This window comes from Paenibacillus sp. DRB1-1, assembly GCF_052119485.1.
Classification (GTDB): Bacteria; Bacillota; Bacilli; order Paenibacillales; family Paenibacillaceae; genus Paenibacillus; species Paenibacillus polymyxa_B.
Map to the genome: position 1 here is coordinate 2941544 of NZ_JBODQH010000001.1, position 57671 is coordinate 2999214.

The following is a 57671-nucleotide window of genomic DNA, read 5'->3' on the forward strand; positions in this document are numbered from 1 at the left end:
CCATACTCAATGCCAAGCCGCACCAGATTAATGGTATTGAAGGAGAGATTTCCCTTGCCACTCTGCCGGTTTCTGCCGAAACGGTCAGAAATGGTACGGGTACGGCAACCCATTGTCGCTATAATGGTATCCGGGTCATCAGCACGGTAAAAAGGCAAGTTGAAGGTGGCATCCACATTCACAAAATTGGGATACATCCGTCTGCTAGAGCATTCTACCGCCCGTAAGAACAAATCATAATTGACGTCGCCTTCTGCCTGGTTGATTCCCTCTTTGCATTGGAAAATATGCTGCGGAAAAATAGGAGTTTCCCCGCTACCCAAGCCGCGAATAGTGGCCTCCAGCAGCGATTGAGTAACAAGCCGTCCTTCAGCAGACGTGCACATTCCGTAATTCAGTGAAGTGAATGGAATCTGTCCACCCGCCCGACTGCTCATGGTGTTCAGGTTATGAATGAGCGATTCGGCAGCCTGGCGGGTTTCCGTTTCCGTTTCTTCGCGTGCGAATGCGTATGAACGAGGGCAGACTTCTTGCAAATAGGGATTGGCCATATGTAGTTCGTCGTCAGACAGACTGGATTCTATCTCTTCCTCGAACAACCGTAGTCCCTTGCGCAGATGCTTGCGGAAGGACCGGGCAACGTATGGGGCAAGGTCCCAATCTATTTTATTGGCGGAGACACCTCCGAATTGGCTGTTTTGCTGAGACTGGAATATGATGGCGACCAGTGCCATAGCGGACATAATCGTTTGCGGTGTGCGCACAGAGCCGTTGCCTGTATTGAAGCCGTCTCGCAGTAAACGACCAAAAGGGATAAAGATACAATTCGTAGTTCCGAGCGCATATTGGTCCAAATCGTGAACATATACATATCCGTGGTCAATCGCGTTCGTCAGTTCAGGCGGAAGTACCCGCAGGCGCGCATACCATTTGGCATACTCGGACCCAAGCTTGCTCATTTTGCCACTGAACGATTCTCCATTCAAATTCGCATTCTCCCGTAGCATGTCCAGATCTTGTGCCCCAATGACCCGCTCGCCGATGTCGTATAATTGATGTTCCTCCAGCACCTTCATCGTAAAACCCTCCATATAGTAAAATATATATATTTTTCACAAAAACAACATATTGATGATATCTTGTGTTAACCAATTGTTTCGATCTATATATTGTATATACGTAAACATTGAGAGTATGTGACTATTGTCACATTGATAGGAGTGGGCGGTATAAAAAAGCCAGATACAGAGTAAGGGACACATCCACGGATATGTACCTTACTCTATATCTGGCAATCATAGTTACGATGAAAATGATAGGCTTGCGAGTACATAATATATGATCTTGGGATATTGTTTCGAGAAGGTTTAGAGTAGCTTTTTCAACTGGGACACCCGGCCTTGGGAAATATCTAGCATTTCGGCATACACTTTTTGTGGCAGGTTCGGGTGTTCCTGAATCAGCTTGCGTAGCTTTTTTACCATTTCACCTTGCTGCACTCTAGATTGCTTGGGCTGCCAGGTTGTGTTGGTTCGGGTCGGCTTGGAATGTTCTTGAGCCTGGATAGCATCGGTGCTTGTGGCATGCACATTTTCATCGTTCTTTAATACCTGGATGCACTCTGCGCAAATAAAGCTGTCCCGAAAATATGTTAAATGATCCACCGCGCCGCAAAATTTGCAGGAGACACCCGTGTATTTTCTTAATACAAATCCTTCTTCATCTACGAAAAATTCAAGTGAATCACCGATATTGATATCCATTGTGGTGCGCATTTCCTTAGGGAGTACGATCCGCCCCAATTGATCCAGAGGCCTTGTCATTCCGGTATTTTTCATTAGCGCTTCCTCCTTCAATGATATATCCTGATTATACCAAAAAATATTATTTTTAGCTTTGTATATTGAAGGTAAAATACAACTTTTTTTGTCTTTATGCTGGGGTCTCTCTTTCATCCAGTATAGGATGTTTTCGGTATTGTTGCCGGGGTACTCCTTTTTAGCTATGATATATTAAAACGTTTTCATAAAAGTACTTTTTATCATCTTAATTAAGCTAAGGAGATGAAGGATATGAGTCATGAAACAACGGGTATCGAATATTTATTTCAAGATCCGAAGATTCACCTGGATGAGCGTGTACGGGATCTCGTGTCGCGACTAACCTTGGAGGAAAAGGTTGAATCCATGTTGCAATACCAGCCGGCCATTGACCGATTGGGAGTCGCAGCTTACAAGCACGGTACGGAAGCGGCACACGGGATAGCGTGGTTGGGTGAGGCGACTTCATTTCCTCATCCTGTAGGATTGGCATGTACTTGGGATACGGAATTAATGCGCCTCATCGGCTCTGTTATTGCAGATGAGGCACGTGTTTACTATCGCCGTGATCCCAAATTAAACGGTCTGACCCTGTGGGCACCTACGGTGGACATGGAGCGTGACCCGAGATGGGGGCGCAATGAGGAAGCTTACGGCGAAGATCCGTATTTGACGGGAGAGTTGTCAAAGGAGTTAGTCAAGGGGATACAGGGGGATCATCCGGTATATTTGAAAGCGGTTGCCACTTTAAAACATTTTCTGGGTAACAACAATGAAGTGGACCGGGGAATTGGCTCCTCCAGTATAGACCCACGAAACCTGCGAGAATATTACCTAAGAGCCTTTGAGAAGCCTTTTACAGAAGGCGGAGCCCAGTCGATGATGACTTCTTACAACCTGATTAATGGAACGCCTGCTACGTTATATCATGGGGTTAACGATATTGTCAGGGGCGAATGGGGGATGAACGGCTTTGTTGTAAGTGATGCGGGTGATGTCATGGGGATTGTCAATGATCATCAGTATTACGATTCCCATACGCCTGGCGTGGCCGAATCTATTCGGGCGGGAATTGACAGCATTACAGATGATGCGGAGCTTTCCAAGCAGGCGATTCGAGAAGCTTTGGCGCAAGGAATGCTACAAGAAGAAGACTTGGATCGGGCATTGTTCCATACGTTCCGTGTCCGTTTTCGTTTGGGGGAATTCGACCCGGCGGCAGACAATCCCTATGCCTCGATCGGAGAGGAAGCTCTCATGACAGAGCAAGCCCGTGAATTGTCGTTGCGTGCGGCGAGGGAGCAGATCGTACTGCTTAAAAATGAGCATGAACTCTTGCCATTGAACCCTGCCGGGTGTGGCAAAGTAGCGGTCATTGGTACACATGGCAATGAGGTGTACCGCGACTGGTATTCCGGTACGCTGCCCTACCGGGTTACACCGCTGGAGGCGATTTGTGCCAAGCTAGAAGGCGAGGACGCAAAGGAACGCGTCGTGTACCGTGATGCCAAGAATCGCGTGACCTTGACGGCGGCGAATGACGGAGCGAAGCTCGCAGTTGATTCTTCTGGCGAGATGCGCCTATCCCAGGATGGAGAGCCCACAGTATTGACCATGACGGATTGGGGCTATGGCAGTGTGACGTTACATGATGAGCATCTGGGTACTTACGTGACGAGTGATGAGGAAACGCTCCGTGTGACAGCTGATGAAGCGTATGGCTGGTATGTCAAAGAGGTCTTTGGGCTGACTCCTGTTGGACAAGGAGAGCATCTGTGGACAACATGGAATGGCAAACCAGTGATTGCCGGAACGGAGGGCTCATTAAAGGTAGTGGAGGCTGAAAAATCTGCACTTAACGTTGTAGAGAGTAACGCCTCGACAGCCTCGACAATTTCAGGACAGAGCCAAACATTCCAGGTAGAGACGGTGTCTGATGGTTTAGCGGAAGCGATAGCCGCTGCGCAAGCGGCAGATACAGCAATTGTATTTGTTGGAAATCACCCGCTCATCAATGGAAAGGAAGAGAATGACCGCCCAGGCTTGGAACTGGCAGCTTCCCAGCAACGGCTTATCGAAGAAGTGTATCGCGTCAATCCGAATACGATTGTGGTTCTGACGGGCAGCTATCCATTTGCCATCCCTTGGGTTCAGGAGCATATTCCAGCGATCGTATACACATCTCATGCGGGACAAGAGCATGGTACGGCAATAGCGGATGTGTTATTTGGAGATTACGCGCCAGCGGGGCGTTTGAACATGACCTGGGTTCAGAGCGAGGATCAATTGGGCGACATCAAAGATTACGATATTATTCGTGGTGGTCGTACCTATCAATATTTTGAAGGTGAATCCTTGTATCCCTTTGGCCATGGATTGACGTATTCGCCTTTTGAATATAATGACCTGCGTACGGATGCCCCAAAGGATAGCGTAAAATCTATTGCTGCACTGGATGCCGTGGATACGCTCCAGGTGTGGGTAGAGGTGACGAATAGGGGCTTAGCTGCTGGTGAAGAGGTTGTACAACTCTACGTACGGCCTGGTGCCTCACGAGTAAAGCGACCATTGAAGACATTGTGCGGTTTTCAACGGATTCGCTTAGAGGCAGGTGAGACGCGAACGGTTTCCTTTACGATTCGGATGAAGGATTGGGCGATTTGGGATGTTACACGGGATTGCTATTGCGTTGAATCGGGTGAATATACACTGCTGGCAGGCGCTTCCTCAGCAGATATCCGGTTAGAGCACCCTGTGTACGTTCGTGGCGAAGTTATTCCACCACGCCAAGCCGGACGAAGTATCCGCGCTGAAAACTTTGATGATTGCTCCGACATTGTACTGGATGAAAGCAAGGAGCAAAGGGAGGCCTGTGTGCGTCCGCGCACACCTCAACGTTCCGGTTGGATTGCCTTTCATGGCGTAGACATGGATACGGTGAGTGTGGTTGAGCTTCAGTGCCGCGTGTCAGGCAACAGTAGCGATGCCACAATTGAGCTGCGTTTGGATGCACCGGACAGCGAAGCTGTGGCACGTGTGAACGTGGGCAATACAGGAGGGGCGCAAGCATGGGTTACGCTTTCGGAAGCGGTACATTCAGTCTCTGGCACACGTGTTGTATACCTATTGTTAAGCGGGGAAGTGCGGCTAGCTCATTTTACTTTGGGCGCTAATGCTACAGAGGATTCCGGCTTTCAGGCTTGAACTTACTTCTGACATCACGTACAATGCATTCAACGAAGTTTCTACAGCTTAGGGGTGTCATCTCATTTGAATAGTGAAAAACGACTACGCACCGCAACGCCCAAATGGCTTGGGGTGGCGGTAAAGGCGCTTGTCTATTTGGAAAAGCACGGAGAACTCTGTGCCAGCGGTTCTATTGCCCGTTCCATTGACTGCGAAGTCACTTTGGTGCGCAGGGTGCTGACGCGACTTGTACAGGCAGATTTGATTGCAGCACGCGAAGGTCGTGAGGGAGGCTATGTGCTTACCCGTTCGGCCGACCATATTACACTTGCCGATATATACCACGCCATTGAAATATGTGATCCGATTTTCCCGGGTATGATGCATGAACCGGAAACCAATCCTTTTTGTGAGGAGTTGGCGATAGCCGTATCCGAAATTTTAGCCGAGAGCGAACGACGTATGCTGGAAGTATGGGGGTCCCATACGCTGGCTTCGCTTGCCAATCGTACATCACTCGTGGTGGGAAAATGCAATCATAATGAAGATAAGGATGCCAAGTCTCCTTCTCAGAGGGATTAACACATTTTCATTCAAAATGATAATAGCCGATACGACTCTCAAGAGAGGGTTGTATCGGCTATTTCTATGAAATGGTCATGTCTCAAATTATATTTCATATGAGCAAACCCGGTTACGTCCTGCATTTTTAGCTTCGTATAGTGCTTTATCTGCCTGCTCTAACAGGGCTGCCCCGGACATATCTTCCCCGGTACCAGGAAAAGTCGTCACGCCGATGGACACCGTGACCTTGAGAACAAGACCGTCCGCTAAAATAAACTCGTGCTGATTTACTCCGCTAAGAATTTGATTAGCTATGCGCAACGCTTGCCGAAAAGCACAATTCGGCAAAAGCACGGTGAATTCTTCCCCTCCGCTGCGGGTGACTACATCATTAGGACGACATTTTTCCATTAAAATCTGCCCAAGCTGGCGCAGCACTGCATCTCCTGCCGCATGCCCATAGGTATCATTGACTTCCTTGAAGTGATCAATATCCAACACCAGTACAGATAAGTGCTCATGACGTTGGCGGGCTTGAGGGAGCTTCTCTTCCAATGAGAACTCAAGCTGTCTTCTATTACTTAAATTAGTGAGATGGTCTGTGTAGGAGGTATGCTCCAGACGAAGTAATAGCTCATTGGATGTGTTGATAGATTCAGCAATGAGATACAGCAGACACCCGCCGACCATGGAAATGAAGAATTGGAGCGGATAAACGTGCAGAACATCATCAAGATTTTTCAAATTAATCATAAGGGGACAGAATATAATGCCCAAAGCAAAAACGTTCATAATGATCAGCTTAGGTAAACGTGACCAGGACAGATGTGACAGCAAAGCGCACCCCAGCCCAACGAGCATCATAAAAATAGCGCCTACGATGGCTTGAGCGTTAATACCAAACAGCAATAATCTACCTACACATATAAATAGGGTAGCCATGAGCGTTGCTGGGCCGCCGATGTACGTTGCAGTAGCTACGATGGCCAAATGACGAAGATCGGCAATCGTATTAAACCCTACTGGAATTGAATAGTACATCATAACAATGCCATAGCACCCAAAAAGAGCGCCTCCGATCCAATGTATCTTACGCTTCAAGGTGTGCAGACGGATTTTATATCTTTGTGATATGAGGCCAGTTATGTACAAAAAGGTGACAAGGATACAGGTATTTACAAAAAACGTACTGAACAAGATGCTAACCCTCCCGAGAGGCATATTTCTTCATTTTATCAAAAAAACTGACATTAAGCTTGAAAATGAAGAATTTATTGAAATTTATTACGTTGATGCGCTTATAACGTTTCGTTCATGTGTTTGGTGCATAACTGGGAATAGATTGAGCATACTCCAAAGATACAAGAATAAGGAAAAATGGGCGGTATCTATTGCTGCCTTACTGGAGATGAGGTTTGCTCATGATTCGCTATCCCTATCGCAAACATAATAAAAAGTCGGGTGCGGGCAAGAACAATGAAAATTCTCCGCGCTATTTAAAAATCGATACTTGTTTGGAAACCAACTTGCAGCAAATTAAGAAATTGACATCAGATAGCCCAGACTTTCTGATTCGCCGCTTTAAATTAGGGCTGAGGGCGGATGTTCCCGCCGCTATTGTGTTTCTGGATAGTATGGCTAAAACGGATACGGTGAATGAACTCATCATGAGATCCATGCTTAGCCGCTCATCTGCTGAAGTGGCTGCTGAGGCGGAGAATGCAGAAGCGCTGTACGCAAGAATACAGAGTCATGCGCTTGCACTGGGAGAAGTGACGGACTGCGATGATTGGAGTTCCATGATGGAACAACTGTTAATGGGGGACACGATCATCTTATTGGAAGGCTGCGAAAAAGCCATTGCGTGCGGCACGCGTGGGGGAGAGACACGCGCAGTCAGCGAGCCAACAACACAGACAGTCGTCAGAGGACCGAAAGAAGGATTTGTAGAATCCCTGTTCACGAATATTTCTCTGGTCCGGCGACGGATTAAAAGCTCCGATCTTACACTGGAGATGTTCCAAGTGGGAAGCACGTCTCTCACGAATGTAGCCATGCTGTACATGAAGAATATTGCAAATCCAGGCGTCGTAGATGAGGTTCGTAAACGGATAGAAAACATCAATATTGACGCTATATTTGAGTCCGGCATGGTTGAGGAGATGATACAGGAAAATCATTTCACACCATTCCCAACGATTTTTAACACGGAAAGACCCGACACCATCAGCAGCAATATTATGGAGGGCCGAGTAGCGCTCATCGTAGACGGGACTCCGTTTGTACTGGTGATGCCTACAATATTTGCCCAATTTTTTCAGAGTTCTTCGGATTATGAAGAGCGTTACGATATGGCGACTGTTGTTCGGCTCATTAGATATATCAGCTTCATTATTCTTATTCTGGGGCCTTCTCTCTACATTGCCTTAACAACATACCATTATGAAATGATACCGACTCCACTACTGATCAGCATATTGGCTCAGCGGGAATCCGTTCCTTTTCCGGCATTTCTAGAGGCGTTTATTTTGGAGATTACCTTTGAGATTTTGCGTGAGGCGGGTATTCGAATGCCGCGTGCGGGTGGTCAAACGGTATCCGTTATTGGTGCGCTTGTGTTGGGTCAAGCGGCCGTGGAAGCCGGAGTCGTCACCCCGCTGCTCACAATTATAGTAGCCCTGACAGGAATAGCCAGTTTCGCAATCCCAGCCTATAACATGGCAGTGGCCGGGAGATTGTGCCGGTTTATTTTCATGATACTGTCAGCGTTTATGGGGCTATACGGCATTACATTGGGGCTGATTGCGTTGATTGCTCATATGAACAGTCTAAGTTCCTTCGGGGTGCCCTACATGGCGCCTTTCAGTCCTTTTGTGCTGGAGAGTCAAAAGGATGCCGTATTGCGACTCCCATTTTGGATGATGAAGAAACGTCCTAAAAGCATAACGTCTAAGAACCAGAAACGAATGAAGGATGGAAGCGGGAATTCCCCTTCTGATAAAACCACACCGATGCAGGAGGGGGGCAATCAGGGTGTATCAGGGGAAGAGGAATGAACAAAGGGCAGTAACCTTTAAGGGGAGTATAGGGAGACTGTGTTTGGTCCTGTTACTGTTCGCTCCCTTGTTATCCGGTTGCTGGGATTCTGTGGAGTTAAACCAGAGAGCAGTAGTAGCGGGGATAGGAATTGATATGGTTGGGGAGTCAGATTACGAAGTTTCCCTACAGGTGATCGTGGCAGATGAAATCGCCGGAGCCAAAGCGAGAGGAGATACTCCTGTCGTTTTGTATCGGGAAAAGGGAAAAAATCTGTTTCAAGCGCTCCGCAGAGCCTCACAAAAGGTTCCGAGGATCATTTCTTTGGCGCACACCAAACTGGTCGTTATTGGTGAAAAGCTGGCACGGGCTGGAATCGGCGATATGATGGATTCTTTGGAAAGGTCTACAGAAATCCGGTTGCCGGTGAAAATGCTGGTGGCACGCGGTAATACTGGGAAGGATGTACTGGCAATCATGACCGCGATCGGCCGTATTCCGGCCAATGATATTTCAGGAAAGCTGGAAACATCGGAGCGTTTGTATGCCGGGGATTACGCGGTGACTATCGACGATGTCATTCGCAGCATGTCTCATAAGGGTGGCGGTCCTGTGCTGACGGGCATAGGGGTCAATGGGAATTTGGAGCAGGCTGCAAGCAAGAACAATGTGGACAATATTTTACCGAAAGCCATTGTTCATATTAACGGAATGGGGGTGTTCAAAAAGGATCGGCTTGTCCACTGGTTGGACGATGACCAGGCCATTGGACTGTCTATGATCAACAACAAGGTGAAAGGTGCCCAAACAACACTGAGCTGCGGTAAGAATAGGGAAACCATTGGCATCGAAACCTTGTTTTCTGCAACCAAGATACACACTCGGATGGAGCAAGGAGAGCCTATTTTTGTGATTAACTTAAAACAGACCGGGGCAGTACAGGAAGCCGAGTGCTCGATTAACTTACAGAGTCCGGAGGCGATGAAAAGACTGCAGGAGCAATGGACAGAGGAGACGAAAAAAGTAATCGCTTCAACAGTCAGGGACATTCAGCGTACCCGCAGCGATGTAATAGGCTTTGGCCTTGCGCTGGAGAGGAGCCATCCCCAACAATGGAAGAGGCTCTCTCACGATTGGAGCCGTTATTTTGCGGAAAGTACCGTTCGTATTCAAGTGACTTCTATACTGAAACACACTCAGTCGCGGACTAACCCATATTCCAAGGGGGAATCAGACTAGTGAAAAATAGAACAAGGAGGGAAGGCCATGAAAAAAAGGGTACAGATAGGTGCAAAAGAGATGATCTCTCTTATGGTGTTGTTTGAGATGGGTACATCCATGATGTCTATTCCCGGAAGGAATGCGGGCAAGGATGCATGGATCGCCATCCTCATTTCCACGGTTTTGGGGGCAATGCTTTTTGTATGCTATGGCAGCCTTCACCGACGCTTTCCCGACTTGCTCATGACACAGTACTGCAGAACCCTTTTGGGCAAGAAAGCAGGGAGTGCGCTTGCTTTTTTATATATCGTGTTTTTTCTTTACGGCGGAGCACGGGATCTTCGGGACACGGGGATCCTGATTGCCGACCGGACACTTCAGCATACGCCGTTGACAGTCATTTGTGCTTTAATGATTGGACTTGTAATGTATGTGGTGTATTTGGGAATCGAGGTTGCAGGCCGAACGGCCATCATCATGTTGATTTTGCTGCTACTGCTGGGCCTGGCTACGAATATATTAATTTTGTTGGCAGGCATTGTAGATGTGGGCAATATATTGCCCATAGCCGAGCATGGCTGGCAGCCGATATGGCAAGTTGTTTATTCGCAAGCCGTGATGCTACCGTACGGCGAGATGGTTACGTTTGCGATGATTCTTCCCACATTAAAAAAGGGCTATCGTGCCAATGGGGTAGGGGTCTCTGCTATATTGTTCGGAGGGCTGCTCCTGTCTATTGTTACACTGTCTAATGTGCTTGCACTGGGAGAGGATGTGTTTAAACGGGCGACTTACCCGCTACTCTCGATGATCAGCAAGGTCGAAATATCTGATTTTATCGACAGAGTGGATGTCATCGGCGTTATGAGCGTTATTATCTTTGATTTTTTTAAAATTTTCATCTTCTATTATGCCGCGCTTAAAGCCGCAGAGGATGTATTGAGAATGTCATACGATAAACTGATCCTGCCATTTGGGATTATCATGTTAGTCTCTTGTGTATTGATGACACTGAACTATCAAGATCACCTTCAAACAGGCGAGTTAGTGCTGAAATGGCTGTTTCCGATATTTGCCGTGTTTTTTCCTATCTTGCTGCTAATCGTGTGTGGGCTGAGAAAGACCCGAAATAAAAAAGGAGAGGACAATGTCTCATGAGACATTGTCTTGCCGACAAAACATACAACAGTATCGGTCAAATGCTCATTTTGATGTTCGATTTTATTCATGGAAATGCGGTCATTATCTTTACTGAAAAAATACCAAGCCTGGTCGTGGCTTTTCTGATGATTCTCTGCGTAAAAAGGCCTTCACAGCTCATCAAAGCTGGATATGGGAGTATTCTAGCCGGAGGTATCGTATTAGTTGAAGTTGCAATATTAAATGTAACCGTGCTGGGTACGAGTATAACGGAACGCTCGATCTTTCCATTATTAAGCACCTTTGCGAATGTGCAGCACTGTCCCTCATCTATATTCATCCATTATTTGTTTATGTTTTCCCTTGTTTGTTCTTTCTGATGACTCTCTTGCGGAGAGGCAGAGGAGGAAGTAGAAACTTTAAGGAAACGTGACCATTGTGAGAAAAGGAAGCGAAATGCGTTTCCTATTTGCTTTTTGCCCACATTTATAAGAAGCACCATGAGCATTCCTATCAGGACGATATATTCTGATGGTCGCATCGTGAGAAAAGCCAATGAAATAGGCTCCCAAGGATGATGAACACCAAAAAGCCATTTTATCGACATACTTGTTCCTAGCATTAGCAGCATAAAAAGCATGAATATCCAAAGTGTTTTCAACAAGCATCCCTCCGATATTTATATAAGCCAAGCATGTACCATGTATACATTGTGTTGCAAAGTCGTTCAATTTATCCGATCCCATTGACTTGAAATAAATTAAGATTTATACTTATTCTAAATTGATATTTGATATGATTTTAAGTTTGTAATTAATATAATCTGCTTTGGTTAAGGGAGATGCGGTATGAGAACTTTAAATTTAACTTCACAGCGCCAAGCGGTATATGATGTGGTTCGTGAAGCCCACGATCATCCTACTGCGGCCGATGTTATGAATCGGTTGATGGAGCGCGGATATAATCTGGCCTATGGAACAGTATATAATTCCCTACGTTATTTGACGGATAAGGAACTAATCCGTGAATTGAAGTTGGGGGAAGCTGCTAGTCGTTATGACGGACGGATGGACGATCATCAGCATATTATTTGTCAGGTATGCGGCCGAGTAGATGAAGTGATGAGTGAAGTCCCACATGATTGGATTGACACGGTTGCGCATGAAACGGGGTATAATATTGCCCATGCCCATGTCGTATTCGGAGGAGTGTGTAAGGAATGTCAAAGCAAACGAATCAGATAACGAATCGTTTCAAAGTGGCTGATATGCCTAGACGGGTGAAGGGCAGTTGGACATCGATGTTAGCAGCTCCCTCTACACCTACGGTGCAGACGGTTCCTTCCAATGAGCCTTTGTATTGTCCGACTACACGTCGTATCATTCTGATCAGTTCGGTACCGGGTGTAGTTCATGGGTTGGTGCGTACGTTGTCAGATGCGTGTTTTGATGTGATGGTTTTTCATCGCTGGGAACCTGAAGTGCAGCGTCATCTGGGAAGCGATCTGTTGATTTACGATTTGACCGCCACCGAACCACAGAGTGAATTACTGGATATCCGCAATCGTCTCGAGGTAGAACACATGAAAGACACACCGGTTATGTATGTGGTTCAGGATCGGGTGTCTGTACATGCGCATGAGCTGCTCCCTTCAGAAGAGGTGCTGGTGTGGCCGCTGGCTTCCAATCATATGGTGCATGACATTGAACGGATGATTGTACGCCATCCTGCAGCTTCCCGTCAGGCAGCGCAAGCCAGCCGTCGTACGGTATTCAAGGACATCTGGATTGACCGAGATAAAATGCTGGTATATAAAGAAGAGAGTCAATTGAATCTGACTAAAACAGAATACGATTTGCTGCTGAAGCTGATTGATGCTCAAGGCAAAGTGATCTCCCGCGAGCAAATGATGCACGATATCTGGGAGACGGATTTTGTAGGAGGCAGCAACGTTGTAGATGTGCATGTCAAAAGTTTGCGCAAGAAGCTGGATGATCGACCTGCGGAACCTGAATATATTGCAACCGTAAGAGGTGTAGGATACAGATTGGCAGATTGAACTAAAGGCTATGAATATCGATGAATTTCCGTCGGATGGAGACATTCGGCGGTTTGTATATGATTCCATGAAGAAACTGACATTAGGTGTGACGGTTGACTTTAGCCGGATATATACACTACAATCGGTAGTGTGAGGTGCTTCTTATGAAACGACTGAATTTTAAAGCTGGCGAAACCGGGCTTAACCGATTTTTCGGACCTCTGGAAGCCAAAATTATGGATATTTTATGGTCCACTTCGGATCGGAGTATCAAAGAAGTGCAGACCGCGTTGGAGGGGGATCGGGACTTTAACTTCAATACGGTAATGACCGTGATGAACCGTTTAGTGGAAAAGGGAATACTGAGTAAGAGTATACGTGGGAGAACGTCTTTATATCGTCCAGTATTAAGCAGGGATGAGTTCATGGATGAGCAATCCAAGGGACTGAGTCACGAATTGGTGGATGAATTTGGTCCGCTTGCTGTCAATCATATGATTGATGCTCTGGAGGTGGCCGATCCGAAGTTGATCGAACGTCTGGAACAAAAAATTAAACAATGGAAAAAGGATATGTAGCGATGTGGAAAACACGTTCTAAATTACTGTTTACAGCAGGCGCCTTGATTTCGGGTTTCGCCCTTATGCAGATGGGTATGTACGCCGGGCAGCATGTTTTCGGCTGGAAATTGAATTATAACGTGTTTCAAATATGCAGAAGCTTGTTGCAGCACTACGGAATCGGCTACATGGTGGATGCGCTCAGCGGGCTGGTTCTCGTTACCTTCACTATCGCCGGAGGAGAAGCAGTCAGACAGTGTATGGCTACCAGGGCAGCTTTTCGCAGACTGCACCGAATGCGTGACCTGCCGCTGACCGAAGCACTGGGTGAGCGATATCGTGAACTCGGGACCGATCGGATATGGGTCATTGATTATGCCAAGCCAGCCGCCTTCACCATGGGATTATGGAAGCCACGTATTGTATTGTCCTCTGCCCTATTGTCCGTACTGGACAAGCACGAGGAAGAAGCGGTCATATACCATGAAGCCTATCATATGAAACATTATGATCCGTTGAAGACCTGGTTGCTGCAAGTGTGTGCTAAACAGCTATTTTACTTGCCGGTGCTGCGTCACATTACCAATCATTATAAGACGGCCCGTGAAATTTTGGCTGATAACGAAGCGATTCATCGAGCTGGTTCCCCAGTTGGGATTGGGAGCGCATTGCTCAAGCTTCTGAGTATGACGCCTGCCAATACTCGTCTGGTAAACTCCGCCGCTTGTTCCTCGTTTGCAGAAACGTCCATTAATTATCGTATCTCACGTATTTTAGACCCTCAGCAAGAACCTGTCATTCAAATGCCTTGGCGTTCGATTATGTTTTCCAGCTATGTGCTAGTGATGCTGACACTTATGTTCGCACTGGCGCTAATTTAGTTGGACAAGATGTTTCTTACGGGTGGCGCTTTTCGCGCTCCCGATTCTCGATGTTCAATACACTACACTATGTAGTTTGTTACAGAATTTTTATACAACTTAAAAGGAGATGAGCAAATGAATCAAACGCTTATGAATATTGGATTGTTGTTGGTACGAATCTTTACAGGGGTTATTTTTATCGTTCACGGTGCACTAAAGTTTCAGGGATTAGACGGAACCTCTGGTTTCTTCCAAAGCATCGGACTCCCTGGCTGGATGGCTCCTGTGGTCGCTACCGTTGAGCTGGTTGGGGGTATTGCACTGGTTCTGGGTATCGGAACACGGCTGGCTGGAGCGGCATTGACTATCGTTATGATCGGTGTATTGCTAACTGCTAAAAAAGGACAGCCTTTTGGCTCGATTGAATTTGATCTGCTGATTCTGTTCACCAGCCTTCAGCAAGCACTTGTCGGTGGACGGTTTCTGGCAGTGGGTCAGTTATTTGGCCGTAAAAAGGCTGAAAACAGTAACGTACAGGTCTAAATGTTTATATAACCGCGTCCTTAGTCTCATAGGGCGTGGTTTTTGTTTTTCTCCTTTGTGAAATTTTATTGTAAATCATTTGTTACTTTCAACCGATATAACTAACACTGAATGTAATTCAAATATAATGTTTTATGAGCAAAGGGGAAAAAACATGGGAACAACGCGAAAGAGAAAAACTATATGGACACTCAGGAACAAGCTAAGTTTAGGTTTTTTGCTTGTTTTGCTGATTCCGAGCTTAAGTATTTCCATTGCGACCTATAAATCATCATATAATGCTATGGAGAAACAGCTCTACAGCAGTGCAAATCAGGGTGTAGCGACGGCTAACTCGATTATTGAATACGCAATCGCCAGTAAAATTAAAGATGCGAAGTATTTGGCAGAGCGTCTGGACGCCTCAATGATAGATGGTCGAAACAGCCCATTGATTCAGCCCAAACTGATTCAATACAAGGGCTTGCACGAAGATGCGACGGATATTTTTGTTGGAACACCGGAGGGGCTGATGATTCGGGGGGTGCCCAAGGAGGACGAAGGGACATTTGATCCTCGTACACGGCCATGGTACATCGAAGCGATGAAGCAACCCGGTAAGGTAGCGATCACCCCTGTTATCATCAATTCATCGGGTATTCCTGTTGTGGTGGTATCTCAGACGCTTTCCGACCAGTCCGGGGTTATCGGGATTTCTCTAAATCTGGAAAGTGTACGCAAACTGGCCTCCATCAAAGTCGGCCAGGAGGGGTATATCATCATTTTGGATCATACGAAAAAATTTGTAGTCCACCCTACGGCTAAGCCGGGTACATCTCTTGATGCAAGCTTTATAAATAATATGTATGCAGCGCAGAGCGGGCAGTATACATATGTGTATGAAGGTCACGAGAAATATTTGACCTATGTAACGAATACGGATACCGGCTGGAAAATTGCAGGTACCTTCTATCAATCCGAGATCAGCGATGCCACCGCTGCCATGCGTTATGTAACCATTTTTGTGTTGGCTGCCTCATTGGTGATTGCGCTTATCGCGATTTTCCTGATCACCCGTTCTGTTCTGGTACCGATTCGTAAGCTGCAAAAATCAGCAGAACGAATCAGTGAAGGAGATTTGACGGGCGATTTGGAAACCGGAAAAACGGATGAGGTTGGCGAATTGTCTTCTCACTTCCAAACCATGGTCGACAGTTTGCGCACGATGATTCGAAGCGTACACGAAACGACAGATCGGGTAAGTTCTTCAGCGGAGGAGCTGGCTGCGGGTGCAGATCAGACAACCCAAGCGATTGAGCATGTCACCATTGCTATCCAAGAAGTAGCTGTGGGCAGTGAACGTCAGGTGCAGAGCGTCAAGCACGGTTCTGTACATATGGAGGAGCTTGCTCAGCAAGCAGCGAACGTATCCGAGCGTATGGTGGGCGTATCTGAACATGTGAAGATGAACGCCGAGTCGGCTCAGGAGGGTAGCAAGGCTGCTACGCAGGCTGTACAGAAGATGCATGACATCGACGAGACCGTTAACGATCTCGGACAAGCGATGGACTCCCTCAATGAGCGCTCCGGTGAAATCGTGAATATTATCAGCGTTATATCCGGTATCGCTAAACAGACCAATCTGTTAGCTCTAAATGCGTCCATTGAGGCCGCACGCGCTGGGGATCATGGTAAGGGATTTGCCGTGGTCGCTACGGAGGTGCGTAAGCTAGCTGAGGAATCTGCCAAATCGGCTACCTTGATCTCGGAGCGTATTGAAGCGATGCAGGTGGATATGAATCATGCTCTGGGCGCTATGCATCAAGCGCGGACACGGGTGACGGAAGGCATTGATTCGGTAACCACGTCTGAGCAATCCTTTGCGGAAATCAGCCAAGCCGTGGAACGAGCTATGGAGCATATCAATGACATTACCGGAGTGACTCAGGAAATGGCACGGGGGACTGTAGGTGTCGTAGATATTATGAGCGATATTTCCCACATTTCGGATGAGGCAGCGAGCAACACCGAGTCGATCTCAGCCGCAGCTGAGCAACAGCTCGCTTCTATCGAGGAAATTGCTTCATCTACAGCGGACCTGAGCCAAATGGCAGAGGAATTGCGCGAACTGGTTGGACGTTTTCAGGTTGAAGGAAAATCCTAAAATGAGGATTTCGCAAAAATCCAATAAGCGACTTCCAATGAATGAGATATAGATCGAAATGGTTTAGTTCGTCTATATCTTGCGCTTCAGAGCGACTGAAATCGAATTTTGCAAAATCCTGAAATGAATAAAAAGCGCCGGATACAGGAGATTGTACTCTGTATCCAGGCGCTTTTTTTAAATGTTTTTAGAATAATTTTTGGTTTGCAGGGTTAGAAGTTAACGTTGGAAGGACTTGCGGCGATCCAGACGGAAACGGACATCCCGAGAGCTGTCGGAAGGACGTAGCGAACTTCTCTGAAACATATTGTTCAGAATCAGTGCGAAAATGACTAGCACTGTACCATATAGTTCAAAACGGCTAATAGCATAACCTTGGAAGTACATGAGTACCAGCGTGGTAATCGGTACAAAGTTAATAAATAGAATTCCGTTCAGTGGAGACAGCTTTCGGATTCCAGCATTCCAGCTAAGCAGGGCAGCTAGCCCTGGAAGCAGGATCATAAAGCTCATTTCGTATTTAACTGACCACACAGCCTGCCAGTCCGGCACCACAATCCAGTTGAAAGCAGAGGCAAATGTGACGACTACGAAGGAGACGAGAGTTCCGAGCATGCAGGTTAGGGTTGAATACCGTAGAGTAGACCATCCTGCAAAATGGCTGCCTCCCATGGAATATACGACCCATCCGACGACGCCTACGAAAATAAGCAGCAGCGGCAGTAAATGTTGTCCGGCAAGCGTGAAAAAGGTCCATTTTCCGTTCGTGATCACAAGTAAAGCCCCAGCCAGCGCAATCACCATGCTGATTAGTGTATATTTCGGAGGCATTTTACGGGTCATGATCCACACCATCGCAATGGAAATCATCGGCATTAGCACTTCCATTATAGAGGCTACCAGAGTACCTGCTGCCCCCATCGCGTGCTGTCCCTGGAAAACGGCCATATTATAAATGGTGAATCCCATGGTCCCGAAGAATAACAACGTCTTGCCCTTGCCCTCAAAGCGAAATGCTGTCCGTCCCTCTTTGAGCCACAATAGCACAACTAAAATGAGTGTAACCGATAAATAGCGCAAAAATGAAAAGTACAGTGGATTGATGTGTTGTAATGCAATGTGCGAAACCGGAAACATCGCCCCCCAGGACATACTGGCGATTAGGCATAATAAAGATCCGGTCATGATTTGTCTGTTCATGGTGTACAAAAGCTCCTCCTTGCCGGTCTCAGCGGACATATCTTATGGACACATCATAAAGGATAGGAAGCTGTTGGTAAAATGATTGAAAATAAACATTATGATCATTTAAAATGATAATAAGTGACAAGTCGCGTCAATTTTGATGGCCCCTTGTCCTTCACAATAAGGGGGAGCAGTAGTGGATCTGAACGATTTAAACATTTTCCAGACGGTGGCTGCGCATGGCAGTGTCAGCAAGGCTGCAGCCGAGCTTAGCTATGTCCAGTCCAATGTAACGGCCAGAATCAAGCTGCTCGAAAAGGAACTGCAAACGCCTTTATTTAATAGACATAAGCGGGGAATGATCCTCAATGCTGAGGGCAAGCGTCTGCTGCAATATACGAAAAGCATTTTATCGCAATTCGAGGAAATGAAACATGCGTTTCAGAATACCTCTGCACCTTCGGGGGTGCTGGAGATTGGCATTGTGGAGACTGTCATTGCCCTCCCGGCCATTTTACATGCCTACTATAGCAAGTATCCGGATGTCGAGTTGTCCCTCAAGGCCGGGGTTACAGAGTCTCTGGTGCAGGAGGTTGCAGAAATGCGGCTGGATGGAGCTTTTGTGACCGGGCCGGTGAAGCATCCGCTGATTGAACAGTTTGATGTATTTCAGGAAAAACTGGTCCTTGTTTCCCAAGGAGATGACTTTTCTGTTGAGGATCTTACAACCCGTCCACTCCTGCTGTATAAAAAAGGCTGCGGCTACCGGGGACGGCTGGAAACTTGGCTCAAAATGGAGGGGATTATTCCCAAGCAGATTATGGAGTTTGGGACATTTGAGACAATTATCGGCAGTGTGGCGGCTGGTATTGGAATGACTGTTTTTCCCGAATCTTCGATCAGCGGGCTGGTGGCTCAAGGCCTTGTATGCGGTCATGCGATGCCTGAGCCGTACAATGAAGTAACAACGGTGTTTATCCGGCGTAAGGAAGCCTTTGTTACCAGTACTTTGCAGTCTTTTATAGATGAGATTATCACTCAGACAGAGGCGTAGCTTTATCGCTTGGGCTCGGTTACAATGAGAGGGATTTGATCTCATTTTTCTTCCTGAAGGAGGGCTATTATGTTTACAATATATCCGGCGGCTTCCCGATTCAGCTTCGATAAGGGCTGGCTGCGGGGGAGTCACAGCTTTTCATTCGCGGAGTATCAGGATGAGAACAATACAGCGTTTGGTCCTATGCGTGTCTGTAATGACGATGTCATCACACCGGGACGGGGCTTTGGGGCGCATCCGCACAGTGATATGGAGATTGTTTCGATTGTGCTGTATGGGGAACTGCGTCATGAAGACAACCGTGGACATGTAGCGGTGACCCATTTTGGAGGCATTCAGCGAATGTCAGCGGGCCACGGTATCATTCATACGGAGCACAACGCTTCACAAACGGAGGATGTCAGTCTACTACAATTGTGGTTTAGCCCGCATACGAGAGGCCTGAAACCGTCATATGAGGCTACAGCGTTTAATCCTGAGCGTCTTCACGGTCAGCTTCTGCCTGTGGTTGCCGGAAAGCGTGTACCAGGCACAGAGGGTGAAATTGCTGCAATCAACCAGGATTTAACGATTTATTTAAGCAAGCTTCAGGCTGGAGAGCAAGTAGAATTCACACAGGCCGAGGGTCGGCGCGTGTTTCTATTCGTCATCGAAGGCTCGCTGCGTGTGAACGGTGAACATATTCTGCAAGGACGCGATTCCGCTCGTATTGAGCAGGAGCCGAAGCTCTCACTGAAAGCAGAAGATTCTGTTTTTTATATGTTGATTGATTTGCCCTAAAAGGAGGTGCGCACAATGGCGCAGCAGGAAACATGGCTGATCAAGCATGCCGTTACGGGACGTAGCTTTGCTGACAGCCGCAAGCAGGTTTTCGATTGCCATTTGGAATCGGCGGACGGCGTGTTTCGCTTTACGCTTCAAGGACTGCCGCATGAGACGGCGGAGGCGATTGTGCGTTATAGCGGGGAGTTGAACGTATTTCGTTTTGTAACGCCGGTAGACGATGGACCCGTGGTGAAGCATTGGTATTACGTCACCCCGGAAAGCGTGGAATATCATGATCAGACAGATGAGCTTACGTTCAAAGCTAGTTCTGAGATTGAATACCATCCCGAGGAGTATTGGGGAGATTAATCATTCTTTTATAATAAATTTTTAGATTTATAATGGATTTCCGAAGACCCTGCATCATTGCAGGGTCTTTTTGTTATCTGTTCAACATGTTGAGTTCATTGGATACATAATCCTTTGCAGGCTGGTACATCCTATATGTCATATTATCTGTTCCGCTCATTCGTAAAGGGGGAATAACGATGAAGAAAGGGCGCTTTCCCAAGTTGCCGAAGCTACCGTGGAGCCGGAGAGCGATTCCAGCCGCAGACCGCAAGACACGAAATTCCAATGTGCCTAAAGGACTGCCTGAGTCTTCGTGGCTGGAACAGCCGCTACGTAGCAGTGTGGAAGACAATTTGATTGCTTTGCGTGATATTTTCAAGGATTGCTCTGATATCGTCTATCGAGAGCTCATGATTTCCCCTGAACGCAAAGGGTTATTGGCTTATTTTGAAGGTACGGTAAAATCGGAGGATTTGCAGGACCATATCCTGCGGCCTGTCATTCTGGGCATGATGCTCAAGGACCCTGAAGTGAACGGCAAATTGGAGCCGCTGGATGAAACTCGTATCTCCATGTCCCAGACCAAAACGATGGACGAATGGAAGATGGTATCGGCAGCGATACTGGACGGCAATGCCGCCTTGTTCGTAGATGGCACACCTCGTGCGTATATTTTCAGCGCCAAGGGGGGCGTCCGCCGTGGAGTGGAGGAGCCGCAGACCGAATCGGTTATTCGTGGACCGCGTGAAGGATTCACAGAGACACTTCGCGTCAATACGGCACTGTTACGTTTCAAGCTGAAGACCTCCAAGCTCAAGATGTACAGCATGACCATCGGAACAGAAACTCAAACGAGCGTCGTCCTTACTTATATTGAAGGGATCATAGATCCGAAGCTGGTGGAGGATGTAAAAAAAAGGCTTAGTGATATTAAAATTGATGGTGTTCTGGAGACTGGATATATTGAGGAACTGATTGAGGATCATCCGTTTTCGCCGTTTCCGCAAATGGAATACACCGAACGCCCTGATACCGTCACTGCGCAATTATTGGAAGGACGTTTTGCTATTTTTGTAGACGGAACGCCCTTTGCCCTGATTGGGCCCGTGACGATGTGGCAGATGATGCAAGCGAGCGAAGACTATTACGAGCGCTTTTTTATCAGTAATATGGTGCGCTGGATTCGTTTTCTTTTTCTCATATTGGCTCTCTTTCTGCCTGCATTATATGTAGCGGTGACGACCTATCATCATGATATGCTGCCGACGACGCTTATTTTGAGTATTGCAGCAGCACGTGAGTCTATCCCTTTCCCCGCTTTGGTGGAAGCACTAATGATGGAAATTTCCTTTGAGGCGTTACGAGAAGCGGGGATTCGTCTCCCCAAAACGGTCGGTCAGGCTGTCAGTATCCTTGGAGCGCTCGTCATCGGTCAGGCCTCTGTACAAGCAGGGATTGTATCGGCCCCGATGGTCATTATTGTGTCGCTCACAGGTATTGCGTCGTTTACCATCCCGCGTTTTAACTTTGCCATCACGGTTCGTCTGCTACGATTTCCAATTATGCTGATGGCGGGATTATTCGGATTGTTTGGAATCATTATTGCGACAACGCTGATTGCTACGCATCTAACCAAGCTAACATCGTTTGGTGTTCCTTATATGAGCGGATATAGCCCATACAAACATATGGATCAAAAGGATATCGTCGTTCGTGCGCCTTGGTGGAAAATGACTAAACGTCCTTCCTGGATTGGTAAAGACAACAACAAACGAGCGAAGGAAAAGATGAATGGATCGCCTACAACCGAGGAGGGATGGTGATGAAGCCCAAATCCGATGCACAACAAATACGTAAAGCGGCTGTGCTCTGTTGTCTGCTGCTTTGTTCTGTTCTTTTGGGAGGATGCTGGGATCGCCGTGAAGTGAACGATGTGGCCTTTGTAATGGGTACGGGTCTGGATAAAGAAGGCGATCAATACCGGGTAACGATGCAAATCGCTTTGCCCGGACAACTTGGATCTTCGGGCAGCACAGGAGGAGGGGGAGGTACAAGCGGTACGAAGTCCTACTACCTGGAGTCCAAAACAGGTTCAAGCTTTCGCGGAGCAAGCACTGAGGAACAGCGCGGAGTTTCGCGAACACTGAACTACTCCCACCGGCGGGTGCTGCTGTTCGGCGAGGCGCTGGCACGAGAAGGGATTAGTAAAATGATGGATGTACTGGCACGTGTTCCGCAGAACCGACTGTCTTCCCTGGTTGTTATTACGAAGGGATCAGCGATGGACGTGCTTCAGGCAGATGCCCCGATTGAGCAATATCCGGCAGAAATGGTGCGTGAGCTCAACTATTCCTATATGAAAAAACCTCGTTCTATTAAGCTGCTGATAAATTCCGTCCTGCTGGATGGCATTGACCCGGTGGTGCCGGTGATGTCTCTGGTGAAGAATGGCCCCTCTAATCTTAAAGACAAGAAGACAAATATTCAGGTCGATGGGCTAGCTGTATTTCGGAAAGACAGGTTAACAGGGATTATAGATAACCACCTCAGTCGATTCCTGCTTTTGGGTATGGAGCAAGCCAAGGAGACAGAAATATTTATCCACCCTCCCAAAGGTAGAGGCTACATATCTGTACACCTCATCGAAAATAAAGTCCATATCAAGCCCAATATTCGCGGGGATGAGATTCGAATGACCGTTCATATGAACTGTAACGGGAATGTGAAGGAAAATGAGACGGATTTCGATATTTCCAACGAGGAAAATTTGAAGTGGCTGGAACAGCAGACAGCCGGGGAAATTAAGAGGGAGCTGGGAGAGGGTGTCAAGGTGATCCAGCAAAAATATCACTCAGACATACTTGGTTTGGGCCGGGCTATTATTACGAGTCATCCGGATGAATGGGAACGGATTAAACCTCAATGGGATCAACTGTATCCCAAGGTGGAGGTTACTATAGATCCGGTCGTGCATATTGAAAATATCGGTGCGGTCACCAAACCATTCGGGGTCAAAAAGGAGCAAATCCAGAATGAATAAAGTATTTCTATTACCTTTATTGCTGGCTATGCTCTTCATGTATCTGATCGACCGTAAAAGTATGAACAATGCACACGCCGTCAATCGCTGGATCGCACGCGTATTGTATGTCATTAGCATTGGTATCTGGATTTACGGGACATCGACGAAGAGCTCCGTTTATGTGGCTACATGGCTGGCCCGTTTTATTGACATGTGGCTCCCCCCTACGTTGTAAATCGTGTAATGGATGCCTGCGGGCAAAAGGAGGATGTACCTGCATGAGACAGTTCACAACCAGACAAATCGTGCTGCTTGGTGTATTGATGGAGGTCGGTATTACCCTTGTACATGCTCCGGCGCAGGCAGCAGATTACGCGAATCAACATGCCTACTGGACCTGTATAATTGCGGCTATCGTGCTATGCTTGCCGATCTGGGCCATGTTGAAACTCAAGCGGCGTTTTCCTGATCAGGACCTGATGCAGGCGATGGTGAGCTCTCACCCTGTGCTAGGACGTATGCTGCTTGCAGTTTACCTTATTTTATTTCTGATCATTTTTGCACGGGATTTGAGAATTATCACGGATTTGGTGGAGGTTGTACTTTTGCCGCTGACTCCGATTGTTGTCGTATCTCTTATTTTGCTTTTGACTCTGGCGTTTATGGCCAAAGGCGGAATAAGCACCATCGTGAATATGACCGAGATTTTTGTACCTTTGTTGATTCTGACGCTGCTGACCATGCCGCTTTTTTTCGGGCGTAATATGGATTTTTCGGTACTGAGACCCTATTTACATCCGGAAGTAGATGGAGTGATCAAGGGTAGCTGGCGCATGCTAGGTTATATGGCAGATGTCATGATAGTTCCCTTTGTGATTTCTGGGAAGAGCTATAATGGGCGTAGTGCATGGTATGGGCATTTGCTCGGAACCGCATTTCTGACCATGCTGATGTTGCTGTCGGAGTTGGTCATTGGTGTTCCTATCTTGTCCCGGCTATTTTATCCATCCTATGAACTAGTGCGTCAGTTGCAGCTAACGGACTTTTTGGATCGGTTCGACTTGTTCGTGGCAGCACTGACTGTACCGACCTTTCTTACGAAGATTGGGGTTGATCTGTACGTTACCAGTTTGGCGGTAAAGCGTATGTTTGCCCATGCATGGGGAAGTCTGATGGTTTGGCCCGTAGGTTTGTTAGGTTACGTCTGCTCGTTTATGCTGTTCTCCAATATCGTGCAAATTTATGATTTCAGCCGGGAGTGGACCGTGGTGATGATCATTTTTTTTGTTATCATGCCCTTGTTGCTATGGATGTTGCTCCGATCCAAATCTAAAGGAAGAGGCGGAGATGATAAGGCATTTAACGGAGAGCGGGATAGCAGTAGTCAGAAAGAAAGCCAGCATGGAGGCAGAACAGGACACGACCACTTATAAGATTACTGTATTTATCGGAAAAGTAATTCTTATTTGTCTTTTACCCCTCTGATTGTATACTTGGTAGAAAGAAATATGACTTCTACAAGGGAGGCAACAGAATGGCACAACGCATGGCAGGTAAGAGAGTCGCTCTTGCTGGTCCCCGTAAGGCAGAGGAAATGGCGCTGCTAGTTGTGAAGATGGGGGGTGAGCCAGTACAGCGCCCGGCCCAGGGCACCGTTTTTTTGAATGATATCGAGCTGCGCAACGCTGTTGTAGCGTGGGTGAAGCACCCCCCGGACTGGTACATCTTCACGACAGGTATGGGGCTGGATGCCTTGTTCGATATGGCAGAGGATATGGGCGTGGCCGAGCAGATTATGGAGTTGCTGCAATCCTCCAACATTGCAGCGCGGGGCTACAAGACGGTCAATGGACTCAAAAAGCGTGGCTTTACGCCAGCAGTACGAGACGAGGACGGAAGTTTGATCGGATTGACAGGAGCTTTCGCCCCATACGATCTGAAGGGGAAGGAAGTATTGTTGCAACTGCATGGCGATCCAGCTCCACGGTTGGTAAAGTGGCTGGACGAGCAGGGGGCAGTGACCCGCCAGGTACTTCCTTATAAGCATATCCCACCTGAGGAAGCAAAGTTGCAGGCGTTACTGGAGGATGTTATCCATCGTAATGTTGATGCTGTTACGTTCACAAGTGGTCCGCAAATCCGATTTTTGGCCCAATATGCGAGAGAGCAAAATCGAATCGAGGATTTACTGGAAGCTTTTCGTGAGGATGTGATTGCTGTATCCGTAGGGAAGGTGACTGCACAGTCCATTGTGGAAGAAGGGATTGATCGAGTCGTGTTTCCGAACGAAGAGCGCATGGGCGCGATGATGGTGGAGCTGGGCAAATATTTTGAACATAACGATTCGGTGCATGGATGTGGTCTGAAGATCGTGAATGGTCATTGAAATGAGATCAAAATTATAAATGCATTATGCTAAAAAATGAACTTATATTTTGGGATACAGAGTAAAATAAAGATAAGGGCCTACAAGGTCTTTATCTTTTTTTGTTGGACATGCATCGACAAAGATTTTTGTTATAGTGAAAATGTTTATCTAATATAATGAATAAGTTTCGATGCATGATACTTAGGACAGGAGCTGAGACGTTAATGAATTCTATTTGCGTATTTGCCGGGTCCAGACCTGGACATTCATCGGTATATGTTGAAGCGGCAGGCAAGCTGGGAGAAGCCATGGCTCGCCATCATATCCGTCTGATCTATGGTGGCTCCAGTAGGGGGTTGATGGGAGAGGTGGCGGACGGCATGCTGGCGGGTGACGGTCAGGTCACTGGCATTATGCCCACCTTGTTATTTGATGCAGAGATCATTCATCGGGGAGTTACCGAATTTATTGAGGTAGGAAGCATGCATGAGCGTAAAGCGGCAATGAGCGAGATGGCCGATGCGTTTATTGCCCTTCCGGGTGGCTTGGGAACCTTTGAGGAGCTATTCGAGGTATTGTGCTGGGCGCAAATCGGGATTCATCGCAAGCCCATTGGGCTGTTGAATGTGAATGGATATTTTGACCCGTTAGTAGAAATGGTACGTCATAGCGTGCAAGAAGGGTTTACCGGGGCTGAGCACCCAGCGTTATTAAGTATCTCTGCGGACCCGGACGAATTGCTACATATGCTAAAAAATAAAGCAGAGAACTTGAAATAAAGCGTTTTTCGTGCTTGCACAACTGATTGAGGCAAGGTTATGATAAGACCCATAATCAAATAGCGGACAGACAAGGTGCCTTTGCGGTTGAGCAAAGGGTAACAGGGAATCGGGTGCAAATCCCGAGCGGTCCCGCCACTGTAAGGAAGAGGATTTTTTAAAATGGTCACTCGTGAAAAACGGGGAAGACGAAAGAATCCGTTGATGCCAAGCCAGGAGACCTACCTTGATCTGTATGCACCGTTAACCTTCGCGGAGAGGATGGGTGTACGAAATCAGGAAATCAGGCACACGTTGCTTTTTCCATGTTGGCTAGAGGTTTGCGTGGATATGAACGTGCAGCAGCGTTTGAAACGTAAACAGTCAGATGGAGGACAACGGCAGGCTGGAGGAAGACAAATAGTGTCTTCTTACGCTGTTTGTTCGTCTGATGAGAGATGCGTACATAGAAACCCCATCCGGGCAGGATGGGGTTTTTTTGAGTTACACGATGTGCATAAATCATTGAAATAGATAGCATAGCTGCCCTGAAAAGGATGAATAGGAGGAGCACGATGAGCCCATTAGGAAAATTGCTGGTGATTGGATTTGGACCAGGAGATATGGAACATATCACAAAACGGGCGCTGGATGCGCTGGCCGAAAGTGAGGTCATTATCGGCTACAATACCTACGTTGATTTGATCCGTCCGTTGTTGAACGGACAGGAGATTGTACGCACAGGGATGACAGAGGAAGTGAGCCGTGCGCAGGAGGCGGTTCGCCAAGCAGAGATGGGCAAGAAGGTAGCTGTCATTTCCAGTGGAGATGCGGGAGTCTATGGTATGGCAGGACTGGTGTATGAGGTACTGATGCAAAAAGGCTGGCGACGCGAGGACGGAGTTGAGGTAGAAGTCGTACCGGGGATTTCGGCTATTCAGTCCTGTGCTTCACTGTTGGGGGCGCCAGTTATGCATGATGCGTGCACGATCAGTCTGAGTGATCATCTGACCCCATGGGAAACGATTGTGAAGCGCGTAGAAGCAGCGGCTTCGGCCGATTTTGTAATTGCATTATATAACCCGCGCAGTGGTCGGCGTACCCGCCAGATTGTGGAGACGCAGTCCATTTTGCTGCGTTACCGCGATCCGCAAACTCCAGTCGGGTTGGTGAAAAGTGCTTATCGTGAACGTCAGCAAGTTATTGTAACGACGCTGGAGGATATGCTGAATCATGACATCGGGATGCTGACGACTGTAATCATCGGCAATTCCTCGACGACGGTGTATGACGGTTTGATCGTGACTCCGCGCGGATATCAGCGCAAATACACATTAGATGCGACCGAGCAGGCACTCAAGCCGCACCAGCGTCTCCGCACGGAAGCGGAGCCGTGGTCGCTGGGCGCACAAGAGGATACACCGCAGGCAGGCGCAGCCCCGACTACGCCCGGCGGGCCTTCCGCGAGCGGCGCTGCGGTTGCGACGCAGGCACGCCCGCAAGCGATGGCTGCCGTGCAGGCAACGAATGCTGTGCAAACCGGCGCAGCCCCAGCATCGCTGGCGGCAGAGGCACTAAGCCGCCTCGCTGTTGGCGGCAAGCTGCCTGGCGCAGCCAACGCTCGCTGGAGCGGGCAAGCGCCTACCTTCGAGAGCACCGCCGGAACGTCAGCGGTGGCCGGAGCGGGGGCTACGGCTGGAATGGCGACAGGCGGCTTTGGCAAGCCTGCGCTATTTGAGGTGGGCGTTTCCCCGGGTGTGGGAAACAAGAAGTTCACCGCTCGCCAGATGGCGCTGCTCGCCGAGGTAGCGGGTGATGACGGCGAGCTGGAATACACGCCAGATCATCAGATCGTGCTGCGCGTGTCGTGTGCAGACCCCGAGGAACTGGTCGGACGGCTGCGGGATGAACGATTCATTGTCATGCCGATTGGCGATGTGTTTAAGGTGAAGGCGTGCGACTTCTGCAATATGGAAAAGGATGATGCTGTGCCTGTGGCTGAGCATCTACAGGTTGTACTTGGCGGATTACAGGCACCCAAGGAAACGAGCATTGCTTTGAACGGATGCGGTATGGCCTGCTATGGAGCGGTGCTGGAGGATATCGGAATCGTCTATCGCAAGGGAGGATACGACCTCTTCCTCGGTGGCAAAAAATTCGGTCGCAATGCTCATGCCGCTCAGCCCGTAGCGGAAGGGATTCCGGGCGATCAGATTACTGACATCGTGGAGAACGTCATTGCTGAATATAAAGAAAAAGGGCATCCGAATGAGCGTTTTCATAAATTTTTTAAACGTGTAGGTGTCGTTGCGGGTTTCCGGCATGAAGATGCACCAGCAACGGTAGAAGTGAATGCGGTTTGTGGTGATTAATGGACTGAAGGCCTGATGAACTGAATACAAGCATATATATAAAATAGGGCGTCATGCAGGTTATCCCTATTAAAGAGGAGGAAAAAACAGCAGTGGATGCAATATTGTTGGTTGGACATGGAAGTCGGGACCCGGAGGGGAACCAGGAACTGCTGGAATTTGCACAGGCAGTGGCAGACCGGGTACCGGATATGTGCGTGGAAACCTGTTTCTTGGAGTTGGCACGTCCCAGCATTGCTGATGGGATGCAAACATGTGTGGAGAAAGGGGCGACGCGTGTCGTTCTTATACCGATTATCTTGTTCGCAGCGGTACATGCCAAAATTGATATTCCGATGGCTATTGACCGAGCAAAGGCGAAATATCCGCAGGTGGAATTTGTATACGGACGTCCGATTGGTGTTCATGAGAAAATCGTCAGCATTCTACAAAGCCGCTTGAAAGAGGCACGTCCGGTTGCAATTCCAGCGGGAATGAATAGCGCTGTAGAGGCATTTGCCGAGGTATCCGACGAAGAAACGGCGGTACTTGTATTAGGGCGCGGAAGTAGCGATCCAGATGCGAACAGTGACTTTTTCAAAATCACCCGTATGCTGTGGGAGCAGCTTTCTTATACCTGGGTAGAGAGCAGCTTTATCGGTGTGACGCAGCCTTCTTTTCCCGATGGGTTGGAGCGTTGTGTACGATTGGGGGCTAAAAAGATTATCGTGCTTCCCTATTTTCTGTTCACGGGTGTGCTGATTAAGCGTATCGGAGAAATGACCCAGGAATTTGCCGAGGCTCACCCTACATTACAAGTGGAGATGGGCGGATATTTTGGTTTCCATCCCCAATTGATTGAACTGGTGCTGGAGCGAGCTAAGGAAGGCTTGTTTGGCAAGGTTACGGCCAATTGTGATAACTGTCAGTTCCGTCTGGAGGCGCAGGAGCACCATCATCATCACCATGACCACGATCATGAGCACGACCATGAACATCATCATCATGCACATGAGCACGATCATCATGATCACCATACACACAGCCACGATCACACTCATGAGCATGTCCATGCTCACAGCCATGATGACCATGATCACCATCACGAGCATTCACATACGCCATCTGTAGTGAACGGAAGCGGGCAGGTGGGCTCATGATATTCATGCTATGCGGAACGAGCGACGCTAGGGAATTGGCGCTGCAAATCCGTGACAATGGCTTCAACGTATTGACCTCGGTCGTAACCGAAAGCGCGGCAGCCAGCTTGTCCGAAGCGGGACTAGACGTACGTACAGGCCGAATGACAGCCGATGAAATGGCTGCAATGATTCGGGAGCAGGGAATACAGGCGATTATTGATGCCAGTCATCCTTTTGCAGAAGAAGCACATGCGAATGCGATGGCAGCCGCTCGCGAGTCCGGGGTTCCTTATATTCGCTACGAGCGGGCGGGACTGGTGTATGACAATCATCCGTTGCTCCACATCGTGTCTTCCTATGAAGAGGCCGCATTAGAAGCGAAGCAACTCAAGGGCTCTGTAATGCTTACGACGGGCAGTAAGACGCTCGGTACGTTCACCAAGCATTTACTCGGAGACCCGGAGATTCGTCTGGTTGCACGCATGCTGCCGCGCCTGGACAATATGGAGAAATGCGGCGAACTGGGCATGGAACAAAAGAATATTATTGCCATGCAGGGACCCTTTTCCCGCGAGATGAATGAGGCATTGTACAAGCACTATGGCACGACCGTGATGGTCACCAAGGAAAGCGGACGCACGGGAGCAGTGGATGAAAAGGTTCAATCTGCATTGGAGCTGGGGGTTCACGTACTTTTGATTTCCAGGCCGGAAGTGGAATTTGGCACAGTATTTGATCATTTCGACGGAGTGATTGATGCACTGCGTATAGACAAAGAGGAGTCTGTGCTGTAAGACATAAGCCTATGAAGCTGGTCGGTCCAGTCAATCCGATGAATTCAGAACGATTTCTGGCGTGTATTTAAAATATAGTCATCTTAAAATGTGTAGTTTTTGTGTAGAGGTGTTTGTAACTCCTTAACATGAATGTCATTTTCCCTATATAAGACGAACTTGAAAAATGAACATAAAACGGAGTAGTCGGAATGGTGCTGTACAAGCGTAGCGGTCGCTTTTGTCCCCGGATTTCTACGCTGATCATAGGTTTTATTCAAGGAATCCGGGGGCGGTGGCGATGGGAAGCACCATCCGACTGCGCAGTGGAACAATAGTTAACTTTAATGTTCTAAGCTAATTTAATTTTCTAATTTTCCATAAGGGAGTGGTCGATACGATGGATTTTAAAACAGATTTTAAACCGCTAACGGTACAGCCGCAGGAGATTGAGGGCAAAAGCTTCGAGATGATCACAGAAGAACTGGGAGAGCATCCTTTTACAGCAGAGCAATATCCTGTTGTACAGCGTGTCATTCATGCATCTGCTGATTTTGAGCTGGGCCGCAGCATGGTGTTTCATCCAAAAGCGATTGAAGCCGGGGTTGCAGCTATTCGTGCAGGACAGCAGGTAGTGGCGGATGTGCAAATGATTCAAGCGGGGCTGAGCAAGGATCGTATCCGTCAATTTGGTGGGGATGTGCATGTGTACATATCTGACCCTGACGTCATGGAAGAAGCGAAAAGGCTGAATACGACACGCGCCATTATTTCGATGCGCAAAGCGATTCAGGCGGGCGAAGGCGGTATCTATGCCATTGGTAATGCACCGACAGCGTTGCTGGAGTTAATTCGTCTGGTGAAAGAAGGAGCGGCTAAGCCCGGACTGGTAATTGGCATGCCCGTCGGTTTCGTCTCGGCGGCAGAATCCAAGGACGAGCTGCGCAAGCTGGATATTCCGTTCATTACGAATATTGGACGCAAGGGCGGCAGTACAATTGTCGTAGCAGCATTGAATGCGATTTCCTTAATGGCTGTCCGCTAGATGCGGTTGTCCGTTTGCTGTATCATGAAATGAATTGGAACATGATCAGCAGAAGAGGTTAAGGAGGAATTGGGATGGAAAAGGAAGCGGCGTCCGCCGACAGGCCCAAACGGATGAAAAGCGGTGAAGCTCCCGCACCGGACAAGCCAATGCGGTCAGGCTTTACGACTGGAGCTTGTGCGGCTGCAGTGGCCAAAGGAGCGGTACAACTGCTCATCACGGGCATTCCGCCGAAGGAAGCAGTGATATCGCTGCCCGCGGGCTTTGATCATGCGTTTGAGCTGATCGAGCCTGTGTTGGACGCGGACGAAGCTTCTTGCACGACGATCAAGGACGGTGGCGATGACCCAGATGCCACGCATCAGGCGAAAATTAGCGCGTTAGTTAGCTGGCGCGAGGAGCCGGGCATTGAGCTGGACGGTGGCATCGGCGTTGGGCGGGTAACGAAGCCCGGTCTGCCTGTGCCTATCGGGGAAGCAGCGATTAATCCGGTGCCGCGCCGTATGATTACGGAGGCTGTGACAGACGTGCTTGAAGAGCACGGATCGGCCAAAGGTGTCCGTGTCGTCATCAGCGTACCGGACGGCGAAGAAATCGCCAAGAAAACGTTGAACGGACGACTTGGCATTCTTGGCGGTATTTCCATACTAGGCACGCGTGGTGTGGTCGTTCCGTTTTCCACGTCAGCTTATAAAGCCAGTGTCGTGCAGGCCATATCGGTTGCGCAAGCGATGAACTGCCAGGAAATAGTCCTGACCACAGGCGGCAGCAGTGAAAAATATGCCATGCAAATGTACGATCAGCTGACGGAAGAGGCCTTTATTCAGATGGGGGATTTTGTCGGCTTTGCCATTAAGCATGGGAAACGGCTGGGAATGAAAAAGATTATTCTCGTCGGTATGCCCGGCAAGCTGTCGAAGGTAGCTCAAGGTGTCATGATGGTTCACTCCAAGAGCGCTCCGGTGGACTTTGGCTTTTTGGCTGAGGTCGCGCGTGAGGCTGGTGTGGACGAGTCGCTTGTAGCGGCAGTGGCAGAGGCGAATACAGCTACGCAGGTGGCGGATATGATGACCGAAGCGAATGCGCTGAGCTTTTTTGAAAAGCTGTGTACCTATGGATGTCAGCATTGTCTGGACCATGCAGGTGGTGGAATTGTCGTGGAAATGGTACTGGTAACGATGAAAGGGAACGTGCTGGGGAGGGCGAGAGTCGGTGAGTAGAGTGATTCGTGTCATTGGTATCGGTGAAAATGGAGCGGCAGGTCTGTCGCAGGAGACGCTGGAGCACATTGAGCATGCCGATCTGCTGGTTGGTGGAGAACGCCAGCTAGCCTTTTTCAAGGCATTCGCAGGGGAAAAACGAACATTAAAGAGCGGCTTATCTGCCGTGGTAGAAGAATTGGGACGGTTGCGTGAGGACAGGGATATTGTCGTGCTTGCGTCAGGCGATCCGCTTTTTTTTGGAATTGCAGGTTATTTGTCTGCCAAGCTGGGGGCTGAACATCTGGATATTTTGCCGCATCTCAGCTCGGTTCAGCTGGCGTTTGCGCGTCTCGGTGAAAGCTGGCAGGATGCGGTGCTGGAAAGCGTACACGGCCGTCCGATGACTGGATTGGCGCAGCGGATCGACGGACAGAACAAGGTCGCGCTGCTGACGGATGACCGAAATCATCCCGCCGCCGTCGCTGCCTATCTGCTGCATTATGGCATGACGGAATATGATGCCTTTGTCGGCGAGCATTTGGGCGGACCGGATGAGGCGTATCAGCATTATACGCTGGAAGAGATGGCGAAGAGAACGTTCCAACCATTGAATGTGGTTATTTTACGTCGCCGTAAGGGAGAAGACGTGCCTGCAATTCGTCGAGGATTTGGCTTCGAGGATGCAGAATTTCACCAGCGCAAGCCGGAAAAAGGGCTGATCACGAAGCGTGAAGTACGCGTATTCAGCTTGTCCGAGCTGCGTCTGACCGAACGAAGCATCGTATGGGATATCGGCGCAGGCTCCGGCTCTGTAGCGGTGGAATGTGCGCGGCTAGCCAAGTATGGGCAAGTATTTGCCATTGAGAAGAACGAAGGCGATCTGGCTAATGTGGAAGCGAACAAAACCAAATTCCGTACCGATTTCCCGGTTATTCATGCCAAAGCGCCTGCCGGACTGGAAGATCTGCCAGACCCGGATGCGGTGTTTATCGGTGGGAGCGGGGGAGAATTGGCGGAGCTGATTCGTCTGTGTGCTTCCCGTCTGCGTAAGGATGGACGAATTGTAGTGAATGCTGCAACGATTGAGACGCTGCATGATGGGATGAAGGCGATGCAAGCAGCAGGACTCGAAACTTCGGTGACGTTATTGCAAACAGCGCGCAGCAAGCCGATTTTGAATATGACGCGTTTTGACGGACTTAATCCGATATATGTTATTACAGGACAGCCGGTGGTGGACGTGGCTGACGAAGTAGCAGGGGAGTAAGCTGGTAATTCAAGAGGGGGAGAGAGACAGCATGAATACGGCAGCAACAGGAACACTTTACGGCGTAGGTGTGGGGCCGGGTGATCCCGAGCTGATTACGGTCAAGGCGTATCGCATGATTCAGGAATGTGCAGTTGTGGCTTATCCGAAGAAACGTCGGGGAGGTAAGTCGTATGCTCACGAAATCGTGGAGTTGTACGTCAACCCGGAGGAAAAGGAGATGCTGGGACTCATTTTTCCAATGACCAAGGACCCGGTTGTACTGGAGCGTGAGTGGAACAAAACGGTGGTTGCTTGCTGGGAGGCACTGAGTCAAGGCAAGGATGTAGCCTTTGTCACAGAGGGAGACCCTAATCTGTACAGTACCTTTATTCATTTGGCACGGCTCATGAAGGATCTCCATCCAGAGGTGCCGATTGTATCTATTCCGGGCATTTCGTCTGTGTTGGGAGCGGCGGCAGCGCTGGAATTGCCTTTGGCAGACGGAGATCAGCAGGTCGGTATAATTCCGGCTACGGATGATTGGGAAGCGATGAAGCGGGCGATTGAGAATCACGATACGGTCGTGTTTATCAAGGTTGCCAAGGTGCTGGATTTGATTTTGGATGTGCTGGATGAACTTAATCTTGGGGACCGTGCATCAGTCATTACCAAGGTCACTTCTCCTTATGAAATGGTATGGCGCAACGCACGTGAGCTGCGCGGACAGGAACTTGAATATTTGAGTTTAATGGTGGTGAGCAAATGACGTTGGAGCCCAAAGTATATATCGTAGGAGCAGGTCCCGGCGACCCGGAGCTGATTACTGTCAAAGGCTCCCGGATTCTGCGCACGGCCGATGTGGTATTGTACACGGATTCACTCGTGAACGACGAGTTGATTGCCACGGCCAAACCAGAGGCACAGGTACTGCAAAGCTCAGGCATGGATCTGGAGCGGCAGGTCGAGATTATGAGCGAGGCTGTGCAGGCTGGACGCAGTGTAGCTCGCGTACATACAGGCGATCCGGCAGTGTACGGAGCCATTTTGGAGCAAATGGTGTTGCTGAAGCAGCGCGGAGTAGCATATGAAATCGTGCCGGGCGTCAGCTCGGTCTTTGCTTCTGCGGCCGTGTTGGGTGCAGAGCTAACTGTGCCTGACCTGACGCAGACCGTCATACTGACGCGTGCCGAAGGCCGTACACCTGTACCGGATCGGGAAAAGCTGCGTGATTTAGCATCCCATCACTGCACAGTGGCCTTATTCCTCAGCGCAACGCTGGCAAAGAAGGTAGTCGTTGAGTTTCTGGCGGCAGGCTGGAGCGAGGACACACCTGTAGCGGTTGTACAGCGCGCGACCTGGCCGGATCAAAAGATCGTGCGCACGACGCTTGCCCAATTGCCAGCTGATCTGCGTGCAGCAGGCATTACGATGCATGCCATGATTCTGGCAGGCTGGGCGCTGGACCCGGGACTGGTGGACAAGGACGCGCATCGTTCCAAGCTGTACGACAAGTCGTTCACCCATGGCTACCGGAAGGGAGTGAAGCCCAGTGAGTAATCCATTTGCCGCTGTGGCGATCACGAAGCATGGAGTGGAAATGGTCCGCAATTTGGGAGTCAGCTTTCCGGGCACGGATGTGTATTACATGTCCAAGTTTGAGCGTGGCGACGAGCAGGAGCGTGGCATTCAGTTATTCGAAGGCTCGGTCAAGCTGATTTTGCCGGATTTATTTAAACAATATAACGGTATTATTTTGTTTATTTCTCTCGGTGCAGTAGTCCGTATGATTGCACCAATTTTGGTGGATAAAAAGGTAGACCCAGCGGTAGTTGTCATTGATGATCGCGGCGAGCATGTCATTAGCGTATTGTCTGGCCATTTGGGTGGTGCCAATGAATTGACCCGCCATGTAGCGGCTGTACTAGGCGCACGTGCTGTAATCACGACTGCATCAGACGTGCAGGGCACGATTCCGGTGGACATGTTTGGTCGGGAATTGGGTTGGGTGGTCGATAGCTTCGACAAGGCCACTCCTGTGAGCGCCGCTGTTGTGAACGAGGAGCCTGTTGCGCTCATACAAGAGACAGGCGAACGGAACTGGTGGCGTTATGACAAGCCTGTACCTGGACATATCAAGGTATATGCTTCGACAGCAGAAGCATTACAAGAACCATTTAACGCCGCGTTGGTCGTGAGTGACCGTTTATTGGTGCCGGAGGAAGAGGAGCAGCTTCTTTCTAATGGCGTGCTGTACCGTCCGAAAAGCTTGGTGCTTGGCATCGGCTGCAACCGTGGGACTGCATTAGAGGAGCTGGAGGCGGGTGTGCTGAACACCTTGCAAGAGCTGCGTTTGTCCGTGAAAAGCGTACGGAATATTGCCACCATTGATCTGAAAAAGGACGAAGAGGGTTTACTTGCTCTTTGCGCCAAATACGGTTGGGAACTGGTGACGTATACTCCGTCAGAGCTGAATACGGTGCAGCTTCCCAATCCATCGGAAACCGTCTTCAAATACACTGGCGCATATGGGGTCAGTGAACCATCAGCCCTGTTGTCTTCTGGTGCAGACCATTGGCTGCTGGAGAAGAAAAAAAGCGGCAATATGACGTTGTCTGTAGCGCGGGTTTCCTATGACTGACGTCATGAAGCAGGCTGTACAGTCTGATCCATCTGCCGCTACGCGCAGAAGCCGTATTGTTGTTGCTGGAACAGGCAGCGGCGCAGGCAAAACGACTGTTACCCTCGGGCTGATGAAGGCGTTCGCCGATAGCGGCCTGCGAGTGCAGGGTTTTAAGTGCGGACCGGATTATATTGATCCGACCTATCATACTGCCGCGACCGGTACTTCTTCCCGTAATCTGGATTCATGGATGACCTCACCAGATACGGTGCGTGAAATCTTTATCCGTGCTTCCGAAGACGCGGATATTTCCGTGATTGAAGGCGTCATGGGGCTGTATGACGGCAAGGACCCGCTCAGCAACACCGGCTCGACCGCTGAGATCGCCATGCTGACGGACAGCCCTGTATTGCTGGTGGTCGACGTGCGCAGTATGGCACGAAGCGCCGCCGCTATTGTGCTCGGCTTTCAGCGCTTGGAGCCCAAGCTGCGCATTGTGGGCGTAATTGTGAATCGCTGCGGTAGCCAAGGGCACTATGGCATCGTCAAAAAGGCGATTGAGCAGGAGTGTGGCATCCCCGTGCTCGGCTGGTTAAAGCGTGATGACGGGCTGGATATTCCCGAGCGTCATCTGGGATTAGTACCTGCTGTGGAACGCGGCGAGCTGGAGCCGCTTTTCCAACGGGCGGCAGAGCTGATCCGCGCGGGTACGGATCTGGATGCACTGCGGGCATTGGCGGATTCGGCTCCACCGTTGTCTCTGCCCGCACAACCGTTGTTTCCCCTGGATTGGCTTCCATCAGCAGTGCATGAAGCTGATACCGGGGAACGTCCCGTGATTGCCGTCGCCAGAGATGCGGCGTTCAATTTTTACTACCCGGAAAATATGGATTTGCTACGTCAGGCGGGAGCGGAGATTGTCTATTTCAGTCCTCTGGCGGGAGAACGCGTGCCTGAGCAGGCAAGCGGCCTATACCTGGGCGGCGGTTTCCCCGAAGAGTTTGCCGCAGATATCGCTGCAAATACAGGCTTTTTGGAAGATATCCGCAACGCGGTGAGCCGGGATATGCCAGTATTCGCCGAATGCGGCGGTTATATGGTACTGGCACGGACACTTACGGATCGTATGGGTAATTCCCATCACATGGCCGGGGTTATTCCGTCGGACGTCCGCATGCAAGAGAAACGGGCCGCACTGGGATACCGGGAAGCAACCGCTTTACAGGATTGCTTGCTGCTGGAGGCTGGAGAGACCATTCGGGGACATGAATTTCATTATTCTGTCATGCACTATGATGAATCATCCGCCCCCTACTCCTATGCCTATCAAACCAAGGGGATGCGTGGTCTCCAGAGGGAGGGCTATGCGAAAGGGAACCTTTTGGCAGCCTACACGCATGTTCATCTCGCTTCTCTTCCCAAAGCGGCAGCACGCTGGGTGGAACAATGCCGGGCTTACGGTCAATAGTTTTGCAAACGAGTCCAATACTTCATAGAAACGAAAAAAGCCGATTCCCCTAAAGGGTCCGGCTTTTCTAAAATTTCAATAGATTTAAACCTTACATACATTGGAAGCGTATACATTACTTTTTTGGTGATTCGCTTACATGAGCTTTTTCAGCTGGGAAATCCTTCCCTGACTCACGCCAAGCATGGAGGCGAGTTGTTTTTGTGAAGATGCTGGATGTTCTTCCATAAGCTCTCTCATTTTCTCCAAAATAACATCTGTGCGCTGATAAATTTTTTTCATATGCATATTTTGCTTAAGTGGGGGTGAATGGGTTTCAGTCGCTGTGACCGGAAGTAAATCTTCCGTTTTCATCGAGGCTGCACATTCATCGCAGATAAACTGATCTTTAAAGTAGGTATTGGTATCAACCGCACCGCAAAAAATACAGTTGGTTGATTTGTACTTACGGAGCATGAGTGTCTGGTCTTCAATAAAAAACTCTAATGGATCGCCGATGTCAATCTCCATCGTCATGCGCAACTCTTTAGGTAGCACAATTCGCCCCAAGCTGTCCAAGGGCCGGGTCATTCCAGTCCTTTTCATTCATGCAACCTCCCCGGTTTTTTAAGATTTATAGAATGTATAAGGTTTGAGGCAATTCTTATCAATTCTATAACCGCAAGCATAAATTCTTACAAAAAGCGGCCCTTTATTGTTAATCAAGCATGGACGCACTTTTTTTCTTACGAGTATACCATAAACAGGCCGAATCGCCATCGTTCAGATTTATAAATTTTGAATAAGTTTTGAATAAGTTTATCCCGAGCGAACATATATGCTATAATCTTCTGCTAAAGGATTTAATAGGCCGTCTGTAGAATTATTTATATATGCCGTAGCTCGGACAATGATGGCGGTGTTATGGGAAATGGATGAGGGCCAAACGGAATTTTCTGAGCGTTTTGACCCCACAAACAAGAATAAATGACACGGGTCCCGCCTTTAAAGTCCTTATATACAAGTCAGGCAAGGAGGATTTATCATGGAAAAAAGAAAAGCATTGTTGTTAGGGGATTATTCGTATCCGGAGTTTCACCCGCTGCAAGGGGTGGACGAAGAGATTAGCCATATTTTACAGGATTGGATGACCGTACAATGCAGTGAGAATCGTAAAATGCTGCTCAAGGAAAATCTAACCCCATTCGATCTATGTATCTCGTACTGTGATAGCCGCAAGGAGGTTCTGTCTCCTCAACAAACAGCAGGATTGCTGTCCTATGTTAGCGGCGGGGGTGGATTGCTTGTGCTGCATAACGGAATCACATTGCAAGGACGGTATGAAATTGCCCAATTAATGGGGGCGCGTTTCTTGCGGCATCCGGCTGCCGGACCGCTTTCCTTCAAAGTAACGGCGCCGGATCATCCGATTATGGAAGGAATCGAGCCGTTTGAGATCCAAGAGGAACCGTATCGTTTTGACTTTGATCCATTCACTGAAAAAACACTACTGATGGAATATGAACACGAGGGCGAGTGGTGGCCGGCGGCATGGTCACTGTCCTATGGCTTGGGTCGGGTCGTCTATTTGATGCCTGGACATAATCAGCCAAGCTTCCAGCACGAGGGATACCGCAAGCTGCTGCTTCAAGCTGCCAAGTGGGCTGGACGCTTTCCAGGTTAAACATAGATTATTCCATTCATTGAGGAAGGGGAGCTGCGAGCTTTATGCGGCTCCCCTTTTCAGGTTATACTATAGGTAATCACAGGTAGGGGAGGATATATTATGAGCGATTTGTTCAAAAAAGCCATCTCATTGGGGTGGGGCCTCACCGTTGTCAGCAAAGAAAAGGTGGAGAAAGCCGTCGAGGATCTCGTAAACCGGGGAGAACTTGCGCCCTCGGAATCCAAAGCGCTGGTCGATCGTCTGATCGAACGAGGGGCAGAGGAACAGGGACAATTCAAAACAGTGATCCGCGAACAGGTTAGCCGCATTTTGCAGGAGCTGGAAGTACCTACCGAAAATGATGTTACAAGTTTGGAGCAGCGTGTGGCATTGTTGGAAAAACAGGTAGCGGAGCTGGAAAAAGAAAAGGCGGCGCTTACGGGTTCGAGCGACGCTGAAGAAGCGAACCGGCTGGATTAAAATGGCGGTTCGTATGAAGCACGCCGGTCGTTACCGGGAAATTGCCATGGCGCTGGCGCGTCATGGCTTTGGCTATATGGTGGAAGAAATGGGACTGTTCCAGCTGCTGTCATTGCCTCGCAAGTGGCTGACGAGAGAAACTCCCGAGTCCAAAACGTTAGGTGAACGGATTCGACTTGTGCTGGAGGATCTGGGGCCTGCATTCATCAAGCTTGGACAGTTGGCAAGCACACGTGCTGACCTGCTACCGGAGCCTATTATCCGTGAGCTGGTTAAGCTGCAGGATCAGGTACCGCCGTTTTCATCTGAAACGGCGCGTGGCATTCTGGAGCAGGAGCTGGACACGTCATTAGAGGACATACTGGTTCGTTTTGACGATGTTCCGCTGGCCGCTGCTTCGATCGGGCAAGTGCATTTGGGCAAGCTGCACAGCGGCGAAATGGTCGCCATTAAAATCCAGCGTCCTGGCGTTAATCGCATTATTCGGCGAGATTTGGACATTTTGCGGGAACTGACCGCTATGGCAGCCAAGCGCTGGGAATGGGTAGAGCGGTATCAGCTTCGCCAGATGGTAGAGGAGCTGGGGAGATCGCTCATTCAGGAGCTGGATTACAACCATGAAGCCCGTAACACAGAGAAGATTGCGCTCCAATTTGAGCAGGACCCACATATCTATATTCCGAAAATATACTGGGATCATACCTCTTCCCGTATACTGACCATGGAGTTTCTAGACGGAACTCACTTGGGTAGTCGTGAAGAGCTATTACGCCGTGGATATAACTTGAAAGAACTGGCGCAGCGGCTGGTGAACAGCATGCTGCATCAAATTTTTATGGAAGGTTTTTTTCATGCCGATCCCCATCCGGGGAATTTACTCGTTCTGAAAAATGGCAGTCTCGCTTATTTGGACTTTGGCATGACGGGAAGGCTTAGCGAAGAGATGAAGAATCATCTCGCTTCCCTCATTATTGCCCTGATGCGCAAAAATACCGATGCCATGGTTCGGTCTATCGAACGTTTGGGTCTGGTCGAACCGGACACCGACCTGAATGCGCTGCGTGCCGATCTGGACAAGATACGCGAAGATTACTCAGACGTTCCTTTCTCACAGGTCAGTATTGGTGATGCATTGAACGACCTATTTGGCGCAGCGCAGCGCCATCGGATTGGTTTGCCGTCGGACGTCCTGTTGCTAGGCAAGGCGTTGCTGACACTGGAGGGGGTCGTGGAGCATCTGGACCCTGATCTCAGTATTATCGCTTTGGCTGAGCCCTTTGGTAATAAGCTGTTGAAGGAACGCTTCAGTGGTCGTCGTATCCGAGGCAAGCTGCTGGGTGGTGCAACCGAGCTGGTGGAGACGCTGATGGAACTGCCTGGACAGGCGAGGCATTTGGCCTCGATTATCAGCAAGGGCAAGCTTAAGCTGGAGGTTACTGTGCCGGAGCTGGAAATGCTTCTGCGCAGACTGGATCAGATCAGCAATCGCCTGTCATTCAGTATCGTGCTGTTAGCGTTCAGCATTATTATGGTCGGACTGATTATCGGTTCATCGCTGAATCATCAGGCGACCATGCTGTGGAACGTACCTGCTATTGAAATCGGCTTTGTTGTAGCTCTCTTAATGGTTGCCTTTTTACTGTATTCCATTTTTAAATCGGGAAGGTTTTAGATACCGACCAGAAAGGAGGGGTTATGGATACACATAAGATGAATAGTCTCCAAATTGCAGAGGTGCCATGGCACCGCCTGACTACTCCTTATGGTAGGGGCACGGAGTTGCCACAATTGATATCCAACGGGGAGTACGCAGCAATTGCTGATCTGATAGAGCATCAAGGCACACTGTGGCAGGTTACGCCATGGGTGTTACTTTTCTTATTGCGTAATATGCATACGAGAAATTTGGATGATATCACGCTGAGTGAGTTGGAACTGTACCATACGGTTGTTGGAGCATTGAACATGGAAAACGCACAAGAGGATTCACAGAAGTCTGTGGAATCTCTAACCATGCTGCTGGACGAAAAATATCTATGGCCAGCAGACAGCGATCCAGAAGAAGATGAACTGGAGTGGGAAGAGGAAGAAGCACGCGGTTATGATCCGGTAGCTTTTTGGAGTTATTATGACTATAGCTATCGATTATTGAAGCAAGCACTGCCTGACTTTGAAAGCTTACTCCAGCACCATGCAGACTCGGAGATTGCTGAACCCCTATCGGAACTTGTACAGGAATTGCGAAAATTTTAAATATAAGAAAACGAATAAGATGAAGAAAATGAGCGATATTTCAAGGGAATAGATGATTTCTTTCTGTAAACAGCCTTTTAACTCATTCGTCTCTGCGAATTCCTTACGTTATAATGATGGACTGAATGTAACGGACCGGGTTCGTTTGAGAGAGACGAGCTGAATGATAGGAGAGCCTTGGCGATTGGCAGCTGGACGGATGCCCGAAACACACGGGTTGCGAGTCAACACGCTACTTTCTGTAAATATAGGAGGCTGGAACGAGACAGTATGAATCTTAGACAACAATGGTTCGGTAATATCCGGGCCGATATACTTGCGGGCATGACTGTGGCGCTAGCACTAATTCCCGAGGCGATTGCCTTCTCGATCATTGCGGGGGTCAATCCCATGGTCGGACTGTACGCCTCCATCTCAATGGCAATTGTCATCTCTTTTGCAGGTGGACGTCCGGCGATGATCTCGGCAGCGACTGGGGCCGTAGCTGTACTGGTCGTTGGCCTGGTGAAGGATCATGGCGTGGAATATCTGTTTGCAGCTACCATTTTGGCAGGAATCATACAAGTGCTGCTGGGTGTTTTGAAAATAGGTCGCTTTATCAGCTTTATTTCGCAGCCAGTTATGACCGGATTTGTGAATGCGCTGGCGATCCTCGTCTTTATGGCACAACTCACCCACTTTCATGGAGCTAATTGGATCATGTACGCGATGGTAGCGGGGACGCTGCTTATTGTGTATATTTTACCGAGATTTGTGAAAAGCATTCCTGCACCATTGACCGCAATCATCATTATGACGATCATTACGTATGTATTTGGATTGAATGTGAAAACGGTAGGAGATATTGGTACGCTAACCAGCTCGCTGCCTTCATTCCATTTGCCGCAAATTGAGTGGTCGTGGCATACTTTGCGGATTTTGCTGCCGTATTCCTTTACGATGGCACTGGTTGGACTGCTGGAATCGCTGCTGACAGCCAGTATTTTGGATGAAATGACCGAAACGAAAAGCAATAAAAACCGGGAAGCCCGCGGACAAGGGATCGCTAACTTTGTAAATGGCTTTTTTGGTGGCATGGGTGGTTGTGCCATGATCGGACAATCCGTCATTAATGTCAGCTCAGGTGGAAGAGGGCGTTTGTCCACTTTTACAGCTGGGGTATTCTTGGCCTTTCTGCTGCTCGTGCTTGGCGGGGTTGTAAAGGAAGTGCCAATGGGCGCATTGGTGGGAGTCATGTTCATGGTGTGTATCGGAACTGTGGATTGGAAATCGCTCCGAAACATTGCCAAGGTTCCGAAAGCAGATACGTTAATTATGGTAGTCACGGTGATCATTGTGGTGGCTACGCATGATTTGTCCAAGGGCGTGATCGTGGGCGTACTGCTGAGTGCCCTGCATTTTGGCTGGAAAATGGCTAAAATTCGCATTAGCGCGACGGAGAACAACGATGAGAAGGTGTACCATGTCAGGGGTCCGATGTTTTTTGCATCAACAACTCGTTTTGTCGATCAGTTCGAACCTTCGGATGATCCAGAACGTGTCGTTGTGGACTTTAGCCATTCTCATATTTGGGATCACTCCGCGGTTACTGCTATCGGCAAGGTGTTGCAAAAGTATACAAAATCCGGCAAATCTATTACCCTGCAAGGGTTAAATGAGGAAAGCCGTTTAATTATAGAGAAGCTTGGCGGTCCTGTAGTTACAGAGCCACTCGTGTGATGAATCGTATAGCATAAATCAAAGCTTGAAATGAAATTTATTCATTTCAAGCTTTTTTTATTTGTTTCCGAAATAAAACAACACTTTTCTTCCTAAATCATAGATAATTATGACAAATTTTCGTCAAAGTATTGACGTGATAATTGGGCAGGAATACAATCATTGTTATTAAGCAGAGCAAATACATAGGAATAATTGAAAATTGAAAGGTATGCATATATGAACTTAGACTGGGAGTTTATTGTAGAGAGCTTGCCGTTATATGGAGAAGCTATGTGGCTGACGTTGAAGATCGCCTTTTTTGCTATTCTATTTTCACTAGTCGTCGGTTTGCTGTGCAGCACAGTACTGTATTACAAGGTAAGGGGAATTAGCGGCATCATTGTTGCCTATATTGAGCTTTCCCGAAATACGCCGCTGCTTGTACAGTTATATTTTTTGTATTACGGGTTTACGAAAATAGGTCTGCATATGAGCGAAATGACGTGTGCCATTGTGGGCATGACCTTTTTGGGCGGGGGTTATATGGCTGAGGCGTTCCGTGGGGGGATGGAAGCAGTGAGTAAAACCCAGACGGAATCCGGGCTGAGTCTCGGACTGTCCAAGGTACAACTGGCGAGATATGTTATTTTGCCACAGGCTTTTGCCATCAGTGTTCCGTCTCTGGGAGCGAATGCGATTTTTTTGCTCAAGGAGACTTCCATTGTTGGCGCCATTGCTTTATTAGATCTGATGAATGTGGCAAAAGACCTGATCGGCATGTACTACAAAACAACAGAATCGCTAATTCTGCTGGTATTGGCATATCTCGTTCTGCTTTTACCTTTGTCGATACTGCTGACGTGGGTGGAAAGGAAGGTGCGATATGCTGAATTCGGGGATTAATGTGCTCTTTGAAGGTTCCAATTTCGAGCGTCTATTAGGGGGATTACTCGTTACGCTGGAGATTGCGCTACTTTCCATTATTATCGGTACTCTATTAGGCATTTTGATGGGGTTGCTGCGCACCTTAAAATCAAGACCGATTCGGTTTGTGCTGAAATTATATTTGGAGACATTCCGCATTATTCCAATTCTGGTGTGGTTGTATGTCGTATATTTTGGATTTACTCCTTTGTTGAATGTGAATATCAGCGGGGAATTGACAGCAATTATCGTATTCAGCCTGTGGGGAGCGGCCGAGATTGGTGACATCGTTCGTGGTGCATTGGAATCACTGCCCAAGCATCAGGTGGAATCCGGGCAGGCATTGGGACTGACATATGGACAGTTATACCGCCATGTGCTCATTCCCCAGGCGGTGCGCCGAATGCTTCCCGGTTCTATTAATCTGGCGACACGGATGATCAAAACCACTTCATTAGTGGTGCTCATCGGTGTAGTGGAAGTGGTCAAGGTCGGACAGCAGATTATTGAGCTTGGTGTAATCAAAGCGCCCTCCGCATCCTTCTGGGTGTACGGCTTTATTTTCATATTGTATTTTCTCGTATGCTATCCGTTATCCAGACTTTCCAAAAGATTTGAACGCAGATGGCAAAATTAGCAGGATGGGGTGGGTGTCATGGGAGAGGCTGTGGAGGTTTTACTCGAAATTCGAGGGCTGCACAAAAGCTTCGAAGACCGAAAAGTATTGCAACAGATTAATCTGGACGTAACGAAAGGGGAAGTCGTGGTCGTTCTCGGTCCTTCGGGATGTGGAAAAAGCACACTCCTCCGATGTCTCAACGGTCTGGAACCAGTCCAGAGTGGAGCTATCCGTTATAGAGGGCAGGACCTGACGGATAAGAAAGTGAATTGGCGTGAGGTGCGGCAGCATATCGGTATGGTGTTCCAGAACTACGAGCTGTTCCCGCATATGACGGTCTTAGAAAATATATTGCTCGGCCCGCTTAAAGTTCAGCGGAGAAACAAGCAGGAGGCACTTGAGCAAGCGGAGCAACTATTGGAGCGAGTGGGTCTGCTGGATCGCAAAGATGCGTATCCGAGACAATTATCAGGCGGGCAAAAGCAACGGATTGCGATTGTGCGCGCCCTGTGTATGAACCCGGAAATTATGCTCTTTGATGAAGTCACCGCATCCTTGGACCCGGAAATGGTCAGAGAGGTGCTGGATGTCATGCGAGAGCTGGCACAACAGGGCATGACCATGATTATCGTGACGCATGAAATGGGATTTGCCAAGTCGGTAGGAGATCGTATCGTTTTTATGGATCAAGGACAAATATGTGAAATGACTACGCCACAGCAATTTTTTACCCAACCGGAAACAGAGCGTGCCCAGCACTTTCTGGATATATTTCAGTACGAAACGATATAAACAGGGGGATGAATACAGATGAGAAAAGGAATGAAGTTCACGACGTTATTACTGGCTTTGAGCTTGCTGCTTGTTGGTTTGGCAGGATGTGCAGGAGCAGGAAATACCAACGGTAGTTCAGGCTCGGCTAAATTTACTTCGATTGAGGACATTAAAAAGAATGGCAAGATTCGAATAGGTGTATTTGCAGATAAGCCGCCTTTTGGCTACGTGGATTCGGCAGGGAAGAATCAAGGCTTTGACGTTTACATTGCGAAGCGGTTTGCCAAAGATCTCTTGGGCGACGAGTCCAAGGTGGAATTTGTCCTGGTGGATGCTGCCAGCCGGGTCGCCTATTTGGAATCCAACAAGGTAGATATCATCATGGCTAACTTTACGGTGACGGATGAGCGTAAAGAAAAAGTCGATTTTGCCAATCCATATATGAAATTATCCTTTGGCATTGTGTCACCTGACAGCGCTCCAATCACCACGATTGACCAATTGAAGAATTCGGACCAGAAGCTGATTGTCGCAAAGGGAACGACGGCTGAAACCTATTTCACGAAAAATTATCCTGACATCAAGCTGCTTAAATTCGATCAATACACAGAAATCTTCTCAGCCCTCAAAGACAAACGCGGCGCCGCGATTGCCAACGATAATACAGAGCTGATCGCCTGGGCCAAGGCCAACCCCGGCTTTACCGTAACCATCCCGGCCTTTGGTGGTCAAGATACAATTGCACCCGCAGTAGCAAAGGGAAATAAGGAGTTGTTAGACTGGATCAACAATGAGCTGGCTACATTAGGCAAGGAAAACTTTGTGCATCAAGCCTACAAGGACACACTGACCTCTGTTTACGGAGAAGGCTTTACAGATCAATTGGTCGTAGAGGGCGGCAAAGTGGATTAATTATTGTAAGTTGTTGTTCTACCATAAAGAAGCGTTGGGATAGCAAGCCCAACGCTTCTTTATTAATATAGGGAAAAGGTGTCTTTGGCAACTCCTTAATAAAGATACATACTCTACCCAAAAGCTCTTGCATGCTAGTAGATTTCATTATATAATCTTAAATGATAATGAGAATCATAATCATTAATAACAGTCTTTAGGTGCATGCTCCCAATATGAGCCTAAGTGAATAGGATGGTGATGTGCACATGGCTAAAGCAGATGTGGCAACTGCCAGAAGACAGCTTCAGAGTCCGAACAAGGTAACTCGCAGACGAGCTTTGAGAACGATCAAAGCTGCGAAACGGGCGAAGTAGCAGGTTCCAAGTTAACTGCAAATGGCAATACCAGTGTCAAATTTTCAGTCTCCTCGTTTTGATATTGCACCTGCTTTCCTGATGGTGGTACACAGGAAGGCAGGGTGCCTTTTTTTATAGATATAAAAAAGCGCCAGGCGGGTATTGAACCGTTCTGGCGCATTATTTTTAGAGCTATGGAAACAATTTTATTTCTTTTGTGCAAACAGCCATTCAATCATATCCTGATTTTGCAGAGCCGGAACCCAGGAGAAGTGTCCTGTAGGTTTGATAATCCCTGCTTCGTATTCAGTGAAGTGAATGAGGTTTCCGTTTTGTGCTTTAATGGCAGCGACCATTTCTTGCGAGTTTTTAGGACTTACTGTGGTGTCGTCTGCAGCATGGAAGGCCCAAATCGGAACGTTTTTCAATACCTCGACGTGTGTAGGTTCAACAGGCGCGTACATGTTAACGGCTTTTTCATAGTTGGTCAAACCGGCAATCGGTACGCCTGCAGCGAACAAGTCCAGATTTTTCTCTAACAATCTCCACGTTCCCATAGCTCCTTGAGAAATACCAACAATATAGATTCGGTTGGTATCGATCGGGTATTTCAACGCGGTTTCACGTACCAAATCGGCTACAGCGCTGTTGCGTGGCTCATCCGCCCAAATGAATTTATGCTCCAGGTCAATCGGGCTTTGTGGAGCGATTACGAAGGATGGGTGTTTGGCTTGCTGCTCAGGAGAAGCCCAAGTAACAGCTCCGGCATTTGCCAGCAGGTTTACTCCGTTTCCGTCACCACGTTCGCCGTTTCCGTGCAGAAACACAACCAGAGGGTAGGTTTTGCCGGGCTCTACTTTAGGCTCAAACGTAAAGTAGTTCAGCTTGAAGCCTTCTTTATTTTCAAAGGTGTTTTTTTGGAAATCGTCTACGATCGGTGTGATTTTATCCGTTGCTTTTACAGTCTGTGCAGAGGCTGGAATGACTGTTTTCTTTGAAGTTGCAATATCTTTCTTTTGACTAATATTATAATTCAACGTGTTGATGCGGTTAACTGCGCTTGTTGCATCATAAGTAAGGGTACTTGCATTTTTATCTTGCGTGTCCAGCTCAATCACGACATATTTACCATGAGTACTGCGGTTGGTGATAGCTCCGGTATCATTGGTATATACACCGGTCACGGTTCTGTCTGTATATACATCATTGAGTACAGATTGAACCTGAAAGCTGGAAGTGGATAAGGATGCCCCGTCAATATTGGTGCTGTATTTCAGTACAACAGCAGATACGACTTCACCCAAAGGCTGTACCTGCGTAAGCAGGGTAGCCTGTGGCGCTGGGACATCGGCTGCTGCGGCAGAGCTGGAGGATGGGAAAAAGATCGTAAGCAGGAACACGAAAGATAATAAAACAATGGCAAAACGTCTTCTTTGCATGAGATTAATCTCCTTTGGTGTCATTTTTTTAAAGCGCTTACTACATGTTCGGGATGGTTGACTGTATGCTGTGGAATTCATACAAATCAAAAAAAAGGCAAACTCCGGGTACACAAGTGTACTCGGGTTTTGCCTTTTCAGTAACAATCCCACTTGAAGGATAGCACCTTCATTGGATTCTGACAAGTGAAAGCGCTACATTTTTGGATCTTTTTTATAAAAAGAGTTTTACCTTCACAACAGGAGGATTCTACAAAAATCCTTAAAGCGGCTTGCAATTAGAAGTAGATAGATCGAACTCATTGTATTCTTCTATAGCGGGCAACCAAGATACCGGGCTTTTCAACGGTAATATTGTGGTATATAATCTCTTTAACTTAACGCTGTTAACTTATATAACAATGTTAACAAGAGGGGGATGAAATCATGAACCAATACGATGTTATTGTCATCGGTGCAGGACTGGGCGGCTTGTCCTGTGCAGCAAGACTCTCCGCGCTCGGTTACCGAACAGCTGTTTTCGAGAGCCACACTCTACCTGGCGGTTTCGCAACTGAATTTACAAGAAAGGGCTACACTTTTGATGTCTCCTTGCATGGTGTCGGTGGACTCGAGGAAGGTAGCTTCGGTCGGCTGTTAAAGGACTGCAATGCGGATCAGCGAATTGTTCCTCTCCGCAAAAAGCACCCTTACTCCATTCGTTGGGAAGGGCAGACCATTGATATTCCGTCCGATGTTCAGGAGTATGTGCAGCTCCTCAAAAACATGTTTCCTGCTGAGGTGAAAGCCATTGACAGTCTATTCGCGGGCATTCGCCGTTTTGAAACAGGCTTCTCTGCTTTTTCTTCCCTCACTTCCTGGCGCAAGGCGGCTGGCCTGCTCAAAGCAGGAACCTTCTTCCGCTGGACGCAAATGACTACCTGGGAAGCTGTAAGCCAGTTCGGGTTGTCTGACCGATTCACGGAATTTTTCACCGCGCTGTGGGCCTATTATGGATTGCCTCCAAAGCGGCTTGCGGCCTTGTATTTTTTCATTCCCTGGATCGGCTATCATTTAGAGGGGACGTATTACATTGAGGGAGGGGCCCAGGCTTTATCCAATGCACTGGTTGACGCTATTAAGTCAGCGGGAGGAGAAGTTCATCTGCGCAGTCAGATATCTGAGATTATGCTCGAGCGCGGTAAAGCAGCTGGTGTTCGTCTGAAAAAAGGGGATGTATATAAAGCCAACTGGATTGTGTCTGGAATCAGTCCCCATCATACCTATGGACGCCTACTGGAAAACCATGATGCTGCCCGTCGTGAGCTGGAAGCTGTCAGCAGTTTGGAGACTGGCACGTCTCTCACCCAGCTATATCTGGGATTATCATGTGAACCCCATGAGCTTGGCATCACCGAAGAAGACTTAATCCTGCGTAATGAGCTGGATTCGGAGACAGATTATGAAGTTATGATGAGCGGCCAGTACACTAAAGGCAACTGGATGCTCACCAATTATAACGCCATGGACCCTAAGCTCAATGAACCGGGAAAAGGTGTTATCGCAATTACATTTTTGGATAAATTGGAGAACTGGCCTACTGCACGTCCCGAATATAAAGCCAAAAAAGAAGCCGTGACACAGCAGATATTGGGATGTCTTGAACAGCTGTATCCGGGTTTTGGCAGCAAGGTAGTGGTGGCCGAGTTGGGCACACCGCGCACGATGCAGCGTTATACCGCTAATCCCGACGGGGCCGTTTATGGCTACGCACAAACGGTCCGGCAGTCCGGTATAAAAAGACTGAAGCACAAGTCAGCAGTAGACCGTCTGTCATTGGTAGGGGCCTGGACACAGCCTGGGGGCGGGTTTCAAGGGGCTATGAACTCGGGTATAATGGAAGCTGATCGTATCGCCGCCAAATTGGGGTAGGCAGAAAGGGCAAGTACATCTACTCATGAAACATATCAAACGCCGAGAACGTGAAAACAGTGAAATCCGCCGGAAAATCATTGAGGCCGCCCGGTCGCTTTTCCTGAATCAAGGGTATGCCGAAGTCTCCATGCGCAAAATTGCGGATCAGATCGAATATTCACCAACGACTATTTATCATTATTTTGCCAATAAGGAAGCCGTTGTCCGTGAACTGCTGCTAGAAGGAAATACCTTGTTCCTACAGGCTCTTCAGCAGCGTGTGGATGAAGCACAGGCAGCGGGATCGAATGCGCTGGACACACTGAAAACGGTATCTGATGCGTATGTTCGTTTTGGGACGGCTAACCCCGAATATTACAACATCCTGTTTATCAGCAACCTGGAATCTGTAAGCTTGGTCAGCCTTATAGACAGTGGGCGCTTTAAAGGCTTTGAACTGCTTGAAGCGGGGCTCAAAGCCGCCATGGAGGAGGGCTGCATTATTCAAGGAGATGAGCGCCTGATCGCCACATCCGTATGGAGCATGCTGCACGGATTGACTTCCTTGCTCCTGAATTTTGAACTTCCTATGTCAAAATCCAATGATGAATTGATCGCATTCACTATAGATACTTTCCTCAGGGGGTTAAGCCGCTGACGCAGCGGCTAACTTTCTTTACCTCACATCACTGTACATGTGAATCCGCATACGACCATTCCGAAAGATTAATGAAGTTCCAAATTTGAAAGTTGCTTAAGCACGGCTTCAATACGACGTTTATCTTTTTTGAGCATAACGAGCTGCAAAGAAGCAAGAAGCAGATCTGAGATATTGGCCCAAGCGTCTGCTTCCAGAGCGGGAAGAAGATCCCGATGAATCATAATATCCAGCGCCTCGGTTGCAATTTTCTGATGAAGCTCGCTATCGGATAGCCATTCAATCAACTGCTCAGCTGTAGGACGGGAGTGAGCGAAAAGTATTGCCCAGCCATCCACCGGATGATTGACCTTATCCCGCATCCAGTTAATGACCTGTGGTGAACGAAAATGTTGTAGCTGCCCATTAGCGGTGTATCCTTCTAATTTGTCTTCTGCGCCCGAATGCTGTAGCAGGTGATTGCAAACACATACCAAGCCTTCCTGCTCGGGTAGGCAGCAGGCGCTCAGATAGGCACGTGTGGACGCAAATGCACCCTTAGCATGTAGGGGATTGTTTTGAACTAAAGATGTCCATGCTTGCTCGGTTTCTGGTTCCCACAAGGAGCGGACCCAATCAGCAGCCCCAATCCCCGCAGTCTCCCCTATCAAAACGGCCCAAATAGAGAATGGAACCTGGCTATGTTGAATGTTCTGCCAGTGCTGCTCCCAGGCAAGAAAAATATCCTTTGGATCATAGGCTTGAAAAGCCTGCAACACAGCAGGATGATCTACGCCATGCATGGTGGTGTAATGGATTAGCGTCTCCAACGACTGCGCATCCTCCAGCTTCATCGTGCAAAACATGTTCAACCAGCGTTGCCACAGTTGCAGTGGTGGGCTGTTTAGCTGAATGCCATGCTCATCGGCCACTTTAAACCAATCCCATAGCCATAGCCCGTGCAAGGTGAGCATGGTGTCTATATAGGCGGGTAGATTTTCCGCGAGCAGCGTGAACTGGTCCAGCTCGTGATGATAGCATAATACCGCTGGCTCTGTTGCGGATGTCGCCATATCAAGCAGTATCGGATCACCCGCACCATTATAATTAAGGATCAGATATCGTTGCTCGTCCGCTGCTGAGTCGGTATCTTCCCCATAGGATGTAAAATAGCCAATATACTCATGATTCCAGCCAAACTCTCCTGTGATATCGTCTAGGATACGCTGCTCTTGTTCAAGATCCTTGCTGTTTTTATATGAACACTCTGGTCCATCAGCTACAATACAGTGTTGGGGGAGGCACCATAGTAAATTTAAGCTGCCACACCGCTGTATCAATTCAGACAGGGAGGCAGGCAAAGGCATCTGCAGCCGTTCCTCCAGCTCAGTTAGTTCACCTGTAGAAATCCCCTCCGTCCATTGATATACCACGTCAGGCATCCCACTTTGTCTCAGACGATCAACGATTTGTTCCAGTTTTTCTAAGGTTTGTGCAAAATGTACTGTCATTCGTATTCGTCCTCCTCTTACTCTACAACCCGGCAATGCTCTTTTTGCAAGAATGCTAGAATTTCATCACGAAGTACTATCGCCTTAGGTTCATAAATGATCGCCACTTCGCGTCCATATGCATAGTTAAAACGCACGTATCCGCCAAGAGTCTGAAGAAAAGCCATGCAGATATGCTCATTTTCAATCCATAGATTTGAGTTAAAATGCTGTTTAAATCGCTGAGCCAATGCTTGTAAGGATGCCGGAGCAAAATTCAGCGCCTGATCGCCCGGATTGGCTGGATTGTAGGCCTCGGCCGTATCCATGGGACTAAACAGTAGGAATGTAGCGGTTTTGTCTGGGCTGACAGGTTCGAAATAACGGGGGAATGGCTCCGTTCTTCCAAATTCATCTTGTAGTATATGCTCTAATGTCTCTGTGAATGGAACTTGAACATCTAAAGTCTTTGTAGTAATGATCTCAGAGTGTCGTGGCAGCCACAGCAAGCCTTCAACCTGAGGGTGAATGGCTAGGAAGTCACCATCTATGGAGCTGCCGATGACTACGCACTCGCCCAGCTGCTGTGCTGTAATTGGGCAGTTATCATCATGCGTCCACAGTTCGTAATCCGTATAGGATTGCAATAGTTGAGGATCGGGCCATTCAATCATCAGCAGGCCACAATAGGTGCCTGGCCCGTAGCGGGTGAGGAATGCTACATAGGGAGGTGGTAAAGTTATTCCATAGGTATGCTCAAAATTTGTCAGTTCATCGGTAGCCACCGGTGTGTGCTGTGTGGAAACCCAATACATGTAGAATACACCTGCTTTCCGGCACTCTATCTATAGGGATAGAGCCCAAAAGTAAATGAGAGATATGCTATAATCAGGAAATAAAATAGTTATAGATTAGTCTATCTTAATTTCATAGGAACTACAATTTGTGAGGGGACGAAGGAGGAACACATCTTATGACATCAGGGGTACATGCCTACATAGATCCAATTTTTGAGGCGATTGATGAGGCGTACGCTTCTGAGCAAAAGCGCATCGCCGAATTCCAAATCAAAAGTGTCCTTCACGAAGGGATTCATGAATACTTAAAAGTTACCTGTAAGAAGGATGGGCTGTGGGTGGATACCTACGAACCGTTTGATTGGGATCATCGTAGACCGGATACAAAAATTTCTGGGTTTACAGATGGGGTAACATTGCAGCAGGTACAGGACGAATGGATGCCTGTGTTTAGGGAACGGATAGAGGCTCTGTTTAAGTCGGAAGAATTTAGTTCCATGTTCTTTCGTTATCGGCTGGAATTTCATCTGGAAGTAGTCTTGGAGAATAAGGCTAGTCATTTTACATTCTCGCTCCTAAATGAAGATAAACGGCAGCAACTTTTAGCCACTATCGAACAGTTTGTGGAGCAAAAGCTCGACCCCTCCAGTAAAGCTGTGCCGAAGGAAGAGGACGATTTCTTCTTAGTGAGGCACTTGCTTGATCCTCATTTGTACCCTGTAAACGCCCAGCGGATGAATGAGCTGCTGAATCGAATGGATGCCAAAGTGAAGGTCAGCCGCAAGCGTGAGGAAGCATGGAGGTATCAGCTCAGCAGTGGCTTAAAGCATTGGGCTGAGGATGAATTTCTGCTGAAGTATGCGGATCGGGAAAAAAGCTATGGACTGGATTATAAAGTGAAGCCCGATATTCTTCCTTCGGAAATTCCCGCGCCAGCCATGGAGATGTTCCTGCTTACCGCGATGCGGGTGGGCTCGACCGATGCCGATGCACGGCAGAAGTATTTGGAGATTGCTGCACAGCTAGGCTCGGAGCAGGCTTCCGTGTGGCTTGAGAGCGGATCAGGAAGCATCCCAGCGTTATATACAAGTGAGCGAGTCATCTGCCAAGCCAATGATATTTTGCAAACGCTGGAGGTTCAGATTCGTTCAGAGGAAGAAGAGAGCTATAGAGAAGCACTTGTATATTTATGCGATATTTTAAGAAAGGGCTTTACCAAGGAATATCGGATGAAGTTCAAAAGCAAGGTGAAAAACTACCTGCCTGTACCCAAGTTGGCTAAATCTACGTTACATCGTTTCTTCGCCAATGCACTTGAATACCCTGCGCTGCATCCGTTGCTGGCTGAATATGCTGAGGTCGTGATGGAAGAGTTCAAGTGGTATAACGATGTAGAGCCCGGTGAAAAGTCGGCGATGCCGGGAACCTATGCGGTGATGGGACTGGGCCTAAAAGGAAAGAACTATTTCCCATTAGTGAATCGTTATATGAAGCTGGTGGACAGTGAACATCAGTCCGTACAGGACAGTTACGCCGCTGTATTTGCTGACGCACACGGACTGACACCGGACACGATACCCGTTTGGACGAGGGTTCTACTGGCAGGCAACGAGTCTGCCAAACCACTGAAGTCACCCGGAATCGAAACCGTAGAGCAGGCACAGGTACTGGTGGAGGAGCTTGAGAAGCTGGAGGACTACGAACAAGAGGCACTTGTTTATCGTATATGGGGTGGAGCGAAGAAACTAAAAAACAGCCTGAAGCAGGCTGTCCCTGAGGTAAAAGAGCTGCTGGAGAAGCTTATTCCATAAAAGCATCATATTCATGATAGTATTGCAGTCCCTGCGCAATGCGTTCAATATCCGGTTCGCTCCCGCTGTGGCGTAACACTTCAATGACATCCTGTACAGTCGCCACCTCCAGCCAAGATTGCACGTGATGGTCTGGCAGAGATGCAGGTATACTTTCATCACGATGATTGGTGACGGTGAGACCGGCATCCTCCAGTTCCCACAATTCTTCCTCGGGAATGATGTAATAGGTAGAATTGAGCGGATTACTTTGAACATGTTTCAGATTGGCAAATACCCATTCATTGATTTCTGTTTGGTCAACCGCGCGGACCAGTGCTTCAAGGCTGTCAAAAGTTTGTATGCTCATGTATGGAGGCCCCTCTCTTAGCCACTGGCTTATGCTGTAGCTTTTGTAATATTCTCAAGATGGCCTGTCGATTCTTCGCATCCTTAATGTACTTGGGAATGGAATGGGAAGCCGTACGCATCATACCCGATGTAGGCTTTTCGCGCAACTCGGCAGAGATATAGGATAGCAGGTAATTCAGGTGTATCCGGTTAAGAGCCCAGACAGGTTTGCCCCGATAGTAATAAAGGAAGTACAACTGGAGCTGGAAAATAGGGTCCTTTCCGTTTTGGATCACGTCCGTATGCCATTCGCGTGATTGCACACGATGCACTGGAACCTGATTACGTGTCTCGCAGTACGGACAGTTTATATTCGTATTTTTATGGGATTTCGTTCGGTCATCATGAATTTCGATATTAAAATATCGTTCACAATGGTTGCATACGCCGCGTGCATAGAATGTATAAGATTCTGGCTGCTGATACGTGTAGTAACAATGAGAACATTGAACGACGTAATAACAGTCTTTTTTGGATATGGAGATAAAAGCTTGGCCCTGACAACGGGGACAGTGAACAGCTACTTGTTCTCCTCTCCGGATCACGGCGGCAAAGTCATATTTATATCCATATTCATCTTTGAAGCGTTTTTGTTCCATGTGCGTTCCTCCTTTTCAGAAAGGTCGTAAAGACGTACATTTTATGTGTCGTATGTTATAATATTCCTTAACAACAGAATGGCTTAAATGGGCGGTCGGCTAGTCTCCTGTAAAGGAGGTGAGGCCTGTGGAGGTTAAAGACACCCTAATGTTGATGATTCAATTTGCAACGTTGGTGATCCTAATTCTTTCCTTCCATAAAAAGAAATAGACCGCCCTCGACAAAGGCAAGCGGTCTATTTCAATGATCATCCTTTGACACGGCTACCGCCCTTAAAAGCGGCTGTTGCCAAAGAGTGAGGATGTTGACGCATCTTCACTCTTTTTTTAGAATATACATCTTATTCCCATTTTAACACTTGAAAATGGTCTTATCAATGCGCTGAAGGGTGAAAAGGTGAATAGGACGTGCAAAAGGATAGGGAGAACATGAGCATTTTTACAGGACTACAACGTCCACAGTTTCAGGCTTATTATGATGAGAATTTTTTAATAG

Annotated in this window: 57 protein-coding genes and 1 riboswitch (2 of these 58 running past the window's edge); of the genes, 46 read left to right on the plus strand and 11 right to left on the minus strand. The window is 48.2% G+C overall.

The features are described 5' to 3' along the window. Together ACQW03_RS13040 and ACQW03_RS13045 are read right to left on the minus strand one after the other, a co-directional pair. A protein-coding gene (locus tag ACQW03_RS13040) for an anaerobic ribonucleoside triphosphate reductase (RefSeq protein WP_441950054.1) crosses the window boundary here: on the minus strand, positions 1-1076 show its 5' portion. The gene continues 874 nt to the left of window position 1, outside the view; only the first 1076 of its 1950 coding nucleotides appear in the window; it begins with the start codon at positions 1074-1076; its stop codon lies beyond the left edge, outside the window. A 291-nt stretch (positions 1077-1367) separates the two neighbouring features. Next, positions 1368-1838, minus strand: a complete 471-nt coding sequence (locus ACQW03_RS13045) for an AbrB/MazE/SpoVT family DNA-binding domain-containing protein (RefSeq protein WP_076292715.1) — start codon at positions 1836-1838, stop codon at positions 1368-1370. A gap of 234 nt (positions 1839-2072) precedes the next feature. On the opposite strand from ACQW03_RS13045, the gene ACQW03_RS13050 reads away from it, so the two are divergent. After that, the gene (locus ACQW03_RS13050; RefSeq protein ID WP_441950057.1) at positions 2073-5024 is read left to right on the plus strand and encodes a glycoside hydrolase family 3 C-terminal domain-containing protein; all 2952 of its coding nucleotides are present in this window, start codon (positions 2073-2075) and stop codon (positions 5022-5024) included. 66 nt (positions 5025-5090) lie between these two features. After that, the gene (locus tag ACQW03_RS13055; protein WP_025720321.1) at positions 5091-5588 is read left to right on the plus strand and encodes an Rrf2 family transcriptional regulator; all 498 of its coding nucleotides are present in this window, start codon (positions 5091-5093) and stop codon (positions 5586-5588) included. Between the two features lie 87 nt (positions 5589-5675). On the opposite strand, the gene ACQW03_RS13060 is transcribed toward ACQW03_RS13055, so the two are convergent. After that, positions 5676-6767 carry a diguanylate cyclase gene (locus tag ACQW03_RS13060; RefSeq protein WP_441950059.1) on the minus strand — a complete coding sequence of 364 codons (1092 nt, stop codon included), beginning with the start codon at positions 6765-6767 and terminating at the stop codon, positions 5676-5678. 224 nt (positions 6768-6991) lie between these two features. Between ACQW03_RS13060 and ACQW03_RS13065 the strand changes: the two genes are divergently transcribed. From ACQW03_RS13065 to ACQW03_RS13080, 4 genes are read left to right on the plus strand one after another with little or no spacing between them, the layout of a single operon-like run. After that, positions 6992-8626 carry a spore germination protein gene (locus tag ACQW03_RS13065; protein WP_441950061.1) on the plus strand — a complete coding sequence of 545 codons (1635 nt, stop codon included), beginning with the start codon at positions 6992-6994 and terminating at the stop codon, positions 8624-8626. Positions 8627-8669: 43 nt separating this feature from the next. Next, the gene (locus ACQW03_RS13070; protein WP_028540755.1) at positions 8670-9845 is read left to right on the plus strand and encodes a Ger(x)C family spore germination protein; all 1176 of its coding nucleotides are present in this window, start codon (positions 8670-8672) and stop codon (positions 9843-9845) included. A 27-nt stretch (positions 9846-9872) separates the two neighbouring features. Next, complete coding sequence (locus ACQW03_RS13075; RefSeq protein WP_220030383.1) at positions 9873-10985, plus strand: GerAB/ArcD/ProY family transporter; 1113 nt, start codon at positions 9873-9875, stop codon at positions 10983-10985. Further along, a complete protein-coding gene (locus ACQW03_RS13080) occupies positions 10982-11347 on the plus strand; it encodes a hypothetical protein (protein WP_441950064.1) in 366 nt (121 codons plus the stop codon). Before ACQW03_RS13075 ends, ACQW03_RS13080 begins: the two co-directional genes overlap by 4 nt. A 39-nt stretch (positions 11348-11386) precedes the next feature. Here the strand turns inward: ACQW03_RS13080 and ACQW03_RS13085 are convergent, their stop codons facing one another. Continuing rightward, entirely contained in the window at positions 11387-11698 is a 312-nt protein-coding gene (locus ACQW03_RS13085; protein WP_441950066.1) for a hypothetical protein, read from the minus strand. A 117-nt stretch (positions 11699-11815) separates the two neighbouring features. Between ACQW03_RS13085 and ACQW03_RS13090 the strand changes: the two genes are divergently transcribed. The 6 genes from ACQW03_RS13090 to ACQW03_RS13115 all read left to right on the plus strand — a co-directional run bounded on the left by ACQW03_RS13090 (position 11816) and on the right by ACQW03_RS13115 (position 17117). Beyond that, on the plus strand, positions 11816-12211 hold the full coding sequence (locus ACQW03_RS13090) for a Fur family transcriptional regulator (RefSeq protein ID WP_023990809.1): 396 nt from the start codon (positions 11816-11818) through the stop codon (positions 12209-12211). Further along, on the plus strand, positions 12187-13026 hold the full coding sequence (locus tag ACQW03_RS13095; RefSeq protein WP_071643454.1) for a winged helix-turn-helix domain-containing protein: 840 nt from the start codon (positions 12187-12189) through the stop codon (positions 13024-13026). The genes ACQW03_RS13090 and ACQW03_RS13095 overlap by 25 nt, the downstream gene beginning before the upstream one ends. 146 nt (positions 13027-13172) lie before the next feature. Further along, positions 13173-13586 carry a BlaI/MecI/CopY family transcriptional regulator gene (locus ACQW03_RS13100; protein WP_023990807.1) on the plus strand — a complete coding sequence of 138 codons (414 nt, stop codon included), beginning with the start codon at positions 13173-13175 and terminating at the stop codon, positions 13584-13586. Between the two features lie 2 nt (positions 13587-13588). After that, positions 13589-14449, plus strand: a complete 861-nt coding sequence (locus tag ACQW03_RS13105; RefSeq protein ID WP_220030382.1) for a M56 family metallopeptidase — start codon at positions 13589-13591, stop codon at positions 14447-14449. 117 nt (positions 14450-14566) lie between these two features. After that, positions 14567-14974 carry a DoxX family protein gene (locus ACQW03_RS13110; protein ID WP_441950070.1) on the plus strand — a complete coding sequence of 136 codons (408 nt, stop codon included), beginning with the start codon at positions 14567-14569 and terminating at the stop codon, positions 14972-14974. A 154-nt stretch (positions 14975-15128) separates the two neighbouring features. Further along, a complete protein-coding gene (locus ACQW03_RS13115) occupies positions 15129-17117 on the plus strand; it encodes a methyl-accepting chemotaxis protein (RefSeq protein ID WP_220030381.1) in 1989 nt (662 codons plus the stop codon). 219 nt (positions 17118-17336) lie between these two features. On the opposite strand, the gene ACQW03_RS13120 is transcribed toward ACQW03_RS13115, so the two are convergent. Continuing rightward, positions 17337-18317, minus strand: a complete 981-nt coding sequence (locus ACQW03_RS13120; protein WP_252508936.1) for a DMT family transporter — start codon at positions 18315-18317, stop codon at positions 17337-17339. Positions 18318-18498: 181 nt separating this feature from the next. On the opposite strand from ACQW03_RS13120, the gene ACQW03_RS13125 reads away from it, so the two are divergent. From ACQW03_RS13125 to ACQW03_RS13215, 19 genes are all read left to right on the plus strand, one after another. Next, complete coding sequence (locus ACQW03_RS13125) at positions 18499-19356, plus strand: LysR family transcriptional regulator (protein ID WP_023990802.1); 858 nt, start codon at positions 18499-18501, stop codon at positions 19354-19356. A 69-nt stretch (positions 19357-19425) separates the two neighbouring features. Continuing rightward, positions 19426-20139 (plus strand): pirin family protein, encoded by a 714-nt coding sequence (locus ACQW03_RS13130; protein WP_071643447.1) that lies wholly within the window; start codon positions 19426-19428, stop codon positions 20137-20139. Between the two features lie 15 nt (positions 20140-20154). Then, positions 20155-20493: a hypothetical protein gene (locus ACQW03_RS13135; RefSeq protein WP_028540747.1), complete on the plus strand. Its 339-nt coding sequence runs from the start codon at positions 20155-20157 to the stop codon at positions 20491-20493. A gap of 179 nt (positions 20494-20672) precedes the next feature. Further along, positions 20673-22298, plus strand: a complete 1626-nt coding sequence (locus tag ACQW03_RS13140) for a spore germination protein (protein WP_441950074.1) — start codon at positions 20673-20675, stop codon at positions 22296-22298. Then, positions 22298-23515, plus strand: a complete 1218-nt coding sequence (locus ACQW03_RS13145; protein WP_441950076.1) for a Ger(x)C family spore germination protein — start codon at positions 22298-22300, stop codon at positions 23513-23515. Before ACQW03_RS13140 ends, ACQW03_RS13145 begins: the two co-directional genes overlap by 1 nt. Then, positions 23508-23732 (plus strand): hypothetical protein, encoded by a 225-nt coding sequence (locus tag ACQW03_RS13150; RefSeq protein WP_071643441.1) that lies wholly within the window; start codon positions 23508-23510, stop codon positions 23730-23732. The genes ACQW03_RS13145 and ACQW03_RS13150 overlap by 8 nt, the downstream gene beginning before the upstream one ends. A gap of 43 nt (positions 23733-23775) precedes the next feature. Beyond that, entirely contained in the window at positions 23776-24930 is a 1155-nt protein-coding gene (locus ACQW03_RS13155; protein WP_441950078.1) for a GerAB/ArcD/ProY family transporter, read from the plus strand. 101 nt (positions 24931-25031) lie between these two features. Then, positions 25032-25883 (plus strand): uroporphyrinogen-III synthase, encoded by an 852-nt coding sequence (locus ACQW03_RS13160; protein ID WP_441950080.1) that lies wholly within the window; start codon positions 25032-25034, stop codon positions 25881-25883. Between the two features lie 206 nt (positions 25884-26089). After that, positions 26090-26644 (plus strand): TIGR00730 family Rossman fold protein, encoded by a 555-nt coding sequence (locus ACQW03_RS13165; RefSeq protein WP_250269843.1) that lies wholly within the window; start codon positions 26090-26092, stop codon positions 26642-26644. A gap of 57 nt (positions 26645-26701) precedes the next feature. Next, a riboswitch (cobalamin riboswitch) is annotated at positions 26702-26887 on the plus strand. A gap of 311 nt (positions 26888-27198) precedes the next feature. Then, a complete protein-coding gene (gene cobJ, locus ACQW03_RS13170) occupies positions 27199-28995 on the plus strand; it encodes a precorrin-3B C(17)-methyltransferase (protein WP_441950083.1) in 1797 nt (598 codons plus the stop codon). A 92-nt stretch (positions 28996-29087) separates the two neighbouring features. Continuing rightward, positions 29088-30134 carry a sirohydrochlorin chelatase gene (locus ACQW03_RS13175; RefSeq protein WP_441950085.1) on the plus strand — a complete coding sequence of 349 codons (1047 nt, stop codon included), beginning with the start codon at positions 29088-29090 and terminating at the stop codon, positions 30132-30134. Then, on the plus strand, positions 30131-30910 hold the full coding sequence (gene cobK, locus ACQW03_RS13180; protein ID WP_441950087.1) for a precorrin-6A reductase: 780 nt from the start codon (positions 30131-30133) through the stop codon (positions 30908-30910). Before ACQW03_RS13175 ends, cobK begins: the two co-directional genes overlap by 4 nt. Before the next feature lie 379 nt (positions 30911-31289). Beyond that, a complete protein-coding gene (locus ACQW03_RS13185; protein WP_013312413.1) occupies positions 31290-31934 on the plus strand; it encodes a precorrin-8X methylmutase in 645 nt (214 codons plus the stop codon). A gap of 74 nt (positions 31935-32008) precedes the next feature. Then, on the plus strand, positions 32009-33154 hold the full coding sequence (locus tag ACQW03_RS13190; protein ID WP_441950090.1) for a cobalt-precorrin-5B (C(1))-methyltransferase: 1146 nt from the start codon (positions 32009-32011) through the stop codon (positions 33152-33154). Next, the gene (gene cbiE / locus ACQW03_RS13195) at positions 33147-34403 is read left to right on the plus strand and encodes a precorrin-6y C5,15-methyltransferase (decarboxylating) subunit CbiE (RefSeq protein ID WP_441950092.1); all 1257 of its coding nucleotides are present in this window, start codon (positions 33147-33149) and stop codon (positions 34401-34403) included. The genes ACQW03_RS13190 and cbiE overlap by 8 nt, the downstream gene beginning before the upstream one ends. 31 nt (positions 34404-34434) lie before the next feature. Then, positions 34435-35151: a precorrin-2 C(20)-methyltransferase gene (cobI, locus tag ACQW03_RS13200; RefSeq protein WP_220030372.1), complete on the plus strand. Its 717-nt coding sequence runs from the start codon at positions 34435-34437 to the stop codon at positions 35149-35151. Next, entirely contained in the window at positions 35148-35942 is a 795-nt protein-coding gene (gene cobM / locus ACQW03_RS13205) for a precorrin-4 C(11)-methyltransferase (RefSeq protein ID WP_023990786.1), read from the plus strand. The genes cobI and cobM overlap by 4 nt, the downstream gene beginning before the upstream one ends. Next, positions 35935-37023, plus strand: a complete 1089-nt coding sequence (locus ACQW03_RS13210) for a cobalt-precorrin 5A hydrolase (RefSeq protein ID WP_441950095.1) — start codon at positions 35935-35937, stop codon at positions 37021-37023. The genes cobM and ACQW03_RS13210 overlap by 8 nt, the downstream gene beginning before the upstream one ends. After that, on the plus strand, positions 37016-38473 hold the full coding sequence (locus tag ACQW03_RS13215) for a cobyrinate a,c-diamide synthase (protein ID WP_441950097.1): 1458 nt from the start codon (positions 37016-37018) through the stop codon (positions 38471-38473). Before ACQW03_RS13210 ends, ACQW03_RS13215 begins: the two co-directional genes overlap by 8 nt. Positions 38474-38608: 135 nt before the next feature. Here ACQW03_RS13215 and ACQW03_RS13220 read toward each other — a convergent pair whose 3' ends face one another. Next, a complete protein-coding gene (locus ACQW03_RS13220) occupies positions 38609-39058 on the minus strand; it encodes an AbrB/MazE/SpoVT family DNA-binding domain-containing protein (RefSeq protein ID WP_023990783.1) in 450 nt (149 codons plus the stop codon). 439 nt (positions 39059-39497) lie between these two features. Between ACQW03_RS13220 and ACQW03_RS13225 the strand changes: the two genes are divergently transcribed. The 10 genes from ACQW03_RS13225 (at position 39498) to ACQW03_RS13270 (ending at position 48137) form a co-directional block, all read left to right on the plus strand. Then, positions 39498-40136, plus strand: a complete 639-nt coding sequence (locus ACQW03_RS13225; RefSeq protein WP_023990782.1) for a ThuA domain-containing protein — start codon at positions 39498-39500, stop codon at positions 40134-40136. A gap of 102 nt (positions 40137-40238) precedes the next feature. After that, the gene (locus ACQW03_RS13230; RefSeq protein WP_013312404.1) at positions 40239-40598 is read left to right on the plus strand and encodes a phasin family protein; all 360 of its coding nucleotides are present in this window, start codon (positions 40239-40241) and stop codon (positions 40596-40598) included. A 1-nt stretch (position 40599) separates the two neighbouring features. Then, positions 40600-42270 carry an ABC1 kinase family protein gene (locus ACQW03_RS13235; protein WP_023990781.1) on the plus strand — a complete coding sequence of 557 codons (1671 nt, stop codon included), beginning with the start codon at positions 40600-40602 and terminating at the stop codon, positions 42268-42270. A gap of 23 nt (positions 42271-42293) precedes the next feature. Then, the gene (locus ACQW03_RS13240; RefSeq protein WP_104497724.1) at positions 42294-42851 is read left to right on the plus strand and encodes a hypothetical protein; all 558 of its coding nucleotides are present in this window, start codon (positions 42294-42296) and stop codon (positions 42849-42851) included. A 270-nt stretch (positions 42852-43121) separates the two neighbouring features. After that, complete coding sequence (locus ACQW03_RS13245) at positions 43122-44570, plus strand: SulP family inorganic anion transporter (RefSeq protein ID WP_441950100.1); 1449 nt, start codon at positions 43122-43124, stop codon at positions 44568-44570. A gap of 219 nt (positions 44571-44789) precedes the next feature. After that, positions 44790-45455 carry an amino acid ABC transporter permease gene (locus ACQW03_RS13250; protein ID WP_071643423.1) on the plus strand — a complete coding sequence of 222 codons (666 nt, stop codon included), beginning with the start codon at positions 44790-44792 and terminating at the stop codon, positions 45453-45455. Continuing rightward, positions 45436-46113, plus strand: coding sequence for an amino acid ABC transporter permease (locus ACQW03_RS13255; RefSeq protein ID WP_013312399.1), 678 nt, complete (start codon positions 45436-45438; stop codon positions 46111-46113). The genes ACQW03_RS13250 and ACQW03_RS13255 overlap by 20 nt, the downstream gene beginning before the upstream one ends. A gap of 18 nt (positions 46114-46131) precedes the next feature. After that, the gene (locus tag ACQW03_RS13260; protein WP_025721631.1) at positions 46132-46887 is read left to right on the plus strand and encodes an amino acid ABC transporter ATP-binding protein; all 756 of its coding nucleotides are present in this window, start codon (positions 46132-46134) and stop codon (positions 46885-46887) included. Between the two features lie 18 nt (positions 46888-46905). Then, positions 46906-47781, plus strand: a complete 876-nt coding sequence (locus tag ACQW03_RS13265; RefSeq protein WP_441950103.1) for a cysteine ABC transporter substrate-binding protein — start codon at positions 46906-46908, stop codon at positions 47779-47781. 248 nt (positions 47782-48029) lie between these two features. Next, positions 48030-48137 (plus strand): putative metal homeostasis protein, encoded by a 108-nt coding sequence (locus ACQW03_RS13270; RefSeq protein WP_158659131.1) that lies wholly within the window; start codon positions 48030-48032, stop codon positions 48135-48137. A gap of 188 nt (positions 48138-48325) precedes the next feature. Here ACQW03_RS13270 and ACQW03_RS13275 read toward each other — a convergent pair whose 3' ends face one another. Next, on the minus strand, positions 48326-49558 hold the full coding sequence (locus ACQW03_RS13275) for a peptidase (RefSeq protein WP_441950106.1): 1233 nt from the start codon (positions 49556-49558) through the stop codon (positions 48326-48328). A gap of 426 nt (positions 49559-49984) precedes the next feature. Between ACQW03_RS13275 and ACQW03_RS13280 the strand changes: the two genes are divergently transcribed. Both ACQW03_RS13280 and ACQW03_RS13285 read left to right on the plus strand, forming a co-directional pair. Continuing rightward, positions 49985-51469, plus strand: coding sequence for a phytoene desaturase family protein (locus ACQW03_RS13280; protein ID WP_071643419.1), 1485 nt, complete (start codon positions 49985-49987; stop codon positions 51467-51469). A 25-nt stretch (positions 51470-51494) separates the two neighbouring features. Further along, on the plus strand, positions 51495-52109 hold the full coding sequence (locus tag ACQW03_RS13285; RefSeq protein ID WP_104497729.1) for a TetR/AcrR family transcriptional regulator: 615 nt from the start codon (positions 51495-51497) through the stop codon (positions 52107-52109). Positions 52110-52177: 68 nt separating this feature from the next. Here the strand turns inward: ACQW03_RS13285 and ACQW03_RS13290 are convergent, their stop codons facing one another. Beyond that, positions 52178-53599 carry an SMI1/KNR4 family protein gene (locus ACQW03_RS13290; RefSeq protein ID WP_441950108.1) on the minus strand — a complete coding sequence of 474 codons (1422 nt, stop codon included), beginning with the start codon at positions 53597-53599 and terminating at the stop codon, positions 52178-52180. 17 nt (positions 53600-53616) lie between these two features. Then, positions 53617-54393, minus strand: coding sequence for an SMI1/KNR4 family protein (locus ACQW03_RS13295; RefSeq protein ID WP_441950110.1), 777 nt, complete (start codon positions 54391-54393; stop codon positions 53617-53619). Between the two features lie 158 nt (positions 54394-54551). On the opposite strand from ACQW03_RS13295, the gene ACQW03_RS13300 reads away from it, so the two are divergent. Next, positions 54552-56186: a DUF6138 family protein gene (locus ACQW03_RS13300; RefSeq protein WP_441950112.1), complete on the plus strand. Its 1635-nt coding sequence runs from the start codon at positions 54552-54554 to the stop codon at positions 56184-56186. Here the strand turns inward: ACQW03_RS13300 and ACQW03_RS13305 are convergent. Together ACQW03_RS13305 and ACQW03_RS13310 are read right to left on the minus strand one after the other, a co-directional pair. Beyond that, positions 56176-56535, minus strand: coding sequence for a DUF7716 domain-containing protein (locus tag ACQW03_RS13305; protein ID WP_199767861.1), 360 nt, complete (start codon positions 56533-56535; stop codon positions 56176-56178). The two genes, ACQW03_RS13300 and ACQW03_RS13305, sit on opposite strands and share 11 nt — an antisense overlap. Then, positions 56516-57175 carry a hypothetical protein gene (locus ACQW03_RS13310; RefSeq protein WP_071643412.1) on the minus strand — a complete coding sequence of 220 codons (660 nt, stop codon included), beginning with the start codon at positions 57173-57175 and terminating at the stop codon, positions 56516-56518. The genes ACQW03_RS13305 and ACQW03_RS13310 overlap by 20 nt, the downstream gene beginning before the upstream one ends. 127 nt (positions 57176-57302) lie before the next feature. Between ACQW03_RS13310 and ACQW03_RS13315 the strand changes: the two genes are divergently transcribed. Together ACQW03_RS13315 and ACQW03_RS13320 are read left to right on the plus strand one after the other, a co-directional pair. Then, a complete protein-coding gene (locus ACQW03_RS13315; RefSeq protein ID WP_223822146.1) occupies positions 57303-57386 on the plus strand; it encodes a putative holin-like toxin in 84 nt (27 codons plus the stop codon). A gap of 218 nt (positions 57387-57604) precedes the next feature. Next, positions 57605-57671: the 5' end (the start) of a hypothetical protein gene (locus ACQW03_RS13320; RefSeq protein WP_071643411.1), read on the plus strand. Its footprint extends 473 nt past the window's final position; only the first 67 of its 540 coding nucleotides appear in the window; it begins with the start codon at positions 57605-57607; the stop codon falls past the right edge of the window.

Bases quoted from the DNA above. Each gene is read 5' to 3' on its own strand.
- ACQW03_RS13225 (WP_023990782.1), top strand. From the start codon at position 39,498: ATGGAAAAAAGAAAAGCATTGTTGTTAGGGGATTATTCGTATCCGGAG.
- ACQW03_RS13095 (WP_071643454.1), top strand. From the start codon at position 12,187: ATGTCAAAGCAAACGAATCAGATAACGAATCGTTTCAAAGTGGCTGAT.
- ACQW03_RS13220 (WP_023990783.1), bottom strand. From the start codon at position 39,058: ATGAAAAGGACTGGAATGACCCGGCCCTTGGACAGCTTGGGGCGAATT.
- ACQW03_RS13145 (WP_441950076.1), top strand. From the start codon at position 22,298: ATGAAGCCCAAATCCGATGCACAACAAATACGTAAAGCGGCTGTGCTC.
- ACQW03_RS13250 (WP_071643423.1), top strand. From the start codon at position 44,790: ATGAACTTAGACTGGGAGTTTATTGTAGAGAGCTTGCCGTTATATGGA.
- ACQW03_RS13235 (WP_023990781.1), top strand. From the start codon at position 40,600: ATGGCGGTTCGTATGAAGCACGCCGGTCGTTACCGGGAAATTGCCATG.
- ACQW03_RS13310 (WP_071643412.1), bottom strand. From the start codon at position 57,175: ATGGAACAAAAACGCTTCAAAGATGAATATGGATATAAATATGACTTT.
- ACQW03_RS13190 (WP_441950090.1), top strand. From the start codon at position 32,009: ATGGAAAAGGAAGCGGCGTCCGCCGACAGGCCCAAACGGATGAAAAGC.
- cobK (WP_441950087.1), top strand. From the start codon at position 30,131: ATGATATTCATGCTATGCGGAACGAGCGACGCTAGGGAATTGGCGCTG.
- ACQW03_RS13155 (WP_441950078.1), top strand. From the start codon at position 23,776: ATGAGACAGTTCACAACCAGACAAATCGTGCTGCTTGGTGTATTGATG.
- ACQW03_RS13215 (WP_441950097.1), top strand. From the start codon at position 37,016: ATGACTGACGTCATGAAGCAGGCTGTACAGTCTGATCCATCTGCCGCT.
- ACQW03_RS13240 (WP_104497724.1), top strand. From the start codon at position 42,294: ATGGATACACATAAGATGAATAGTCTCCAAATTGCAGAGGTGCCATGG.
- ACQW03_RS13105 (WP_220030382.1), top strand. From the start codon at position 13,589: ATGTGGAAAACACGTTCTAAATTACTGTTTACAGCAGGCGCCTTGATT.
- cobJ (WP_441950083.1), top strand. From the start codon at position 27,199: ATGAGCCCATTAGGAAAATTGCTGGTGATTGGATTTGGACCAGGAGAT.
- ACQW03_RS13245 (WP_441950100.1), top strand. From the start codon at position 43,122: ATGAATCTTAGACAACAATGGTTCGGTAATATCCGGGCCGATATACTT.
- ACQW03_RS13130 (WP_071643447.1), top strand. From the start codon at position 19,426: ATGTTTACAATATATCCGGCGGCTTCCCGATTCAGCTTCGATAAGGGC.
- ACQW03_RS13290 (WP_441950108.1), bottom strand. From the start codon at position 53,599: ATGACAGTACATTTTGCACAAACCTTAGAAAAACTGGAACAAATCGTT.
- cobM (WP_023990786.1), top strand. From the start codon at position 35,148: ATGACGTTGGAGCCCAAAGTATATATCGTAGGAGCAGGTCCCGGCGAC.
- ACQW03_RS13135 (WP_028540747.1), top strand. From the start codon at position 20,155: ATGGCGCAGCAGGAAACATGGCTGATCAAGCATGCCGTTACGGGACGT.
- ACQW03_RS13300 (WP_441950112.1), top strand. From the start codon at position 54,552: ATGACATCAGGGGTACATGCCTACATAGATCCAATTTTTGAGGCGATT.
- ACQW03_RS13285 (WP_104497729.1), top strand. From the start codon at position 51,495: ATGAAACATATCAAACGCCGAGAACGTGAAAACAGTGAAATCCGCCGG.
- ACQW03_RS13075 (WP_220030383.1), top strand. From the start codon at position 9,873: ATGAAAAAAAGGGTACAGATAGGTGCAAAAGAGATGATCTCTCTTATG.
- ACQW03_RS13260 (WP_025721631.1), top strand. From the start codon at position 46,132: ATGGGAGAGGCTGTGGAGGTTTTACTCGAAATTCGAGGGCTGCACAAA.
- ACQW03_RS13165 (WP_250269843.1), top strand. From the start codon at position 26,090: ATGAATTCTATTTGCGTATTTGCCGGGTCCAGACCTGGACATTCATCG.
- ACQW03_RS13115 (WP_220030381.1), top strand. From the start codon at position 15,129: ATGGGAACAACGCGAAAGAGAAAAACTATATGGACACTCAGGAACAAG.
- cobI (WP_220030372.1), top strand. From the start codon at position 34,435: ATGAATACGGCAGCAACAGGAACACTTTACGGCGTAGGTGTGGGGCCG.
- ACQW03_RS13090 (WP_023990809.1), top strand. From the start codon at position 11,816: ATGAGAACTTTAAATTTAACTTCACAGCGCCAAGCGGTATATGATGTG.
- ACQW03_RS13045 (WP_076292715.1), bottom strand. From the start codon at position 1,838: ATGAAAAATACCGGAATGACAAGGCCTCTGGATCAATTGGGGCGGATC.
- ACQW03_RS13230 (WP_013312404.1), top strand. From the start codon at position 40,239: ATGAGCGATTTGTTCAAAAAAGCCATCTCATTGGGGTGGGGCCTCACC.
- ACQW03_RS13150 (WP_071643441.1), top strand. From the start codon at position 23,508: ATGAATAAAGTATTTCTATTACCTTTATTGCTGGCTATGCTCTTCATG.
- ACQW03_RS13270 (WP_158659131.1), top strand. From the start codon at position 48,030: ATGGCTAAAGCAGATGTGGCAACTGCCAGAAGACAGCTTCAGAGTCCG.
- ACQW03_RS13120 (WP_252508936.1), bottom strand. From the start codon at position 18,317: ATGAACAGACAAATCATGACCGGATCTTTATTATGCCTAATCGCCAGT.
- ACQW03_RS13265 (WP_441950103.1), top strand. From the start codon at position 46,906: ATGAGAAAAGGAATGAAGTTCACGACGTTATTACTGGCTTTGAGCTTG.
- ACQW03_RS13280 (WP_071643419.1), top strand. From the start codon at position 49,985: ATGAACCAATACGATGTTATTGTCATCGGTGCAGGACTGGGCGGCTTG.
- ACQW03_RS13110 (WP_441950070.1), top strand. From the start codon at position 14,567: ATGAATCAAACGCTTATGAATATTGGATTGTTGTTGGTACGAATCTTT.
- ACQW03_RS13140 (WP_441950074.1), top strand. From the start codon at position 20,673: ATGAAGAAAGGGCGCTTTCCCAAGTTGCCGAAGCTACCGTGGAGCCGG.
- ACQW03_RS13295 (WP_441950110.1), bottom strand. From the start codon at position 54,393: ATGTATTGGGTTTCCACACAGCACACACCGGTGGCTACCGATGAACTG.
- ACQW03_RS13100 (WP_023990807.1), top strand. From the start codon at position 13,173: ATGAAACGACTGAATTTTAAAGCTGGCGAAACCGGGCTTAACCGATTT.
- ACQW03_RS13305 (WP_199767861.1), bottom strand. From the start codon at position 56,535: ATGAGCATACAAACTTTTGACAGCCTTGAAGCACTGGTCCGCGCGGTT.
- ACQW03_RS13160 (WP_441950080.1), top strand. From the start codon at position 25,032: ATGGCACAACGCATGGCAGGTAAGAGAGTCGCTCTTGCTGGTCCCCGT.
- ACQW03_RS13065 (WP_441950061.1), top strand. From the start codon at position 6,992: ATGATTCGCTATCCCTATCGCAAACATAATAAAAAGTCGGGTGCGGGC.
- ACQW03_RS13185 (WP_013312413.1), top strand. From the start codon at position 31,290: ATGGATTTTAAAACAGATTTTAAACCGCTAACGGTACAGCCGCAGGAG.
- ACQW03_RS13275 (WP_441950106.1), bottom strand. From the start codon at position 49,558: ATGCAAAGAAGACGTTTTGCCATTGTTTTATTATCTTTCGTGTTCCTG.
- ACQW03_RS13050 (WP_441950057.1), top strand. From the start codon at position 2,073: ATGAGTCATGAAACAACGGGTATCGAATATTTATTTCAAGATCCGAAG.
- ACQW03_RS13080 (WP_441950064.1), top strand. From the start codon at position 10,982: ATGAGACATTGTCTTGCCGACAAAACATACAACAGTATCGGTCAAATG.
- ACQW03_RS13255 (WP_013312399.1), top strand. From the start codon at position 45,436: ATGCTGAATTCGGGGATTAATGTGCTCTTTGAAGGTTCCAATTTCGAG.